The organism is Erythrobacter sp. 'gip.4 top 5', from assembly GCF_056495765.1.
This window is the reverse complement of record NZ_CP200270.1, coordinates 1,213,746-1,271,416: the sequence shown is the minus strand read 5'-3', so window position 1 is coordinate 1,271,416 and position 57,671 is coordinate 1,213,746. Positions and strand designations below refer to the sequence as shown.

Below are 57,671 nucleotides of genomic sequence, written 5' to 3'. Positions count from 1 at the left end.
GCCATACGTCTTTTGGCAGATAAACCTTGCGCATTTCCGCCCCCGCTTCGAGCACCGGTGCCACCATCATGTCCGCACCATAGAGGAACTGATCTTGTATGGTGAAGGGTTCGCGGTCTTCGGGATGGTGCAGGAACAGCGTCCGCTGCGCCGGAAGGCCGGTGACCTGCGCGGCGTGAACGCGGCGCCAGCGGACGAACCCTTCGATAAGTTCCGCATTGCTGTCGATCTGGAGGTTGTCATCCGGCCGATTGGCTTCATGCGTGCGCATCACCGGGCTGAAGGCGCCCAGCTCGTACCAGCGGAGCATCAGTTCGGACGTGCGCGCATTGCCGAACAGGCTGGTATAGCCGCCGATATCGGAATGGCTGAAGGCGTTGCCGACCAGGCCCGATGACAGCGCGGCGGTCCTGACGGTGCCGATGCCATCATGGCGGCTGAAATCGACCGACTGGTCGCCTGGCCACAGCGGCGGAGAGTGCGCCTTGCACGCCTGTATGGCCTGCGCGCATGAACCGAAGCACATCGCCCGTGCGCCCACGATACGCAACAGCCCGCGCGTCTACTTCGGCCCAGCGCACCGGCCATCGCCGTTATCGTGATCTGCGATGCGTCCGGTGCAAGTGTCAGCGCCACTTTTGTGCTGGCATCTGCGCTAGCGCCGCCAATGCCGCTGCATGGGTCAAGGATTTCAACCCCACCCCGCTGATGGACGCGCCCAACCCGCAGAACGGCACGCACCCGTAGCTGCCGCCGGATTTCGGCTACACCATAGGCGCGAACGACACCAAGGATCTAAGCGATGCGGCGACCCTTCTCACGACCGCCAAGCCTTGTGCCGGTCCGTATTTTGCTGATGAGGCGCCGATGATGGCCAGTCTCTTTCGATCCTGTCGTCTCGTTTGCGCTAATCGCTGTTTACGGTGCTGTGCATCGCAGGCGTGTTTAACGCCATGGACCGGCCCAACACCGCGATCCCCAGGCCCGACATGACGGCCGACGTCGGGTGGAGCGACAGCGACTTTAACGATCTGGCCGCAGTGACGCAATTCTCGGCCGTCTTGGCGTTCCAGTTCACCGGCTGGCTGGTGGACCGCTTGGGAGTAAACCGCTCGATGCAGGCAGGCTCAGGAACGATTGCGATTCCCTTCGCGATCCCGGCGCAAGCACTGAGCGTGGGTTGCCTTGGCATGGTTCCAATGGCTGCTGCCGGATATTCGCGGTCCGAAAGACGTAGGTTTGCTGCAGGGTTGAGCGCCCCTTTGTGATTGCAGTGGCGAATTGCAGGGCTTCAGGCCATGACCTCACAAGACACAAGCGCGGCAACAGGACGTTTGCAGCGCGCATAATGGGCAAGGCTGCACCGGCATGAAGCGAGGGACCACCCCCGATTTCGAATCTTTCGCTGGTGATCTGTTTGGCGAGATCATGCTGGCCGACACCGCTGCGGAGGCCAAGCCGCGCACCCGCAAGCCGCTATCGCGTTACGTGCCCGGCCTTGCAATCTGCGCCATCGCGGGTGCCGCTGCTGCGTGGCTGAGCCAGAATTACGGGGTGCCGATCGTTCTGGCCGGGCTTTTGCTGGGCCTTGCACTCAACTTTGCGGCCACCGATCCGCGCACGCATGATGGGCTCGACTGGGTGTCGCGCCATGGCCTGCGCGCCGGGATCGTACTGCTTGGCTTTCAGGTTACCGCCATGCAGGTCATGGCGATGGGGGCCGTGCCGTTCATCGGCCTCGCGCTTGTCATGGCGGCGGCACTGATCGCCGCCCACGTCGCAGCGCGGCTGACGGGGCAAAGCACGGCGATCGGTCTGCTGGGTGGCGGAGCCACAGCGATCTGCGGCGCTTCGGCTGCGCTGGCGCTGTATGGTGTGATCGGGCGTGAGCGGATCGATCAGGCGCTGTTTACGCTGACACTGGTGATACTTGCTACGGCCAGCGCCATCGCGCTCGTCACCTATCCGATGCTGGCGAAGATGCTTGCCTTCTCCGATGCGCAGGCCGGATTTGTGACGGGCGCGTCGATCCATGATGTCGCGCAGGCGATTGGCGCCGGATTTGCCGTGTCGGACGCCGCGGGCGCGCAGGCGACCGTGGTGAAGCTCACCCGCGTCGCGCTGCTGGCCCCGCTGGTGACACTTGCCGCGCTGTGGATCGCCAAGGCCGAGCCGCTGCCCGAAGGGAGCGGAAGGGCGCGCGTCCCTCTGCTGCCGGGCTTCATTCTGGCGTTTCTGGCGTTGGTGGCCGCGAATTCGGTGGTCAGCCTTCCCACCGAAGTCGCCGGCCATGCGCTGACGGTGTCAAAGGCCTTGCTGCTGCTGGCCGTGACCGCCACAGCCATGCGCACGCGCACCGATCTGTTGCTGGGGCTCGGCTGGCGGTCGTTGATGCCGGTGCTGGCGGCAACCATTGCTTCGCTGGCAATGGCGCTTAGCTTTGCATGGTGGATGATCTGATGCCCGAACCTGCGACAGCCCTGTTTGACCTTGCGGTCATCGGCGGCGGCGTGAACGGCGCAGGCATTGCGCGTGATGCCGCCGGGCGCGGCGCCAAGGTGCTGCTGCTGGAACGCGGCGATCTGGCAGAGGGCACTTCATCCAACTCCACCAAGCTGATCCACGGTGGCCTGCGCTATCTGGAGCATTACGAATTTTCGCTTGTGCGCGAGGCGCTGACCGAGCGGGAGGTTCTGTGGGGGATCGCACCGCACATCATCTGGCCGCTGCGTTTCATCCTCCCCCATCGCCCCGGCCTGCGTCCGCGCTGGCTGCTACGGCTGGGCCTGTTCCTGTATGACCACATCGGCGGGCGCAAATATCTGCCGTCGGCCAAAAGCGTGGACCTGACGCGCCATCCGGCGGGTGCGCCGCTGAAGCCTGATTACACCCGCGCCTTTGCCTATTCGGATGGCTGGGTCGATGATGCGCGGTTGGTGGTTCTCAACGCCCGCGATGCTGCCGACCACGGCGCCGAAGTGCGCACCCGTTGCGAGGTCACGGCGCTCGCCCGCGAAGACAATCACTGGCGCATCACAGCCGGGGGCGAGACCTTTTGCGCCCGCGCCGTGGTCAACGCCGCTGGCCCGCGCGTGCTCGATCTGCTGCTTCGTGCGGGCGAGCCTTCCGCACAGCGTATGCGGCTGGTGCGCGGATCGCACATCGTGGTGCGCAAATTGTTCGACCACGATTATGCCTATTTCTTTCAGCTGCCCGACGGGCGCATTTTCTTCGCGATCCCTTATGAGGGCGACTTCACGCTGGTCGGTACCACAGATGTCGATCATGACGGCAGCCTTGAAGATGTGCGCGCCAGCACAGCAGAAATCGCCTATCTGTGCGCCGGCGCGTCCGGATATTTCCGCAAAGCCGTCACCCCAGCCGACGTAGTATGGACCTATTCCGGGGTGCGCCCGCTGATCGACGATGGGTCGGGCAAGCCCGAAGCGGCCACGCGTGGCTACAGCTTCGAACTGGACGTCGGCTCAGGCGGCACCGCGCCGATGTTGTCGGTGTTTGGTGGAAAGATCACCAGTTACCGCGAGCTCGCCGCCGAGGCGATCAGCCAGCTTGCCCCCTTGCTCCCGGTGCTGGAAGGCGCAGACTGGACCGGCACGGCGCCCCTTCCCGGCGGCGATTTCGGCCGCTTTGATGCGCCCACCCTCGCCCGCGATCTGGCGGCGCGCTATCCTTTTCTGGATGCGGCCGAGGCCACCCGCCTGATCCGCCTTTATGGCACCACGGCGGCGACCTTCCTTGGCACAGCCGCGTCATCTGCCGACCTTGGCGAAGCCTTCGGCCACGGGCTGACAGCGGCCGAGGTCAACCATCTTATTGACCACGAATGGGCGCGCACCGCCGCGGATGTCTTGTGGCGGCGCACCAAGCTTGGCCTGCACTTTACGGAGGCGCAAACAGCGCGCCTTGGCGACTATATGGCCGCCTATCTCATTGAAAGGATTATCCCCGCATGACCCGAATCGTAGCCCTTGGCGGCACGGTCAATCCCGGCTCCTCTACCGAGAAGGCGCTGCGCCTTGCCGCTGCCACGGCCGCAGAGGGCGGAGCTGAAGTCACGGTGTTCGGCGGCGAATATCTCACCGCCCTGCCCCATTACCTCGGCCCGCTGCACGATCCTTCGCAAGGGGCGGAGATGGTCGCCGCGGTGCGCGCGGCAGATGGCTTGTTGATCGCGGCCCCCGGCTATCACGGTACGATCTCTGGCGTGGTCAAGAACGCGCTCGATTACCTCGAAGACCTGTCGCGCGATGAGCGTCCCTATCTCGATGGCCGCGCTGTCGGGTTGATCGCGACAGCGTTCGGCGATCAGGCGTCGATGAGCACGCTGCTGACGATGCGCGCGATCACCCATGCCTTGCGCGGTTGGCCGACCCCGATGGGCGCGACAATCCGCACCTATCGCGGGTTGTTTTCGCCCGATGGCGAATGCCTGGATGAACGCACGCGAGGACAGTTGGAACTGGTCGGCAGGCAGGTGGTGCTGGGGGCCAAGAGCTTTGCGGCGGGACGGGACCTCTGAGCGGTGCCGATCTGGACGCCGCGCTCAAGGCGGTTGCCGCGGGGCGGATCATCGTGATTACCGGCGACCAACTGCGCGGCGGAAACATCGACCTGATGATTGCCGATGGTTCGACGTCGGCGGACATCCACTCCCCCGGCCATATCTTTTCCGCTGATCGCGCAAAGCGGGGAGGTGCTTGACCGCGCGGCCGCCTGCGAGGCAGCGATTGATCTGGCAATCGTGGCAGGCGCGGATCGACGATCTCGGCGCCCTGATCGCCCGGCGTGAAGCGGGCAAGGCCTGAGCCCATCGAGAGGCGCATCTGTTCCACGTGAAACATCGGCCTAAACCGGGCAAGGCAGGGACTGGAGCGGGCAAGAGGGGGGCTACCGCCAAGCTTATTGTGGCCCCAAGCCTCTGTCGCATGCCCAAGACGCTTCGTGGCATCCGGGTCCGACTGCTAACATATGTGGGTTTTGCGCGGTTGACGAAGCCATATTGTATAGATTGCCTCATAAGCAGGAGACTCACATGGCTGATAAAATAAAAATCAAGAAATCCCGCGATCTCATTGCGTCCAACGAGGTTGAAGGCACCGCTGTCTATAACATGACGGGTGAGCGGCTTGGCACTGTGGACAATTTTATGGTCGATAAGCGTTCCGGCCAGGCGCAATACGCTGTGATGCAGTTTGGCGGTTTTTTCGGTATGGGCTGCAATTACTATAAGATCCCATGGGAAATGCTTAACTACAACAATGATCACGGCGGCTACGTAGTCGATCTCGATAAGAAGCGGCTGAAAGATGCGCCGCGCTATGCCGACAATGACGCGTGGGATGACAGCGACGAGGATGGCCGGCAGGTTTATTCATTACGGCCTCGCCTAGTGATGCGATAAGGATGGCCCCGCCTCACCAGCGGGCTGAAACTCGTGCGACGACAATGGCCTCGCTCTATCGGCGGGACCGTTACGTTTCGGGGTCGATCGCTTTGGCGACATCCTCTTTCTGGCGTTGCGGCAGCGCGATCATGGCGAGGATGAAGAGCGCAAAACACAGGCAGATCGCATTGGGGATCACCAGCGTCCATTCGCCCTTCAGAAAACCGAAGGTGGTCCACGCCGCAAAGGCGAGCGTGGTGAGCGCAAACATCGCCAGCGAAAGCCCTTTCGTGGAGCGTTCATGAATGATCTTCCAGGCTTGCGGCGTGAAACTGGCAACCGACGCGCAGGCGCCGACCGTCCCGATGATAGTCACCCAGTCGATCATTCCTGTGCATCCTTCGCATCCAGCGTCACACGGTTGCGGTTGAGCGAGCCGGGCAGCCGTTCTGCCAGAGCGCGCACCACCGCCTCGCGCACATCGCAGCGCAGATCGAACAATTCCGATCCGTTGCGCCCGCTCATCAAAACCCGCAATTCCAGCGATTGTTCACGCATGTCGGTGACCTGCAGCGCCGCGACCCGCCCGTCCCACAGGCGGTGACCCTGCACCGCGTTCACCGCAATTTCGCGCAAGGCCTCGATATCGGCGGCATGATCAACATGGATGAACACCGTGCCCAGCAGATCGCTGGTCTGGCGGGTCCAGTTCTCGATCGGCTCTTCGACGAGCTTGGACACCGGGATCACCAGACGGCGCTGGTCCCAGATACGCAGCACCACATAGGTCAGACCGATCTGCTCAATCCGCCCCCATTCGCCGCGATAGACGATCACGTCGTCAATCCGGACAGGCTCGGTGAAAGCCAGCTGGAAGCCGCCCACAATGTTTTTGAGCAGGGGCTGCGCTGCAACGCCCACGGCAAGGCCCGCAAGACCCGCCGAAGCGACCAGCGCCACGCCGATTTCGCGCACCGCCGGGATGCTGAGCAGCATCAGCCCCGCACTGATGACGATGACGATGACCACCGCGATGCGTGCCAGAATATCGGCCCGCGTGCGACGACGGCGCGCATCGAGATTGTCCTCGACATCAATATCCGCCGTTGTGTCGACATACCGCTTGGCAAACCGGATCATCGCAATGGCTAACATTCCCCACAGCAGAGGCATCACCACGCGCGTCGCGCTGACGATCCAGCCGGCGAGCTCTGGACTGGGCAAGGCAATCTGATCGAGGCCGTTCAGCGCCAGCGCAACCATGATCCAGCGCAGCGGCTTGGCCAGATGGTCGAGCAGCAATTCGTCGCTCTGTGCGTGCGTGCGCTGGGCTATGCGGCTGGCGACTAGCATGAACAGCCGATGGGCAACCAACGCCGCCACCACCAGCGCCAGCGCCGCGCCGAGCGTCCAGACCATGGCGATCAAGCTGGCTTCATCTGGCAGGATGGCGCCGATCCGCTCGCTCAACGCCATGTCCGCCGCACAGCCGGTCAAGTCCGGTTGAAATGCAGGTAGTTGGGATTGAACATCGACACGCGTTTCAACCGATCAAGGTCAATGATCCGCAATTGCCGGTCGCCAAGTTCAATCAATTCTTCGCGCCGCATTTCCTGCAACGTGCGGTTGATGTGCACCAGGCTGACGCCATTGGCATCGGCCAGGTGGGTCTGCGTCAGCGGAAAATCAAAGCTTAAACCGGTCGTCAGGCCGACCGCTTGCAAACGATAGAAAAGTTCGACGAACAGATGCGCCAGCCGCTCCACCGGGGAGCGTTGCCCGATCGATAGCAGCCATTCGCGCTGGATCGCCGAGGCTACCATTTCATGATACAATGCGGCACGAAGCAGATTGGGACGCTGGTCCAGAACGTCCTGCATGTGTTGCGGAGCGAGCTCATAATACCGGACATGGGTGAGCGCGCCGATTGAATGGTCAAGCTGGCTCAGGATGTACACATTCTGATCGCAAAAATCGCCCGGCAGGAAAAACCCGACAATCTGCCGCCGGCCATCGGGCAGATCCTTGTAACGGCAGGCCCAGCCTGAAACCAGCAGACGCACCACCGAAGGATTTTCACCCTCGCGTGCAATATCGCCGCGCGCTTCGCACGACAGCATGGGCCCGGACTCCAGCATCATCAACGCTTCACGATCCCCTTGCCCCAGCGGCATGAAGCTGTTGAGCAAACGGAACAGCGGCTCGGTTCCTGCAGCGGTCAATGATGCCATAAATCTCGGCTCCCTCATGAGGACGGCATGATCAAAGCCGCCTCAAGCGGAAACGCATACTACGCAATGCCGAACGGGTTAAATCTCACAGAACGCAAATGTGCGGCTGATCGCCTTGCAAACCCGTTCAGACGAGCAAGGCGGCGTCATCGCCGCGACTCGTTTCAGTAATTGCCGGGGGGATCGCTGGCCGGAAAGCTTTGATCGCTGGCCTCGTCCACCTCGGACCATTGGCGGCTGGGCGCATCGCGCATCGCTTCGGGGCCGGCATCGCGCACATCATCATGGGACCGGCGCGGCTGGCCATCAGCGAAGGCCGCATTTCCGGACGAACTGCGGCCAGCCTTGCGCGTAAGCGCATAGGCAGCGCCGCCGATGGCGAGCAGGCTGAGAATGAACCGCATAAAAATTCCTTCGAAGAAAAATAATATGCCAGCGTTGTCGGCGCTGCAGGTTATTGCGTCCCTATCGTGCGTTAGTGCTGATAGGGTACCTTCATTTAAACCACCTGCTATTAACGCGGCCAACTGCCCGATCGCTCTAACGATTGAGTTTACGAGGCATATTGATGTCGGATCTATCGAACAAGGCGCACGACAGCCTGTTTTTTACCGCTTTCTCGGCTTTGCCTGATGCCGCCTGCATTCTTGAACCGCTCGGCAGTGCTGACGATCCCGAATGCGATTGGCGCTATCTTTCGACCAATCCTGCGTTTTGCCAATTGCTCCAGGTCGATGACCTTGCCGGGGTGTCTTTGCGCGCGCGTTTTCCCGAAGCAGCGCAGCAGTGGTCCGAGCACTTTCACCGGGCGCTTTCCAGTAAGACGCCCCAAATCGTGACTCAGGAAGGACCGGACCAATCGCCGGTGTTCGAGGTTTCTTTGACGTCTCTGGCGCACGGAGAACGCGGCGCGGTGCTGGCGCGGGTGCGCGATGTCACCAGCGAGCGCGTCGCCCGCAAACGCCGGCGCGAGGCCGATGCGCGGTACAAACACCTCTTCAATGCCATCGACGAAGGTTTCTGCATCATTGATGTGATCTTCGACGATCACGGCACGCCTGTTGATTACCGCTTTGTCGAAGCGAACGCCGCTTTTGTCGGGCACACCGGCCTGATCGATCCGATCGGCAAGTCGATGCGCGCCTTGCAGCCCGATATCGAAGACCATTGGCCCGCCATTTATGGCCGCATCGCCATGGGCGGCGTTGCCGAGCGATTCGAAAGCGAATCCAGCGCCATGGGGCGTTGGTTCGATGTCTTTGCCTTCCCGATCGGTGAGCAGGCGCCCTACCAATTGGGGATCCTGTTCGAGGACGTCGGACAACGCAAGGCAATGGAAATTGCGCTGCGCCATAGCGAAAATCGGCTGCAATCGCTGATCGAGGCAACGTCGGATCTGATTTTCCAGATGAATCCGGATGCCACGCAGATGCAGCAGGTCGGCGGCAGGGATCTGTTGGGAAACACCGAAGCCGCAACCAACTGGATCGAGGCATTCATTCCAGATAGCGATCGCGCTGCGGTGCAGGCTGCGGTTGCCGAAGCCATTGGCAATCGCAAGCCTCTCGAGATCGAGCATCGCGTGGTTACAACGGAAGGCGCGCTCAAATGGCTATCGTCGCGCGCTGTTCCGGTGCTGGGCGATGACGGCAAGATCACCGAATGGTTTGGCATGGCGACCGACATTACGACCCGGCGGCAGGTTGAACAGCAGCTGGCCCATGGCGCGCAAATGCTGCGCGTGGCGAGCGAGATCGGCAAGGTCGGGCTGTGGGACTGGGATGTCGAAAGCGGCGAACTCACCTGGTCGGACGAACATTACCGCATGGAAGGTTATGAGCCGGGCGAGATCGTGCCCACTTACGACAAATGGGCCGCGCGCCTGCATCCCGAGGACCGCGCCACCACCGAGGCCAAGATTGCTGACGCGATGAACAGCGGCGGCGAGTATCTCAACGAATATCGCGTGTGCCATCCCAACGGCGATATCCGGTGGCTTTCGGCGCGGGGTCGTTTTCTGTTTGGCGAGCAGGGGCAGGCCGTGCGGATGCTTGGCGCGATCGTCGATACCACCCAGCGCCGCCGCGAGGAAGAATGGCAACGGCTGCTTGTGGCCGAACTTCAGCACCGGGTGCGCAATCTGATCGGGATGGTCCGCTCTGTCGCGCGCTTGTCCGCGCCCAGCCACCGCAATGTCAGCGACTACGTCGACCACCTGATCGGCCGCTTGCAAGCCATGGGCCGAACGCAAAGCACCCTCACCCGCTCACCGGGTCGCAATGTGGACCTGATCGAACTGGTCCGCGAAGAGTTGTTGGTCCACGCCGCCCAGCCCGATCAGTATCATCTCGACGGGCCGACAATTGCTTTGTCGCCACACGCGGCAGAAATCGTCACGTTGGCGATCCATGAACTGGCCACCAACTCAATCAAATATGGCGCGTTGGGTGATACCGGTTATATTCGGATCGTGTGGAAAACCTTGGACAGGGACGGCAAACCATGGATCAGCCTGCGCTGGCAGGAAACCGCGCCGCCGCACAAGACCAAGTTCAATCGCAAGGGATTTGGCCGGCGTCTCATCGAAGAGCGCGTCCCTTACGAATTGCAAGGCGAAGGGCGTTTCGACATTCACGACACCGGCGTGCTGGCGCAATTGGACTTCCCGCTTTCCAATGCTGGCAGCATTCTGGAAACGCGTTCCTGAGCCGGCCACTGCCATGACCGACAGAGCGCTTTCTGGCTGCCGCATCATCATCGTGGAAGATGACTATTATCAGGCCCATGATTGCAAGCAGATGCTTGAGCAGGCCGGTGCCAAGGTGGTTGCGGTGTCAGCCGTTGTGCCGGATCTGGATAGAATTTTGGCTGAGGGGCGGTTGGACGCCGCGCTGATCGACATCAATCTTGGCCAAAGCGACACGTTGGATTTCGCGCGCGAACTCAATACCAGAGCGATCCCGTTTGCGTTTCTGACAGGCTATGATCCGGGAATCCTGCCGGATGATCTGTCTGGCAGCATGTGCATCAGCAAACCGGCAAATATCAATCGCGTGATCGAGGTGATTTCCCGTATCACCGCGCCCTAGAACTCCACTCACACGTGTTGTGCGGACCGTCACGCAGCGACGGCGCGGGGACGTTGCCTTGCCTGCTGCGATTGTGCGCGCGGAGCCAGATACGCAGGATCAAACCCAGCCACCTGTTGCAGCGCACGCAGATCGTGGATCGTTAATTGCTTGCACCGCAGCGTTATCAGATCGTCCTGACGCAATTGCTGAAGCTTGCGATTGATGTGCACCGGGGTGAGACCCAGAACGTCCGCCAGATCATCCTGCGTTAGCGGGAAATGAATCTCATGGCCCTGACCCAGATCGACCAAAGAAAGGCGGTAGTGGGATTCGCAGATCAAATGCGCCATGCGTTCCAATGCGTCACGTCGGCCGACATTGACCACCCATGACGCCAGAATGGCATTTTCCATACAGCCATACGTTCGCATCGCTTCACCAACCGCCGGAAAGCGGTCGATCACCCGGCGCATATCTGCGTGAGGAATGTTCACGATCTTGCAGGGGCTCAACGTGATCACTTCTTCAATCGCGACCCCATCCGGTGATGATCCGAAATAAAAGGCATCGCCCGGAAGTAGCAAACGGGTAATCTGGCGTGCGCCATCGCGCAGGATCTGGTAACGCGCAGCCCAGCCACTCAACACAACAGGAAACGAAACCATTTCGTCCCCGTCGCGGGAAAGATACTTCTTGGCCGCAATATCCTTGGGCTGGCGGCACAGTTCTTCAACTGCGGCCAGCTCCTCATCAGTAAGATCGGAAGCTTGGCTTAAGCGTTGTAGAAAAGCATTGACCATTTTGCCTCCTCCTTTGGATAGTTTCATCCGCGATAATATCGGCCAACTGCTTCTGCTTCTCTCACTCAAAAGATATGCTTGTGATCGAAATGACCTCGCTCTGCCGCGAAAAACCCGCACGCTGACGCCAAACAACAATCTTGGGCACTTAAACAGGCAAGGCTTAAACACCTGCCGGTCGTCTTATAAAATCGACAGGTTTAATCTTACCCCCGCAAAAATGTTCCGGCATTACGGCGAAATACCAAGCCGTTTGTTCGAGGACATTCACAAGACTTTCGACAGCATCCGAAGGGATTGTGATCGTTCAAGCGCTTGATTCCCCCGTCGATCGGCGGCGGCGTCATTGCGAAACATCGTAATTGCGCTGCGTCTCGCGCTAAATAGCGACACTCCAATATAGGTTAAAGCGTGCCTTGGTTGAGGCGGGCAGAGCAGGGGGTACCAGAAGTTCCCGATTCTTCTGGTCCTTGAATGATCTGGCCCGCGCGTGATTTTCAGCCGGCTCGGTCATTGCCCCAATATACTCCCCGCCCAGCAATGGGCGGGGTTTTTTGTCGTATGGCATGGCTGCATCGCGCAGCCGGCAGAACGAGCAGAGCGGCGCAAGACGCTTGCCTCTCTGAGCGCCCGGCGGCAAACGCCTTGCATGTCCTATCACGACTTCCTGCTGTTCGCAGGACTCGGCATATGTGCGGCCTATTGGCTGCCCCGTTTCGTTTCCGGCCGCGAACCCGCCGCTTCGGCGTTGCTGATCGCGGCTGGCGTAGTGTGCGCCCTCGTCATACCCGACGCGCCCACGCTGTTTGACCCGATTGCCGAGCCGGGTTGGTGGGAAACCCTGAGCGAAATGACGGTCATCGTGGCGCTGTTTGCCACCGGCATCCGGCTGGACATTGTGCGCCCCTTCACCCGCTGGCGCGTGACGTGGCGGTTGCTGGCAATCGCAATGCCGCTGACCATCGCCGCGATGGTTTTTGCAGGATTTGCCATCGGCCTGCCCCTCGCCAGCGCGCTGTTGCTGGGCGCCGTGCTCGCGCCAACGGACCCGGTGATGGCAGGCGACGTACAAGTCGGCCCGCCAACCGAAGGCGGCGAACATCCGGTGCGGTTCGCCTTGACGACCGAAGCCGGGCTGAATGACGGACTGGCGTTTCCCTTCGTGTATCTCGCAATCGTGGTGCTTGGCGGGTTTACTGCTGCGGACCTGGGACAATGGCTTGCCTATGATGTGGGATATCGGATTGTGGTGGGGACGCTCACCGGCGCGGCAGTCGGTTGGCTGTTGGGGCAAATGGTGTTTCGCTGGCCGGCGCAAAATGTTCTGGCCGAGACCGGGTCCGGCGTACTCGCTTTGGCGGGCGTTTTTGTGTGTTATGGCGCAGCAGAACTCATTCACGGATACGGTTTCATCGCGTGCTTTGTTGGCGGATTGGTGTTCCGTCAGATTGAGGCCAAGCACAAGTTTCACAGCAATCTTCACCTGTTCAACCTTGCCATTGAACACGCCTTGACGTCGGTGCTGCTGTTGATGACAGGCGCCGCGCTGGGCACCTACGCGGCTTCGATTGCGTGGAGCCATGTGGCGATTGCGGCCAGTTTGGTCTTTGTCATCCGGCCACTGGGCGGCTGGATTGCCTTGGCCGGAACGGGTCTCTCCCCGCGAGATCGGCTTGTCACCGCTGCCTTCGGCGTGCGGGGCATTGGAAGCCTCTATTATCTCGCCTTTGCGGCGGGCATCGCGACCTTGCCGGGCCTTGATGACCTGTGGCTCACCGTCTTGGTAACGATCGCGCTATCGGCTGTGGTTCATGGCCTGAGTGCGGGCGCAGCCCTTGCCGGGATTCGCGCCGATGACGACGCTAAAGCCGAAGGCGACCCCGAAAGTAGCTGTGAGGCCGCGACACAAAAGGCGTGATGATGCTGCCCCACCTATCCTTTTTCAAAACCTTGCCGAGTATAGTGTGATTGTCGTACAAAGCGCCGAAACGGGGGCGAATACAACCGTGACCGAAAGACGCCATGCCCCCATTATCCTCTCGCAAGCCCTGCGATCACGCCGCTGACGGCTTCACCGCTGACATGATTGCGTCTCTGCCCGCCCTGCGGCGCTTTGCACGCTCGCTTTGCCGCCAAAGCGACATGGCCGAGGATCTGGTGCAGGAAACGATGATGCGGGCCTGGTCTTCGCGCCACACTTTTCAGCCCGGCAGCCATTTTCGTCCATGGGTGTTCACCATCCTGCGCAACCAGTTCTACAGCACGGCACGCAAACGCAGTCGGATGATTTCGTGGGATCCCGAGGCGGCCGAACGGATTTTGATCCAGCAGCCCGAACAGGAATCGGATCTGCACGTTCAGGATATCCAATCCGCCGTGCGCAAGCTTCCAACGAGCCAACGCGACATATTGATGATGATCGCAGGCTCCGGCATGAGCTACGAGGAAGCGGCCATCGCGGCCAATTGCAAGGTCGGCACCGTCAAGAGCCGGATCTTTCGCGGACGGGCAGCCATACAGGCCATGATCGACGGCGGTGAAGCGTTGGTGCCGGCAAGTAGATGAGCAAGCGCCATGGCGCGCTTGTCCTGCTCTTCGCAGCACAACGGATGTGCGAATCGTGCAGGTGCGCAAACCGACAAGCCGCCAAGCAATAGTCACAACGGTGTGGCGGATGGTCTTGGCAGCGCGTGATATTGGCGTCACGGGACGATGCAGGCCATTGCATGCGGCGCACACGTCCGAAGGGCAAGGTGCCGGATTACAGGCGTTTGTGCATTTTGCGCACAGATCGTTCAGGATATAACTCTTGACGAAACACGCGTCGCTGATGATGGTCGAGTTCTGGCAGTGTTAGCTGTCAATCAGCGCCTCGACACGTTCGATACACGGAACGTGATCTGGTTTGAGAAATTGGGTGCGCTGAAGGTGCCGTAACACGGTAAAGCGGCGACCAAGGCGGACCAAACCGGCGCAAAGATGCCGGACCACTCGTCAAGGAAAGATATCAAGCGGCGGAGGGATACGCCGAGTCTGCGCGGGCCAAATTGCCTGTGCCGCTCGCCCGGACCCCAAGCGGCAAGGCGTAGTGGGGATCGATGGATGGCCAGAACTAACAACCTTCAATTTTCGCAGGACAACTGGATCGGTTGTTTGACCTATCAAAGCACCGCAACTGTCATGCCGAGTGCCGACGAACTGCGTTCGCTCACCCGGCAGGCCCGTGCGCGCAACCGCAGCGTTGGCGTGACCGGCATGCTCCTGTTCGAAGAAGGCCGGTTCCTCCAGACCCTGGAAGGCCCGCCCGAAGGGCTTGATGCGATCTGGGCATCGGTTGCCCGCGATCAGCGCCACAGCGACATCGAGGTGCTCAGCAAGCACATGGCCCCCGCCCGCCTGTTCACCGGCTGGGACATGTTCTTGAGCAGCAAGACAGGCCACGTATCCAGTCCGGCGGGGATCGTATCCGATCTTCCCCCCGCCGTGGCCGAACATGTCCGCGGTGCGGTCAAACTGTCGCTTGATGGCGATGATATCGGTCTCAATGGGCTGATGGCCGAACTGGCCGAACAAGGATGGACCAGCGATGCGATGGTCCGCATGTTGATCGAACCCTCTGCGCGCGCGCTGGGCGATGCCTGGCTTGCCGACGATTGCAGCGAACTCGATCTCACCATTGCGCTCAGCATGTTGCAGATGGCCGGCCATGCGGTGCGTTATGAGTCCGCACCGCAATCGATCCGCAGCAGCCGGTACAGCATCCTTCTGGCCACCGCGCCGGGTGAGCCGCATATGCTTGGCACCGCGCTCATGGCGGACCAATTCGTCGATGCCGGTTGGGACGTGGAAATGGCCTTCCCCGATAGCGAGGAAGCCCTGCTGAACCAGCTTTGCGCGCAACGGCCCGACGCGGTTGACATCGGCCTGTCCGATGCATTGTTCCGGCAGCAATCGCTGATCGGCCTGCGCAGCGCGGTGGAACATAGCCGCCTTGTGCCAGCCAACCACCCCACCGTTGTCTCGGTGGGCGGACGCCTGTTTGCCGAGGCAGCGGCAACCGCCGCATCGGTCGGCGCAGATCATGCCCGTATGACGGTGGCCGGTGCAAGCGTACGGATGGCTGAACTCGTGCGTCAAAGCCGTAAGTTCTGAAGGTGTTGGCTGTTATGGCTGAAATGATAGTTTCGCACCGATTAACATTGTTGCAGTAGCTTCAACAGATTTCCCAGCTTCCCGTCTTGCTGCAAAGCATGATTCGGGGAGCCAAGGACATGTCGCAACCGAAGCCGAATTCGACGACCGCATCTTTCGCCAACGCTATTCTTCCAGACCACGAACGCCGCGCCGAAGATCGCGTGCACACCGTATTTCGCGTCGCCCGCGTCATCGGTGCCGATGACGAAGGCCTCGCCCGGATCAAGAATATGTCCGACAATGGTGCGGGCATCCGGATGTTGATCCCTGCCGACCTTTCGGACACTGTTACGATCGAACTTGTCGACGGCGTGGAGCTGCGCGGGCATGTCGTCTGGAGAAACGATGACGAATTCGGTCTTCGGTTTGAACAACCCATCAGTTCAATCGATCTGCTGGCTGCGCTCGCGGTCGGATCGCAAAGCGGCCTAACCCGCCCGGTAAGGCTGCGCGTTACCGCAACGGCTTTGGCCCGCAGCGAACGTGGTCTTCGCAGCGTGCGCGTGGTCGATATTTCGCAGCGCGGGCTCAAGCTGCTGCACGATGGCAGCCTGACCGCAGGCCTGGACCTGAAGGTGACCCTGCCCTGCGGGCTCGATCGGCAGGGCATCGTGCGCTGGACGCGCGGCGACCATGCCGGGATCATGCTGCTGGAACCATTGAGCGTCGAGTCGCTCGGTTCGGCACGCAACCTTTTGATACCCTGCGTGCCCTTGATGACATCGGGGGGGCCGGACGAACCGGCCGCGCAGGGATGACCGTCGCGCTCCACCACTTTTCACCGTCCGAAATCAGTAGCGGATCTGCCGGTTCCCATCGGGCACGCCTGCAATCGCGGCGCGATGCGCTTGCACGCTATGACATTCTCGACAGCGCATCGGAAATCCAGTTCGACGATATCGTCACGCTTGCGGCGCGCATCGTCGGAACGCAGGCGGCCGCCATCAGTCTGATTGATGACGACCGTCAGTGGTTTAAAGCGCGCTGCGGTATCGAACCGAGCGAAACGCCGCTGTCGGCGTCCTTCTGCGCCCATGCAATCGAGGCGGATGACCTGTTCGTCATCAAAGATGCGACCGTTGATAGTCGCTTTGCTGATAACCCCCTGGTCACAGGCCCACCCCATGTCCGCTTTTATGCGGGAATGAAGATACTGGCAGGCGACGGCACGCCCATCGCGGCGCTCTGCGTAATCGATCCCACGCCGCGCCCTGCCGGACTGACGCCGATTGAGGAGACCACCCTGCGCACGCTGGCCGGACAGGTCGAAGCGTTGCTGGAATTGCGCCGCCTGGTGCTTGAACGCGAAGCGCAGGTGATCGCGCAATCCCACTTGTCGGATCGGCTGCGCTACGTGGCAGAACATGACGATCTGACCGGCCTGCCGCGCCGCGACCTGTTTCAGCGACGGCTTGTCGCCGCGATGCACGAAGCGGCACAAAACGGCACGCGCGCGGCCATGCTGTTCGTTGATGTCGATCACTTCAAGCAGGTAAATGATTCGCTTGGCCATGATGCGGGCGATGCGCTGCTGTGCGGCTTTGCCCAGAAGCTGCGCACTCTGCTGCGCCAAAAGGATACTGCAGCGCGGCTCGGCGGCGATGAATTTGGCGTCATCCTGACCGGGATTGATCGTGACGAGCGGATCGACGACGTGATGAAATCCCTCAGCCAGCGTCTTCACGAACCGATCCCGCACCGCGGCAGGCTGATCGGCTGCAAGGCCAGTGTGGGCATGGCCATCTACCCCGATCATGCCGTCGATGCCGAAGGGCTGATGAAATGCGCCGACCTTGCGCTCGCCGAAGCCAAACTGACCCGCGGCCGCGTGGAAACCTTCAGCCCGAGATTGATGGAAGAGTTCGACCGTGATGCGCAGATGCTCACCGTCGCCAGAGAGGGGTTGGAAGCGGGCCGGCTGATTGCCCACTACCAACCCAAGATTGATCTCAACACCGGCGCGCTGGTCGGCTTTGAAGCACTGGTTCGGTGCCAGATTGACGAAGATCTCACGATCATGCCGAACAGCTTTGCCCATGCCTTTGATGACCGCGAACTGGCGGTTGCTATCAGTGCCCAAATGATTTCTTCGGTGCTTGACGACATAAGGACGTGGGTCGACCAAGGCCTTGCCTTCGGCCACGTCGCCATCAACACCGGAGCGGCCGATTTTCGGACGGATTCCTTTGCCGAAATGCTGCTTGCTGAGGTCAAAGCACGGGGCCTGTCGCCCAGGATGATCGAACTTGAGGTCACCGAAGGCGTGTTTCTGGGCCGCGGCGCGCAGCATGTGGATCGCGCCCTGTCGACATTGAGCAAGGCAGGCGTGCGAATTGCGCTCGACGATTTTGGCACGGGCTATGCCTCACTCACCCACCTCAAACAGTTCCGCGTGGATGTCCTGAAGATCGACCGATCTTTCGTTAGCGGGATCGGCAAGAACTTTGACGACACCACCATTGTGCGTGCGCTGATTGGACTTGGCAAAAGCCTTGGGATTGCAACAGTTGCCGAAGGGATCGAAACCGCACAGCAGGCAGAATTTGCAAGAGGCCATGGCTGTGATATGGGCCAAGGCTACTTCTTCGGCAAAGCTAGGCCGTCTGCCTTCGTTCCCGCCATGATCGAACGCTTTACCCGCGCCGCATCATTGCCGGTTTCATCGAGATCCGATCGTCATTGAACCTTCTGTCCTTACTTTATGTCAGCCGCAGCACCTTACCGGCTGATTGCGCCCACGATGCGATCGCGGATATTGTCGCAGTATCGCACAGCCGTAACCCTGGCCTCGGCATAACCGGCGCTCTGTTGTTCACCGGGCATCACTTCGCACAGGTGCTCGAAGGCCCGGTCGCGGGCATCGAAAAGCTCGTGGCGAAGATTGCCGATGATCCACGGCACGATGCAATGATCGTTTTCGCACGCGAGCCAATATATGCGCGGCGCTTTGGCGCTTGGGACATGGCCTATTCCGGCCCATCACAATTCGTTGCGAATTACGTCACGCGGCTGCTGAACGATGAGCGGCCCGTAAAAATAGCCCAGTCGGCTGAATGGCTCAATGCGCTGTTATGGGAGTTCACCGAAGGCTCTGCTGCGCGCTAATTCCGCAGCGGGCCGCCAACCTTGGGCGCGCTTTGCTTGCGATCCGGCACAGGGATGGAAAAGCGGAACTCGGCGCCTTGCGGGCCGCTGTCTTCCAGCCAGATGCTGCCGCGATACAGCTCCACGATCGTGCGGCAGATCGAAAGACCGATCCCCATGCCTTCATCCTTTGACGTCGCCGTCCACGAAAAGATGGTTTCAATCTCGTCTTCAGGAACGCCAGGGCCGGTATCGGCAATGCAGACGGTTAGACTGTTAGCATCCTGCATGGCAGAAATCGTGATCAGCGCGCCCTGATTTTCCAGCATCGCTTCGCAGGCATTCTGAAGCAGGTTGATCATCACCTGCTGAATCTTCACCCGATCGGCAATCATGATGGCATCGTCCGCCACGTGATTTTCAAACACGATGCGATCGGGATAGGAACACCGCATCAGCCGCACACATTCATCCACCGCATCGCGCAGTTTGAAATGCTCCCGAGTGGGTTTGCGATGCCGGGTCAGCTGACGCAGATGACCGATGATGGCAGAGGCCCGTTCAGACGATTCCCGGATCCCGTCGAGCGCCTCGTAGACCTGGTCGACATCGGGCGGCTCGCCATGAGAGGGCCTTACGCCTGCGAGATAGTTGCTGATCGATGTGAGCGGCTGATTGAGTTCATGCGCGAGCGTGGCCGCCATCGTCCCCATCGCATTGACGCGCGAGACATGGATCATCTTCAATTCAAGCTCTGCCAGCGTCTCATTCATCAGATGCAAAGTGGTAACGTCATGCCCTTCGCAGAACAGGCCGATGATCGCACCGTCTGCACCGCGCACGGGCTGATACAGGACATTCATCCAGCGCTGCTGCAAACCTCCGGTCGCTGGGTCCAGAATGCGGATCGGCAGGCTGGTCCCACGAAACGGCACGCCCGTTCGATAAACCTCGTCCAGCAACGTGACGAAACCCTCGGCCGCGATTTCCGGCAAGGCTTCCGTCACGGATTGTCCGACGAGATGATCGCGATTCACAAAATTGCGATAAGACCTGTTGGTGTATGCAAAAGTATGGTCGGGTCCGCTTGATATCGCGATAAAGCCGGGCGCGTCGTCGTAAATGTCGGTATCAAGACCATCCTTGTCGCGTGCGCTAAGGGTGACCGGCGCCGCACTGGCAAGATTGACGCTGGAGCCAACCACGCCGCCCTCGGCATCGCAGATCGGCGCGAGATAGATAACCGCAGATTGCCACGCGTCATGTTCAAGTCTGAGTTGCATCTGCCATTGCCCGCTGCTTCCCAGCGTCAGTGCGGTCTGGAGTTGAGACAAGGCAGAAAAGCCCTGACTTTCGCTGAGAAGATCTAGGACTGGCCGCTCCAGAATCTTTTCGCGCGGGCTTCCTGTCGCTTTTGAGAAGGCTTCATTGGCAAAGACAACGCGGTGCCCCGGTGTCAGATTATCAATCAGAACCGTGGGCAAAGGAGACCGCTGAGCGATCCGGGCCGCGGCATTAACCGCAGGATGAAGGCCGTACGCCTTTTCATTCCAACTCTGTCGAGCGCGGTTTGGCATTGGCGAATGTTCCGATTCCGGTTTTCAGACGATCTCCGACGTGCGTCTGGCTGGCTGATAAAAAAGCCGACCCAAGAGTATTCACTGATAAGCCGAACCATAAATCTAACCTGCATCAGGTTCCCGGACTTTTCTTACCATCACAGCAGGCGCGAATCCTTGTCGTAGCCACCAAGCGTCGCCAGTTTGACGACCTCCGCAATGCTTTTGACATCCAGCTTGGCGAGGGCGTTGGCGCGGTGCATCTCGATTGTTCGCACACTCAGACCCAACTGATGCGCCACCTCCTTGTTGGACACACCGTCCATCAGGATCGCGACCGTTTCGCGTTCGCGGGCTGTCAGTTGGCTGATCCGATACCGCACCTGATCCTGCTCCGAGAGCAAATCCTCAGCCCGATCAAGAATATCGAACGCCTGCGCCACGGCCTGGTCCAGCGCCTCAGCCGCGAACGGCTTTTCAAGAAATTCTATCGCGCCAAGTTTCATCGCCTGCACGGCAACCGTGATGTCGCCATGCGCGGTTAGCACAATAACGGGCCACGCCACCGCGCGATCACTCAGAATCTGAAGAAGCTGCAAACCATCAATCTCAGTCATCCGGATATCGAGCAGAATGGGAGCCGGAGACAAGATATCGATCTGATCGAGAAAATCGGCCGCCGATGCAAACGGCCAAACGTTTATGTTTGAAGCCTTGAACATGAAGTGCAGAGATTTGCGCACATCGGTATCATCATCGACGACGTAGATCCGACGCTGCTGCGTTCCTGTTGCTGGCTTGTATTCGTGTGACACAAAGGCGTTACTCATAATCTGCATGACAAACCCATCAGGGTAAAAACTGTTTAATTCTTCAGGATGACTCTATCCCTATACGCATGAGTGTCGGGTGAACCCTCATCGGGGAACGGACGCTGCGAAGTCTGGCAGGCATTGCGGGGCCATTTTTTGTCCGAACACTTCCGCGACCGTGATAACAACCACGCGCGCTTTGCGGGGGTCAATCAGGTTAGAATCGCGCCGCTCCTCCATCGCGAGCCGCGGCGCAACCTGCGGAAACTACGGTCACGACGATCGTAGTTTGGAAAGGCTTTATGGCTGCTGACCTGCCAAATGCAGTGTGGCGAGGCATTGTTACGTATGGCGATCAGCTGCCGGTATCTTCGCGCGCAAATCCTCCGCCAAGCGAAACAAACAGTGTTGCGCGGTTTTGCAACCAGGCTCGCTGCGTGGCGAGCAATTGCTGTTCGGCACTGAAAAGATTGCGCTCGGCATCGAGCACCTCAAGGTAATCGGCCACCCCCTCGCGGTAACGCGCCCGTGCAATGCGGGCGATTTCGACCTGCGCGACTCGGGCCCGCTCGAGTGTTTCGATCTGTTGGGCGAGATATTCCCGCCCGGCCAGCGCATCGGACACTTCGCGAAACGCCTGTTGGACCGTTAGATCGTAGGTTGCGACCTGCTCCACCTCCAGCGCCCGTGCCAGATCGAGATTGGCCTCGCGTGCACCGAAATCGAAGATCGGCAACGAGATCGATGGGCCAAAGCTCCAGCCGAAGCCGTCAGCATCAAACAGGTTGCCGAGGCTGGCCGAGGTCAATCCGGCATTGCCCGTGAGCGAGATCGACGGGAAGAAGGCAGCGCGTGCGGCGCCGATATTGGCGCGCGCTGCACGCAACTGCTCTTCTGCGGCAAGAATATCCGGACGCGCCAGCAGCAGCTCGGACGGAAGCCCCGCTGCGAGCCGGCGTTCGTCCGACTGCGCGGCGAGCGACAGGCCCTGTGGCAGACCTTCAGGCGCCGTCCCGCCCACCAGCACGGCCAGCTGATTGCGCAATTGCGCCAGCGCCAACCGCTCGCTGGCGATTTGCTGTTCGGCCTGCGTCAGCAAGGTTTCCGCCTGCCGATACGGCAGCGCCGAAGTGACGCCGGCATCCAGCCGCAACTTGGCGATCTTCAGGCCTTCCCGGCGGCTGGCGGCGGTCGCTTCGGCCAGCACGATCTGTTCTTCGGTCTCGACGATTTCGAAATAGGTCGTGGCTGTGTCCGCAATCAAGGACAGGTAAAAGGCCCGCTGTGTGGCCACCGATGCGAGGTAACTCGCCCGCGCCGCATCGCTCAGGTTCTTCACGCGGCCCCAGAAATCGAGCTCGAACGCGCTGACGCCGACGCCGATATCATAGCGGTTGAAGGTGAAGGAGGTGGGCAGATCGCCGCCCGCCGCCCCGAACACCGGGTTCCCCGCCGTGGCCTGCCGGGTGCGTGTGCCGCTGGCCGTGGCGACCAGATTGGGCAGGCGGCGGCTGTTCTCGATCCGGAAGCTGGCGCGGGCCTGCTCGACCCGGGCAGTCGCCGCGATCAAATCGCGGTTGTTGGCCAGAGCGGTGGCGATCAGGCTTTGCAAACGCGGATCACGATACCAGTCACGGTAGGAAAGCTGCGATGCCACCACCGTGCCATCGGGCCGGTAAGCGGGGTCGAAGACCGGCGCGGTCGCCAGCGCCGGGCGCGTATCAGCCGGCGCCAGATTGACGCAGCCAGCAAGCGTAGTGGAAGCAAGCGCAAGGGCGATCAGACGGTTCATTGGGCGGTCTCCCCATCGCGTACAGGGCCATAAGGCACGGCGGGTTCGGCGGGCGTGTCGGTGTCCTTGCGACCGATGCCGCGGATCGTCAGATACAGCAGCGGGATCAGGAAGATGCCCAGCACGGTTGCCGCGATCATCCCGCCCAGCACGCCGGTGCCCACCGCGATGCGGCTGGCTGCCCCTGCGCCACTGGCCAGCACCAGCGGCACCATGCCCATCGCAAAGGCAAGCGAGGTCATGATGATCGGGCGCAGCCGCAGCCGGGCAGCAGACTTGACCGCTTCCAGAGAAGACATGCCGCGTTCCTCCTCCTCTATCGCAAACTCCACGATCAAGATGGCATTCTTCGCCGCCAGACCGATGATAGTGATCAGACCGACGTTGAAATACACATCGGCTGAAAGGCCGCGCAGCATCGAAAACAGCACCGCGCCCAGCACGCCCATCGGCACGATCAGCAGCACCGCCAGCGGGATCGTCCAGCTTTCGTACAGTGCGGCCAGCACGAGGAACACGACCACGACGGAGAGGCCCAGCAGCAGGCCAATTTGCCCGCCAGCCTGCTTTTCCTCGTAGGACACGCCGGTCCATTCATAGCCGATGCCTTGCGGCAGTTCACTGGCGAACCGCTCCATTTCGGCCAGCGCCGCGCCCGAGGATTGGCCCGGCGCGGCCATGCCGGACAAAGTCATCGCAGGATAGCCATTGTAGCGGGCAAGGCTGGCGGGCGCAGCGGACCATTCGGCTGAGGCAAAGGCACCGAACGGCACCAGCTCGCCCACCGAATTGGGGATGCGCAAGGCCAACACATCGTCGGGCGTCATGCGGAACGGCGCATCGGCCTGCACCAGCACCTGCAACACCCGGCCTTCGCGGTTGAAGTCATTGGCATAGGCCGAGCCAAAGGTGATCGAGAGCGCCGCGTTCACTTCGGTCATCGAAAGGCCCAGCGCGCGGGCTTGCACCCGGTCAATCTTGACCTTGACCTCGGGGCTGGGCCCCTGATCTTCGGGTCTGAGGTTGGCGACAACGGGACTTTGCGAGGCCGCGCCGAGCATCTGGTCACGCGCGGCGATCAAGGCTTCGCGCCCCACGCCGCCGCGATCCTGCAGCTTGAGCGTAAAGCCGCTTGCTTGCCCGAGCGATTGGATGGCCGGGGGCTGGATGACGAAGGCGGTGGCGCCGTCATTCTGCATGAATAGGCCCATCGCGCGTTGCAGCAGCGATTCCGCGCTGCTTTCCGCCGCAGAGCGTTCTCCCCACGGCTTGAGCGAGGCGAACATCAGCGCGTTGTTCTGCCCCTGCCCGAAGAAGCTGAAGCCGCGCACCACCACCAGGCTTTGCACCTCGTCCTGCCCCATCCAGAAGTCGGTGACGGGCTTCAGCGCCTCGTCCATCCGTTCCTCGGTGGCGCCGGGAGGGGCCTGCACCGCCGTGATCAGAAAGCCCTGATCTTCGGTGGGCAGGAACGCGGTCGGCAAGCGCATGAACAGCACAACCGTGACCGCAATCAGGGCAAGGAAGATCGCCATACCGCGCTTGGGCCGCGACAGAATGCGCGTGTTGGAGCGATCATATTTGCCCTCCATGCGTGCAAACCAGATGTTGAACCTGCCCAGAAAGCGCTTGGCAAACCCGCGCGCCTGAGCCAACCGGCCGCGCCAGCCGGGTTGCCGCTGCTGTGCCACCGGGTCGACCAATGTTTCATCCGGGTGCCCGGCCCCACGCTTATGGCCGTGCCCCTCGCCCGACATCGGCTTCAGGAAGGTCGCGCACAGCGCCGGGGTGAGCGAAAGCGCCAGAAACGCCGAGAAGAAGATCGCGATTGCCAGCGTTACCGAGAACTGGCGGTAGATCCCGCCCGTGGAGCCCGGGAAGAACGCCATCGGCACAAACACCGCGATCAGCACCATTGTCATGCCGATGATCGCATTGGTGATCTGGCCCATCGCCTTGCGGGTCGCCTCCAGCGGGGGCAACCCTTCCTCGCGCATGATGCGTTCGACATTCTCGATCACGACGATGGCGTCGTCCACCAGAATGCCGATCGCCAGAACCATGCCGAACAGCGACAGCACGTTGATCGAAAAGCCGAACAGCCACAGCCCCAGACACGCGCCCGCCAGCGCGATCGGGACGACCAGCGTGGGGATCAGGGTCGCGCGCCAGTTCTGCAGGAACAGGTACATGACGAGGAACACGAGGATCATAGCTTCGACGAGCGTCTTGATAACCTCGTCAACCGACGCCTGCACAAACGGCGTGGTGTCATAGGGGATCGACCAGGTGACATCACCCGGCAGACCCGATGCCAGTTCTGCCATTCGCACCTTCACGCCCGCGGCTGCTGCAAGCGCGTTGGCGCCGGTGCCCAGCTGCACGGCCATCCCGGCCATCGGCACCCCGTTGAGCGTGGTGGAGGTGGCGTAGCTTTGCGCGCCAATTTCGATCCGGGCCACTTCGCCCAGCCGCACTACCGCCGCGCCGGTGTTGGCGCGCAAGATGATGTTCTCGAACTCCTCAACCGTGCGGAAACGGCCTTCGCTGGTGATCGTGGCGGTGATCTGCTGGCCGGCTGCCAGCGGCTTGGCCCCGATGGAGCCGCCCGCGATCTGCGTGTTCTGTTCACGGATCGCATTCAGCACCGCGCCCGGCGACAGGTTGTAGGATGCCAGCGCATCGGGATCGAGCCAGATCCGCATGGCATAGGGCGAGCCGAACAGCGTGACATCGCCCACGCCGGGCACACGCCGCAGCTCGTCGATCACCTGACTGGACGCGATATTGCCGAGATCCGTGCTGGTCAGATCACCACCCGGCGAGGTCAGCGCAACGATCAGCAGGAACCCGGCATTGGCCTGCCGCACGGTGATGCCCTGCTGGCGCACTTCCTCGGGCAACCGTGCCTCGACGGTGCTGAGGCGGTTTTGCACCTCGGTCTGCGCAATATCAATATCAGTGCCGGCCTCGAAGGTCAGCGTGATGCTGGCCGTGCCGTTCGAGGCGCTGGACGAGGCCATGTAGAGAAAGCCCTCAACCCCGTTGAGCTGCTGTTCGATGACCTGCGTGACGTTCTGTTCCAGCGTCTGCGCATCGGCGCCGGGATAGACGACGCTGATCGTCAGCGATGGCGGGGCGACTTCGGGATATTGTTCGATCGGCAACGCCCGCAAAGCGATGATGCCGGCGAGCAGGATACCAAGCGCCACCACCCAGGCAAAGATGGGGCGATCAATGAAAAAGCGCGCCATGAATCAGCGTGCCCCGTTGGCTTGAGCGGGCCGGGTCGCTTCAGGCTGGCGCGCCGCAGCAGCACGGTTGGCTGCCTTCACTGGCACGCCGGGTCGCAGTTTCTGGAGATTGCTGACGATCACCACGTCGCCTGCCTTTAACCCGCTTTCGACGATCCAGTTGCTACCAACCAGCGCGCCCAGCTTCACGGCGCGCGGCGCGACCAGCCCCTTGGCGTCGATCACGAACACCGAACCGCCCTGTTCGGACAGCGTTACCGCGCGTTGCGGAACCACAATGCCCTGCTTCACTTCGCCCACGAACAGCTTGGCCCGCACGAATTCGCCGGGAAGCAGCACCCCGGTGGGGTTGGGAAACTCGGCGCGCAGGCCGACGGTCCCGGTTTCCTCATCGACCGAGAAGGCGAGGAAGTTGATATAACCGGGAATGGGATATTCGCTGCCATCGGTGAAGGTCAGGCGCACCTCGACCCGGTCATCCGCATCGAGCGCGATCTTGCCTTCGGTGATGTCTCGGCGGATCGCCAGAACCTGGCTCGCGGCCTGGGCGAAGTTGACATAGACGGGCGCGGTCTGTTCGATCCGCGTCATCAGCGTGCCTTCGGTCTGGCTGACCAGCGCACCTTCGGTAATCTCGGCGCGCCCGGCCCTGCCGGCAATCGGCGCACGCACCGTGGTGTAATTGAGCTGTAGCGATGCGGCTTCCAGCTGGGCCCGGATTTGCGCGACATTGGCTTCGGCCTCGCGCGCGGTTGCCAGGGCTGCATCATATTCCTGACCGCTGATGGCGTTTTCGGCGACCAGCGGCTTGTAGCGTTCCACCACGGCGCGCGCGTTGCTTTGCGTCGCACGCGCACGGTCAAGCGCGGCCTGCGTCTGGGCATAGCTGGCGCGCAACTCGCGCGGATCAATCCGGAACAGCGGCTGGCCTTCGGCGACATTCGTGCCTTCGGTATAAAGCCGTTTCACCACGATCCCGGTCACCCGCGCGCGCACTTCGGCCTGACGCACCGGCTCCACCCGCCCCGGCAGTTCGATCACATTGGGGATTGCCTGGCTGGCAATGGTGACAGTCTGCACCGGGATCGGCTGCGGCTCAGGCGGAGCCTGCTCGCCTGAACACGCAACCATCAGGAAGCAGGCGGCAAGGCCGGTGCAAATGCGATTCATGGGGAGAGGTCTTTCATTTGGTATTTTATTGCAGGTGCGAAGGTGTAATAACGATTACACCAATGTCAATCATTCCTGCGCTCGGGGAGACGCATTTCATTATGGATTCATCGGCTGACACGTGCCGACTCGACCAGCGCAGAGCAGCCATCATTGCTGCGGCGCGGCATCTTTTTGTCGAACAAGGCTACGAACGCACGACTCTGGCGGAAATCGTCGCCCGCGCCGGGGGATCGCTGGCGACGGTCTATAAACTGTTCGGCAACAAGGACGGACTGCTTGAAGCGGTGATTCGCGAGAACGTGGCATCGGGCGAAACGCTTGTCCGCGACGCTGCGGCGGCGCGCCTCACTCCGGAAGCAACCTTGCGCCGGATCGCGGAAGGGTTGCACGAACGCTTTCTGGAGCCGGAAGTGATCGCATTGGTCCGCATCGTGATCGCGCGCAGCATAAGCGAGCCGCAATTCGCCCGCCAGTTTTTTGAACGGACCGCCAACCAGACACGCGATGCGATTGCGGCGCTGTTTACCCAGTGGCAGTCAGACGGCGTGGCCATGAACGGGACGCCGCAATTTCTGGCCGAAATGTTCATGGGGCTGTTCGTCAGCGACCTGCAAACGCAGGCGATCAGCCACGGTGCGGCCATCAGCGTTCAGTCAGAGCGCCTGCATGACCGCACGGATTTCTTCCTTGTGGCGGCCAGAATGGACGAGCCTCAGCCCGCGTCCTGCCCCCTTTGCGACTCTCGCAAGGGCAGGCCCGCCATCAGCGCCGCGGGCCTGTAGGCTTACCCCGCGTCGCCGTCGGCGTGGCCGCGGCCTTCTGCTGTCGCTTCTGCTGAACCACCCGCACTATTGCCGCCGTTGGCTTCCCACCAATAGGGCAGACGCGTGGCCGTGCCAGTGCCGACCTCGTTCAGGGTTTTGGCGTCATACAGCCGCCCGCCAAGCATCACCTGCTCGATATTATCCGAATTGGCGATGTCGGCGCTGGGGTCGGCTGACAGGATCACGAGATCGGCAAGCTTGCCGACTTCGATGCTGCCGATATCCTTGCCCATGCCGAGCGATTGGGCCGAGGTGATCGTGCCGGCCTTCAATGCCTCGACCGGGGTCATCCCGCCGCGCACAAAGCTCCCCAACTCCCAATGGGCACCGATGCCGGCTTGCTGGCCGTGTGCGCCAATGCTGACCTTAACGCCACGCTGAGCCAGCTTTCTGGCTTCCCGCGCATTGTCATCATCGACAAAGGCCCATTCGGGCGCTGTCGTGCGTCGGCCCGTGTCCGCCAGAAGCTGTTTGGGCGGGGTGTGAACCATCAAGGGGTTTTCCCACACATTGGTCGCCTGCCGCCAGTAGGGATCACCCGCCAAACCGCCATAGGTGACCACCAACGTCGGCGTGTAATTGCTGTTTGACTGGCCGAAGAACTGCAGCACGTCCTCGTAGAACACACCGACCGGCACGTTATGCTCGATGGTCGAATTGCCATCGGCCACCAGGTTCATGTCCATCCCGAACAGCGATCCGCCTTCGGCCACGACCAGCATGTTCTCGGCCGCCGCAGCGCGGGCGACCATCTGGCGCTGTTCGCGGCGCGGCTGGTTGTAGTTCTTGACCGAAATGCCGCCCTGCGCCTTGATCCGCCGCACATGCGCTAGCGCATCATCGTAGGTATCGATCCGCGCATACACGCCCGGCGCCTTGGCTCCGTAGATGATTTCACCGGTTGAGAAGATCCGCGGTCCCAGCGTCAGCCCGGCGCGCTGACGTTCAGCGGTGGCGAACACCGTGCTCGCCTGGCTTGACGGATTGTGAACCGTGGTCACGCCCAGCGCGAGATCCTGAAGCAGTGCCCAGTTCTGCTGCGGGATCAGATCGCCGACACCGTAGGGCCCATGGGCGTGGGCATCGACCAGACCGGGCATGATGGTCTTGCCGCTGGCGTCGATAAAGCGCGTGCCTTCGGGGAAAGCCATTTTCACAACGGTCGCATCATGCACACCGATTATCCGGTCCCCATTTATCACGATCAGGCCGTTTTCGATCACGCCTGCATCATCGGCATCAAGCCCCGCCTTCATCGTCAGCACGCGCGCGCCCGTAATGACCGTGGTGCCGGTGGGCTTGGCCGCTTGCACGGTCACGCCCAGCGCAATGCCCGTTGTCGGCGGGGCATAGTCGCTCGCCTTGCTATCATCGCCTTTGGGCGCGGCGGCGAAGAATTCAGCCACCTGCGCACTTTGCAGGCTCGGACCGATCGACCAGAACAGCGTCTCACCGCCATTGGCCCAGCCGATGTAATCCGCGCCCCCGGCACTGACTTTGGTGACGGGTAGCGCTCCGCCCTTCTCGCTCACATCCACCGGCTTGCCACCGGGGATCAGCGGCATGGCAAACACTTCGTAATTCTGACGGAAGGCGATAGTGCACCCGTCGGGTGAAATCCGCAGATCATTGGCGAGATCGCCCTTGGCGTGGACCCGCTTGGCCTCGCCATTGAGGTCGGTCGAAACCAGCGCCAGCCCGCCCCCTTCGCGCGCTGCCATGAACAAGCGGTCGGTGCCTGCGCCCCATTGCGGAGCGGCCCCGTCGCGGCTGACAAGACGCGGCGCGCCGCCATTCACTGGCATCACATAGATGCCGGCATTGCCGGAATAGTCGCCAGAGGTGAGATAACCTCCTTCGCGCTTTTCGAAGGCGATCATGCTGCCATCGGGCGAGAAGGCAAGATTGCCGAAATGGCCCGGCCCGGTCAGCACACGGCGGTTTTGGCCGCTGGCGTCGGCGATCACAATTTCGCCCAGCGCCGTATCGGTCCAGCGGACATAAGCCAGTTGGCTGCCGTCACGGCTGAAGGCCGGGAAGGCTTCGACTACGTCGGCCGTGTCACCCGTTAAAGGCGCAGGCGCATCCCTGCCGCGCGCGGATTTGGTGTGCAGGCGGCCAAGACTTTCAAACACGACCCGGCTTCCGTCCGGCGACAGCGTGGCAAAGCGCGGCATAGTGGTGGTGAAGGTATCGGGCGCGACCTCGATGGTGGGATGCGGCGCATCGGCAATCCCGCGCGTGTCGTTCACGCTGAAGGGGATCACCGCATGGCCCGAACCATCGCGGTTCACGCGATTGAGCTTGCCGCCCGCCCAGAACACGATCCCCGCACTGTCAGGCAGCCAATCAATATTGGGATAGACGCCCGTGACTGCCCAGGTTTCCTGCACGTCCAGGTCAAGCTTGCCGTAGATCATGCGTTCACGCCCGGTGGCAATATCCTTCACCCACAGCTGGCTCTGATCCTTGTCGCGCCGCACGAAAGCGAGTTCCTGGCCGTCGGGCGAAGGCGCAGGACGAACCGCGCCGCCATAACCGCTGACCGCCGTGCTGACCTCGCCGGTGGCAAGATCGTGGCGCTCGATCGCAAATATCCCTGCGTTGGAATCCTGCGCATATTCGAAGATGTTTCCGGGCGTGGTGTTGCGGGTGTAGTAAACTGCCGAACCATCGGGCGCGAACACCGGCTCGCCCAGTTCCTTTTGCAAGGATTCATTGGCACGCTCGACCACCTGTACGCCCCCGCCCCCTGATACATGGTAGAGCCAGATCTCGCCCGTGCCGAGCGAGCGCCCGGTGGTAAAGTGCTTCTTGGCCGCAATGAAGCGCCCGTCAGGCGACCAGCTCGGCTGGTTCAACAGGCGGAAATCTTCCTTGGTCAGTTGCCGTTTGACGCTGCCGTCGGCGTTCATCACCCAGATGTTGTCGCCGCCCGCGCGATCCGATGTGAACGCAATGCGCGTGCCATCGGGGGAAAAGCGCGGGTGCACGTCCCAGGGGAGGCCATCGGTGATCCGCTTGGGCGTGCCGCCGGCAATCGGCATGGTGTAGATGTCGCCCAGCAGCGTGAAGGCGAGCGTGCCCCCGTCTGGCGACACATCAACATCCATCCATGTGCCTTCGTCGGTGCGGATCGGCACTTGCTTGATCGTCGCGCCCTTGGGCGCTTCGACGCTCCATGCGGCCGCATCGGTTTTGGCGTCCTTGCCCTTGGACTGCGCTGCAAGCGGCGCTGAAATGGTTAGGGCAAAGCAGGCGGCCCCGGCGAGCAGGGCGGCGGTGATGGTGCGCATGAAGTGTCTCCCTCTATTGGCATAGGAGAGTAGCGGCGCGACACCATATTGCTAGAGGGCGACACGTCGTTGGTCGATTTGGACCGGCCACTTCGGGCCGCTGACCGCTAGGGGGCCGCATCCTGGATGATTCGCGAAAGGCAAAAGCTAGCCTGCGAGTATTCTTTCGCTACAACCCCGGCATGAGTTCCCTCCCTACAATGCGCCTTTATCTTCTTTTTGCGTTTGCGGTATCGGTGGCTGGCTGTTCATCTGCGGATGATCCGGCTCCGAGCCGCGAAGTGGCTGTTGTAGCGGAATCAGCCCAGTTTCTTCCGGACGAGAATATTCTTGAAGCTGTAGGCACCGCACGGGCGCTACGATCGGCCGCAATCTTCTCGGAAGTTTCGGGCCGCGTTTCAGCCGTGCGCTTTGCATCGGGCGGATTTGCCCGCGCTGGTCAGGTTCTGGTGGAACTGGACGCCCGCCGCGAACAACTGGCGCTTAAATTGGCACAGGTTCGGGTTGAAGAAGCGCGTCAATTGCTCGACCGCTATCGCCGGATTGAAGATACCGGCGCGCTGTCCGACAGCCAGATTGAATCGGGCGAAACCGCGTTGGCTGCGGCGCAGATCGAGCGCGATCAGGCCGCTGTTGCTCTGGCCGAACGCACGATCAAGGCGCCCTTTGCCGGCCATGTCAGCTTTTCGGAGATCGACCCTGGCGACCGCGTGACGCCCGATACGCTGATTGCGCAGATCGACCAGCGCAGCAGCCTGCTGGTGGATTTCAATGCGCCCGAAGCGGTGTTTCGCCGCCTGACTCCGGGCCAAAGCGTTGAACTGGTGCCAGCTTCTGACCCTGACACAACGATCAGCAGCCGCATCGAGGCGGTGAACACCACGATCGAGCAGGACCAGCGCAGTTATATCGCACGCGTGGCCATCGCCAATGGCGCGGACCGCTTTCGTCCGGGCATGAGCTTCAGCGTGCGATTTACCGATAGCGGGCAAGTGCGTCCGGCTGTGCCGGAGGCCGCCGTCATGTGGACTGGCGAAGGGGCATCGGTCTACGCCGTGCGCGATGGCAAGGCCGTGCGCGTGCCGGTGACCATTACATCCCGCCGCGACGGCACGGTCCTGCTTGATGGGGCCATCGCTGCCAACACGCCGATCATCATCGCAGGCGTTCAGAAGGTTCGCCCGGGTCAATCTGTGCGGCTTGTGAAACAAGTGCAACGTGCGCCTGCCGATGTCAGGGTCAAGAACTGATGGCACGCACCGATCTTCCGCTGCTTGCGGTCAAGCGGCCGCTGCTGATCTTTGTTCTCAACCTGCTGATCGTGATCGCGGGCGCAGCGGCGCTGCTGGGAAGCGAAGTGCGCGAGTTGCCGAATGTCGATCGCCCGATTGTCACCGTCAGCGCAACCTTGCCCGGCGGCGCGCCGGAAACGATGGACTCCGAAGTTACGTCCTTGCTAGAAAATGCCGCTGCGCGCGTCAACGGTGTGCGCCAGATCCGGTCATCGAGCGAAGAAAACAACAGCCGCATCCGGGTTGAATTCAACCCCGGCACCGACCTCGATACCGCAGCGTCGGACTTGCGCGAGGCGGTGAGCCGGGTGACCCGCGATCTTCCCGAACGCACCGAACAAGTGCAGGTCGTCAAGGCGGATCAGGACGCGCAAGCCATCATGACGCTGGCGGTGGCAAGCGACGCCTATGATGTGTCGGAGCTGACCCGCATTGTCGAAAACGACATCATTCCTGAATTGCTGGCCGCAGAAGGGGTTGCCAGTATCGAAACCTTCGGCACGCGTGAGACGCAATTGCGGGTGGCAGTCGATCCGGCGCGTCTTGCCCGTTATCGCCTGACGATGAGCGATGTTGCCGCCGCCTTGCAACAAGCGCCCTTCGATACGCCGGTGGGCTCGTTCCGTTCAGACGCGCAGGAACTGATCGTCCGGGCAGAGGCCACTGCGGACAATCCGAAACGCATCGCCGCCGTGGTGGTACAAGGCGAAGTGACCATCGGCGATGTCGCCGAAACCTATTTCGCGCCTGCTGATGCGACCAGTTACGTTCGGCTCAACGGCGAACCGGTGATCGGGCTGGGCGTGGTCCGGCAGGCCAATTCCAACACCATCGCCATTTCCGGTGCAACGCGCGAAGCCGTGGCCCGGATAAGCGACCGGTTCGATGATATCAGCGTGCAGATCATATCCGACGATGCGACTTTCATCAGCGTGTCGGTGCAAGAAGTTTTGGTGACACTGGTTATCACGGTGCTGCTGGTTATGGGCGTGATCTTCCTCTTCTTCGGCCATCTAAAACCGACCCTGATCCCGAGTGCCGCCATCCCCGTGGCGCTGGTAGGGGTGATCGCCGGAATCTGGGCGTTTGGGTTTTCGATCAATCTGCTCACCTTGCTGGCGCTGGTGCTGGCGACCGGGCTGGTGGTCGATGACGCAATCGTGGTGCTGGAAAACGCGCAGCGGTTGCAGAAAGAAAAGAAACTGGGCCGCAAGGCAGCGGCCGTGCTGGGCACCCGGCAGGTGTATTTCGCTGTCATCGCCACCACCGCGGTGCTGGTGTCCGTGTTCGTTCCGATCAGCTTTCTTCCATCCGAAACCGGGCGGCTGTTCCGCGAGTTCGGCTTTGTGCTGGCCATGGCGGTGATCCTGTCGACCTTTGTCGCGGTGTCGTTGGTGCCTGCGCTGGCCGCCAAGATTGATCTGGCTGGCGACGGCGCTGAACCCAATCCGCGCCTGCAAGCCTATGCCACGCGCGTGGCAGGCCGATACGAACGGGCGGTCAGCCGGTGTATTGCCCGCCCGTGGCTGGTGGTTGGTGCCTCGCTTCTCGCCGTGGTGGGCGCAGGCCTTGCCTACACCCAGATCGAAGAAGAACTGGTACCGGACGAGGATCGGGCGTCTTTCTATGTCTGGGCCAGCGGGCCAGACGGGGTTGGCCTTGCCTTCATGGACCGCGAGCTTGATGAAATCGAAGCCGTGCTCGCCCCGCTTGAGGAAAGCGGAGAGATCCAGTCCACGCTTTCCATCGTGGGCCGTTATGATCCCAACCGTATTCAGGTCACGGCCAACCTTGCAGACTGGGACAATCGCAGCCGCAGCCAAGCGGACATTGTTGCGCAGCTGGAAAAACCGCTCGACGCGCTGCCAGGTTCGCGCGCGTCTGCGCGCGGCCGCTCCACCTTGGGCGGCGGCGGTGGTGGCGGAAGCGGCGGCCTTCAGGTGGCGCTGACGGGCAACAATTACGACGGCATTTACCGTTCTGCGCGAGCGCTGGCAGATGCCATCAGCGCGGAATCCACCATTCTGTCCGACCCCGAGATTTCCTATCAACCCACCCAGCCGCAGATCTCGATTGCAATCGACCGCGCGCGTGTGGCCGAACTGGGTGTTAACCTCGACGAGATTGCGGTGACTTTACAGACGATGGTGAACGGGACCGAAATCGTCGATCTGAATGTCGACGATCAGGCCATCCCGATTTTCCTGACGGCCAAGACCGTTGCGATCACCCGGCCCGATGATCTTGGCAATCTTTATGTGCGCAGCAGCACGGGCGGGCTGGTGCCCATTTCCTCGCTCACGCAATTTACCGAAGTCGGCGTTGCCGCTGAACTCGACCGCGCCGAACAACGCCGCGCCATCGAAGTGGAAGCGGCCATCGCTCCCGGCGTTGCGCTGGCCGATGCCGTGGCTGAAATCGAACGACTGGCCCAGACTACCCTTGCGGACGATATCGATTTGATCTTGCGCGGCGAAGCGGAGCAATTGGAAGAAAGCTCGCAGGAACTGCTTTTGACTTATGGTTTTGCACTGCTGATCGTGTTCCTGGTGCTGGTGGCGCAGTTTGAAAGCCTTGCCAGTCCACTGGTCATTCTCGCCTCGATCCCCTTCGCGCTGGCTGCGGCGCTGTTTGCGCTATTCTTGTCCGGCACGTCCCTGAACATTTATTCGCAGATCGGGCTGGTCATGCTGATCGGACTGATGGCCAAGAACGGCATCCTCATGGTCGAATTTGCTGATCAGCGGCGCGGCGAAGGCGCAGACGTTGCTGCGGCGGTCCGCGATGCCGCGACGATCCGGTTGCGTCCGATTGCGATGACGCTGATTTCCACAGTGCTGGGCGCGGTGCCGCTGGTCGTGGCGAGCGGAGCCGGGGCCGAAGCGCGCCAGGCGATCGGCTGGGTCATCTTCGGCGGACTGGGCATTGCTGCCATCTTCACGTTGTTTCTGGTCCCGGCGCTGTATGTGCTGATCGCGCCGCTTTCCAAACCGCGCCATGTTGATCTGGCGCGGCTGGAGCGCGAATTGCGCGAGGACGAAGACGGGCCAGCTCCCGCGGTTGTCGGACCTGGCGCTGTCGTAGGCGGACCGGCCGAATGACCTTGCGCAAACCTGTCCTTGCCGCATCATTGCTTGCGCTGCTCGCCGCCTGCGCCTCGCCGCGCATACCCGAAGTGGAGCCCGCCTCGGGCGTAGCGCTTGCGCCCGATTACTTCTCCGGTGGCCGGCCCGAACCCGGCCTCGATGACGTGTGGTGGCGCGGGTTTGAAGACCCGGCGCTGGATGATCTGGTGGAACAGGCCCTCGCGCGCAACCAGTCGCTTGAAGCCGCGCGCCATCGGTTGGCGGCAGCGCGGGCCATCGTGGTCGCGGAAAATTCGGATTTCCTGCCGACCATCGATGCCGAGGCGTCGGGTGACATTTTCCTCGATAATGCGGGTCGCACCACCGACGGCGCCGGCGGATCGATCGGCGGGGTTTGGACCATCGACATCAACGGGCGCCTGGCGGCAGAACGGGCCGCAGCGATCGCCGCAGCCGATGGCGCTGCCCATTTGCTTGCCGATCAGCGCCGCTTGCTCGCCGCTGCCGTTGCCAGCCAATATATCGAACGCAAGCGCACGGCCGCACGCCTGCGCTTGCTGGAAGAGTCGACCGACTTGCAGCGCCAGACTTTGCGGATCGTCACCCTTCGGTTTGAAGCGGGGCTGTCGTCCAATCTCGATGTGCGGCGGGCGCGCGCCGATCTGGCGCGAACCGAGGCCCAGCGTGGCCTGCTGGTGCTGGCCCGCGCCCGCGCCGCCAATGCGCTCGCAGTGCTGACAGGAGAGTCCCCCTCTCCGATACCGGCGGTCGAGGAGAACGCCCAGGTGCCAAACTATGCCCGCGGCCCTGCCGTCGGTATCCCTGCCGATCTGCTGCGCAGGCGGCCCGATCTGCTGCTGGCCGAAGCCCAAGTGGCTGAAGCGGCAGCCGTGGTGGGGATCGAGCGTGCTGACCTGCTGCCCGCCTTGGCGTTGCCCGGTCTTCTGACGCTGGGCAATGGGAGCGTGGACGGGCTGTTCTCGTCTGTGGTGGGCGGTCTTTCGGCTGTGCTTGGCGTGCCGATCTTCGACGGTGGTCGCCGCCGCGCTGAAATCAGCGCGGCGCAAAGCCAGCTGGAGGCGCAACTGGCCCAATACCGTCAGTCACTGCTGGAGATTCTGGCCGAAGTCGAAACCGCGCTTACCGGTATCAGCGCGGCTGAGGATCGCACGACAGAATTCCAGAATGCCGTCACCGAAAGTGAAGCTGCCTTCGATCAGTCCAATGCGCTTTACCGCGAAGGCCTCGCCTCATTGTTCGACGTGCTTGATGTGCAGCGCCAGCTCATTTCCGGGCGTGAGGCGCTGATCGATGGCGATGCAGACCTTGCCCAGGCCTACATCACGCTATTCACAGCGGTGGGCGATGATCGCAGCAGCGACAGGCCCTTCGCTGCACCCTGACTGTAACGAAGGTATGTTGACGGCTCATCCCCTGTCGTTTCAACGGGCGGACGCGGAAACGAAATTGACTATCGCGGGCATGACTGCGACGCATTTGGACATGACGATATTGCGCATTGCTCTCGAATGGTTTCTGAACCCCGATCACCTGCCGTTGCTCGCCGCACGCGAACAGTGGCGCGGCGATGGCCGGGAGATCGAATTGGTGGTTCCCGATGACCATTATGATGGCTTTGCCGCTTTGGCAGATGCCGCCGTTGATCTGGTGGTCAACGAGCCATTGCACCTTGTCGAACAGCGAGAATTGCAGCTCATATCGCATGGCTGCTTTTTTGCGACCGATGGCGGCGTGTTGATGCACCGTGAGGCGTTGCTGCGTCTCACAACGGGGGCTCCCGTGCGGATTGCCTCGCCCGTTTCCAACCCGACAACCGACGGCCTGTGTCTCGACATTCTGCGCGGCTGGATGACCGGTCAAGGCGCCGTGCTGAACGACGATCAGGTAAAGATCGAGGCCGCCGGCTTCAGTCATGTCGATAATCTCGCCGATGGCTTTGACGGGGCATGGTTGGCCTTTGCCAATGTCGAAGGTGTTTCGGCGCAGGTGCGCGGGCTGGACACCCAGATGATCACCACCGCCAAGGCGGGGATTCCGAACTTCTCGGCGCTGGAGTTGATTGGCGCAGCGGATGCGACGGCGGATGTGCGCCAAGCCATCGCGGACCTGGTGGCAACGCTGGACCGGGTGACGCCCGGTCTGTGCGCCGATCCGGCTGCGGCGCGGGCGCTGTGGTACCGGGCAAGCGGCGCGGCGCCGGAAGCGGAATCCGATGCGATTGTCGATGCCTCGCTCGCCCGCTTTCTCGCGCCGGTCCAGCGGAGCGCCGACATGTGGCGGCCCATGTGGCGCTACCTGCATGATCGCGGCGGGGATGTGGTGGACGAGGCGACATTCGAAGCGATGTTCGCATGAACATCCCGCCTTCTTCCGATTTCCCGCCTGAGGCCTTTGCCAAGCAGGATGCCGGCGATGATCTGGATTTCTATGCGCCGCCCCGTCTGGTCACCCATATCGACGAGGGTGCGACCGCCGCGCTGACCCGGCTTTATCGCGAATTGCTGCCCGAAGGCGGGCGCCTGCTTGATCTGATGTCAAGCTGGGTCAGCCATCTGCCCGCCGATCACAATTACGCCGACGTAGTGGGCCACGGGATGAACGCGGTTGAACTGGAAGCCAATCCCCGCTTGACGCGATGGTTCGTCCAGAACCTCAATCAGGATCCGCTGTTGCCGGTCGGCGATCGTACCTTTGACGCGGCAGTGTGCTGCGTGGGCGTGCAATATCTTCAGCAACCGCTGGTGGTGTTTGCCGATGTTCGGCGCGCGCTGAAACCCCGCGCGCCGTTCATCGTCAGCTTTTCCAATCGTTGCTTTCCCACCAAGGCTGTGGCGATTTGGCAGTCGCTGGATCTGCGCGGCCATGCGGCGTTGGTCAGGCTTTATCTGGAACGCGCCGGGTTCACGAGCATCAGCGCCCAATTGCTGACCGACGGAACCGAAGGCGATCCCCTGGTAGCTATCATCGGCCGCGCACCGCTGAGCTGACGCGCCACGAATTAACCTTTTGGAAAATCAGCCAATGGCAAAGCACAATCTGGACCAAGCGGCCCTCAGCGAAGTGGTGGAAATGGCGCTGAGCGATTCCGTCAGCTTCGCCAACATCGAAGCCTTGCATGGCCTGACCGCGGACGACGTACGCGCCGTGATGCGGCAAACATTGAAGCCGGGCAGTTACCGGGCGTGGCGCAAGCGCGTTCGCACGTTCTCGGAGCGCCGCGAAACCTACAAATAGAAACGCAGCCGTGAAGACTGGCGGTCATGGAGATGGCGATCGCGATTAAAGTGGTTGTGGAGGTTTCCGCCCAACGCATTACAGGCCACGTCCATCCTAAAACTGTGCACTGCAACGCAACCACGCCTGGCATTTGCACTTTGCAGTCACCCCAGAAAGTCGAACGTCAGAATACTGGAACGCAATGAATTATCGTCATTCCTACCATGCTGGAAATAGCGCCGATGTCCTGAAGCATACGCTGCTAATCGCTCTCGTGCAGGCCTTGCAGCTCAAACCCAGCGCACTGACGCTGATCGACACCCATGCTGGCTGCGGGCTGTACGATATCGAGGGCGAAGAGGCTGAACGAACCGGCGAGGCGGCTCAAGGCGTGTTACGGGCCGTTGCCGACCCTGATGCCAACCTGGACCCTTTGCTCGGCAGTTACCGTGCCGCCGTACAGGCAGTGAATACCGGGGCCGAGTGGCGACTCTACCCTGGATCGCCGAAGATCCTGGCGCAGCTTCTGCGCTCGCAGGATGTTCTGATCCTCAATGAAAAGCATCCCGAAGACGTCGTTACACTGCGCAGCGCGATGCGGGGTGAAACCGTTGCTGTGCATGAGCGCGATGCTTACGAGCTTTGGCTGGCGATGCTTCCGCCCAAAACGCCGCGCGGCGTGGTGGTGGTCGATCCGCCCTACGAGCAGACGGACGAACGCGCCCGTATCACGTCTACCCTTGCCGCCGCTCACCGCAAATGGTCACATGGCGTGACGGTGATTTGGTATCCGCTAAAAGACCGTGCTGCGCACAGGCGCTGGACCGAGCAGTTAGGCAGGCTCGGCATCCCGAAACTCCTGTGCGTGGAGCATTGGTTGTATGATTGTGATCAGGCTGGCCTTTATAACGGCGCGGGGCTTTTCATCGTCAACCCGCCCTACGCCTTTACGCAAGGCCTGCCTCCTCTGCTGGAAGCGCTGCGTGCTGCGTTGGCGCCCGAGGGGCATCGGGGCGCGGTCACAACCGAATGGTTGGGCTGTTGACCTACCGAGCGTGCAGCGCCCTATGGCTAATTGCCATCAGCATCGACCATGAAGACCATCGGTTTCCCTCGGGACTCAGGCTCCCACCCGGCGTCCAAGGCTGACTGAACCCCCCTCATCACAATCGCATCGCTGACCTGAAGCCGACCGCGTTGCATCCCTTTGAGCAAGCGCATCGGCGGCGGAAATTCCAGCAAAGCGCCGCGCTGGGTATCTTTGCGCAACAAAGCCACGGTCGTGCCTTTCCAGCCTTCAGACTCGCTCCATTGTGGCTCGCTGCGCAGCTCCCACTCATAGTGAAATCCGCCAACTGTGACGGTACCAGAAAGCCTGTGGGTGTGGGTCATGCGGCCAAGACTAACAGGATAACGACCACAAAACATCAGCCATGCAGACAGCGGTCGCTATCAGTCACGGTCTGTATAGACCTCCGGACGACAAAGGCGCCAGGTTCGGACGGATGAAGCCCTCCATTAAGCCATCACATGACAAGCGGCGCGGCATATCCTGTCAATTCGAGATAACCCCGGCCACCTTCGGTGCGAACGAACCCCTCCCAATACACGGGGAGACCACTGGATCGCGCATCAAGCTCCTGGTCGGCAAAAATCGGTGTCAGCGTCAGACGCTTCTCACCGTCAGGTAGCCTTACGGTCAGGACTTGCGTCACCGGATAGGTCGCTCCCGTGCGCTTCGATAGCCACGTGCGCGTTGGCGTGAAGTTCACATCACCCGGTTTCAGCGTAACGATGGAACCATTTGCGCGGCGATATGTGCCGCCTGCCCAAACGCTGCTGCCCTTTCTGCCCCGAACCCGAAACGCCATCAGCGCATCCCCATTGTCAAAGTTCAGCCCGGTCCAGTCCCAACCGACAGCCGTTGCCCCGAGGAAGCGCGATGACCATTCCCGGTCGAGCCAGCTGCGCCCCGTAACGCTCCCGGTTTTGGTGCCGCGCGTGATCGTTCCTGCCGTAACCAGTTGCGGCAATGAATAGTAATAGCTTGCGGATTCAGGTTGCGGACCTTTGCGGCTATAGCCGCCTTCGCCTTGCAAAAGCGGTCGCTGCGTGGGCGTCAGGACCAGCTTGAGGGCAAACCCGCGCGCGGCGATCTGCGCAGAAAAGCGACCGTCTGCCAGCCTTACCAATCGCCAATCTTTGATGCGCACATCGGCATCACCGATTTTGGCCCCGGCAATACCAAAGCCGCTCCGCGCTGCGCGCTGGTCGTGCAGCAGCTTGCCGACGGAAGGATCTGAAACAGCGGCGTGCGCGAACAGGATCTGTCGCGGCGCAAACTTGCTGGGGTTGCGCGGATCAACATCCGGCCGGTTCCGAAAAAACGTGATCTGGAACCCCAGTTCCTCGCCCTTCGCCGTCTTGACCGTTCCCGTCACATACCACCACTCGGTTCGAAAATCGGGGTGGGCACCGTGATCGGCAGGAAACGAAAACACGCGGCCGGGTTTGACGTCAGGATAAGCGATAGCGGGCGTCTGCGCGACACTGGACGTTGTCAGCGCAAATGCGGCCAAGGCGATTGAAAGCGTGCGGATCACCAATCGGCCCTCACCGCCCGCACCGCATCTATCGACACCGCCCGTCGTCCGGCCAGCATGGCCGTGATTGCCGAGGCGATGACCAATGCGGCGATAACCGACAGCATCAACGTAACGGGCAACCGCGTTGTCATCGTCCAGTTGAACGACTGTGGATTGATCACATGGATCAACACCTGGCTGATCGCCCCGCCCAACGTCACGCCGACCAGTCCGCCGACCGCGCCCAGCAAGGCGCCTTCCCACCCGAGCATCGCGACAATCTGATCGCGCCCCACGCCGATATGGCGCAGCATACCGAACTCGCGCGTGCGTGCGCGGGCCTGCGCTGAAGCTGTGGTCGCAACGCCGGCAAGTCCGACGATGATCGCAATCGCCTCAAGCACATAGGTAATCGAAAAGCTGCGATCAAAAACCGCAAGCGCCATGGTGCGCAGGCTGGCCGGCTCAGCCATCGTAAGGCGTGATTTCAGCACTTCGGGCGCTGCGGCTCTTATCTGCTGTTTGACACGCGCCACATCGGCACCGGGTTCTAGCCACACAGACGCATCATCGCGCACTGCATCGCCTGTCAGCCGCAGATAATCTTTCGCATCGATAATGATCGCGCCTTGCTGCCGAGCGTAATCGCGCCAGATGCCCGCAACAGCAAAGCGCGCGTTTCGTCCAATGGGAAGCCGGATGGTATCGCCGGGCTTGCTCCCCAGAATGCGCGCTGCCGGCTCGGAGAGCCAGACGGCCGTTACGCCGGGCGCCGGTGTAGCCGATTTGCCGAGCAGTTTGAGCGTTGCATCGCCCGATCCAACAGGACGGGCAATCAGGCTCATGGGGGGCTGAGCAGGATCAAGCACGATGGGCAATTGCCGTGTGAACTGGATCGACTTTATGCCAGAAATACCCGTCATCCGGGCCTGGGCTGCCGGATCGAAACCGCCCCAGCCCGGTTCCGACCGGACATAAAGATCGCCCGACAAGATGTCGCCCAGCCATTCATCCACCGCGCCGCGAAAACTGGTCACCATCACCGCCATCGCGATCATCAAAGCTGTGCTCGCCACGATACCGCAAAGCGCGGTTGCGGCAGCATTCGGAGCGCCATGCAAATGCTGGATAGCAAGATCAAATGGCACGGTGCGCCGCGATGCACGTGCCAAGGGCGCAAGCAGCGAGCGCGCAAGCCAAGGCATGGCTGTTATGCCCGCGGCAAGCAAAAGTGCGACAGAGAGATACCCGAACAGCGGCAGGCCTCCGACGGCGGGCAGAAATACGGCCAGCACGCCAGCAGCCAGCAACGTGAGCGGCAACCAGCCCGCGATGCGATCACGCGGATCGACGCTGTCTCCTGCGTTTTTCAACGCGACCGCAGGCGCAGCGCGTGCCCCCTGGAAGGCGGGAACCAGACTGCCCCCAATGGCCGTGGCAACGCCTAGAGCAAAGAAACCGGCGCCTGCCAGCGGCGCAAAGATGAGTTCTGGCGGCGCACCATCAAAAACGCCGTTGCCCAAGCTGCCGGAAATCAGATTGAGCGCGCCGGCAGCAAGGCCAAAACCCAAAAGCAGGCCAATACTGGCCCCAATCAGCCCGAAAAGCGCACCCTCGATCGTTACCAGAGCAATTATCCCGCTGCGTTGCAGACCGATAGTCCGCAGCAAGGCAAAGCTCTGCAGACGTCGCGTCACTGACAGCGATTGCGTGGAGTAGACAAGGAACATGCCTGTAAACAGTGCCACCAGCGCCAGCATCGTCAGGTTGACACGGTAGGCGCGTGAAAGCCCATCGCCTTGTTGGGCATCGTCCTTCTCGTCACTGATCACCGCATCGGCCGGGATCAATGGCGTCAGGCGCGAACGGACAGCGCCGACTTGCGTATCAGCGGTCAGTTTCAGATCGATCCGGTCAATCGTGCCAAGGCGCCCGAACAGCCATTGGGCAGCGGCGATGTCCATCATGCCAACGCGGCGACCATCGGCGATTCCGGGCAGCAGTCCGCGAACGCGCATCGGCCGTGCCCGTCCGTTGGCGTTTATCGTCACACGATCACCGACGCGCAACTGTGCGGCGGCGAGCGCGGCACGCGAGAGGAACAGTGCGTCGCTTACAAAAAGGCTACCGCCGCCCTGCGCGCCGCCATCGCCCGGTCCAGTGGCAGGCGCACCGATCAGGCTGGGCGTTACTTCTGCCGCGCGGATGATATCCAGCCCAAGCAACGTGAAAGTCTCACCGCGCTCGGCTACCGCTCTGAGCGCCACAACCGGGCTTGCATCGGAAACCCCTTCGACCGCGACAACTTTTGCGTAAAGCGACTCGTCAAAGCCGAGACGGCTGGCGGCCTCGATCCGCAGGTCAGCCGCACCGTTGACGGTGTTCACCGCTTGGCCGAACGCCGTGAGTGCCGATCCGTTGATCAGATGCACCGCAAACCCCAGCGCTACGCCGATGGCAATGGCCATCACAGCCAGAGCGATCCGTCCAGGATGTTGGCGTGCTTCGCCTGCGATGAGCCACGCGAGTGCCCTTACCGCGTTCCTAGCCATGGGCCGGAGCCAGCCCATTTGTTGTCATGACCACTGTCCGGTCCGCAATCGCAGCCGCCGTTGCGGAATGCGTAACCAACAATCCAGCCGATCCCGACTTTCGCGTTGAGTCAGCAAAGAGTTGCAAGATCCGCGTGGCGGTTTCGGAATCGAGATTGCCCGTTGGCTCATCGGCGAGGATCAGTGCCGGCCGGTGAATCAACGCGCGCGCAATCGCAACGCGTTGCAATTCGCCGCCAGAAAGATCGCGTGCATAATCATCGCCCCGGCCAGCCAAACCGACGCTTTCCAGAATTGCATTCGTGCGCTCTGCAATCTCGCGGCTTTCACAACCAGCCAGCGCCAGCGGCAACGCCACGTTTTTGCGTAACGTCAGGTAGGGAAGAATGTGAAAAGCCTGAAAGACAAAGCCGATCCGGCGGCGACGCAGATCGGTGAGCGCGCGTTCGTTCATGGAGGCCAGATCTTCTCCGCCGATGAGCACCTGACCTTCGTCAAACCCATCAAGCCCAGCCGCGATGTTGAGCAATGTCGACTTGCCCGACCCGGATTCGCCCACAATCGCCACAAGCTCGCCCGCAGCGATGCTCAAAGAAAGATTATGAAACAAGACACGCCCACCGGGAACGCTTTTGGTGAGCGAGCGCAATTCGAGCTGTGCGGTCAACGCGTTGTTTCCTGCTTTATCAGGCAATAGCGCAATATAGCGCACCTGTGCCCGCACGCTTGCCTTGGCACCATCTCACGCCGGAGGCCAGAATGGTTTGATGTTTAGTCCGGGTCATCGTCCAGAAAAGCAACGTCAATCACCCGCCCGGTCGACAGCGCAGCTAGAATCACAAAGCAACATACGTCGCTTCTCGTTCAAGAGCCTCCGCTCGAATATCGACTTTTTTCTTAGTCTTGAATGGTAGGGGCTTTTCAAAAATTTGCGGCAAAAACGTCAGAATATTCCAAGAAATTTCTTGCGCTTTTCCTTCTCGGGCTTGCCGTTCCCCAGATCATCACGCGCTTCGCCATCTTTGGTGCGCTGCGCTTTGGCGGTTGCGCCGGCGAGGACCGGGCCGCAGGCCGCAGACTTGGCATCGCCGACATCCACAAATGCCAGAACAGCTGCTGGCGGGGCGATAAGCGCGGCCAGACCCAAGCCAGCACCAGCCCGGCTGAGCAATTCCGGAGTGATGACATCAAGTTTTGGCTGCGAGAAATAGCCGCCCAGCCCGACCGGGGACTGCCCGGAGATCAGGCTGAACTTCTTGCCGTCTGCGCGGAACGCCAGATCCATTTGCTCCGTGGCAAAACTGAAGCCGCCGCGCCCCAGAATGACGTTCTTGCTCGTGTCGATAAGGATGGGATCAGCGCCCGCTGCACCATTGCGCACCGAGAAGGCCACCAGCCCGCAATTGATGCGCACCGGCTCCTTCAATCGCCCTTCGAACATCTTTTGCGCAAATGTGCCGAAGTCGAGCTCAGCGAGCTGAATGTTGCGAGTCCAGAAGGTGCCTTGCGGAATAACGAACGCCATTCGTCCACGTGAAGTGGCGAGCGAATCGTGGAGGGTGTCGCCATCGCCCACCAGTTCGATCCGGCCCGCAACCGTGCCAGTGGTTCCCGCTTCTGCCACGCCAAATCCGGCGAGCAACTGGCTCATCGGAGTTGCGGCCAGGCGAATATCATAATCGGTTCTTGCCGGGGTGCGCCGCCAGTCGATCACGATGTCGGTTGCAACCTTGCCGCGCGCCATTGTGAAGCCGAACGGCGACAATGCGAGCAGACCATCGTTAAGATCGACCGTTACCGCCACATCCGATATCGGAACGCTGTCTGACCGCAACCTGGCTGCGCGATAGCGCACGTCGGCATCAAAGGCGCGCAAGCCCTCCGCACGCAGGCTGATGTCCGGCAGCAAACGCGCAGGCGCGGCCCCGGAAGCCGCCGCCGCAGCAACGACGCCCTTTGCGGCCACCACATCCGGATTATAGCCAATGAACGGCGCCACATCGATGATATCAAGCATGCGGGTTGTCAGATCGGCGTCGACATGGATCCGGGGCCTGCCGGTTTCCACTGTGAACTTTCCGGCGATGTCACTATCGCCGAACTGGCCGGTCAATTGGGAAAAGGTGTAACGCGTGCCGCGTTTTACCAGCTGCGCACGCGCCGTGTAGGCTCGTGAGTTGGGCACAACGATCCCGATGATGCCGAGCAGTTCGGCGGCGTTGCGTCCCTTGGCGCGCACCGCCAGCGGAATGTTCTCAATATCGGCGAGGCTCGGCAGCGTGCCGTTGATGTCGATGCGATCAGCCCCTGCGTTTACCTGAATGACCAGCTTGTTAACCCCGTTTGCCAGGGTGGCATCAGGGCTTTGCAACGCGCCTTTTAAGGTGAAATCGGTCGACCGGATTGTGCCATCGCCCGTAAATTGCACGCTTTCGCCAATCTGGGCATCGCGCGACGTGATTGTGGCGAAGTCGAGATCGGCGATAAACTGCAACTGCGGATCGCTGTAATGCAAAGTCGTGGATTGCAGCTTCGCACGATCGATGACTGGCAGGTCGAGCGGCTCGGCATCGCCCCCTGTGTCGAATGTCCACGTGTTGGCGGTATGGTCAGCATTCCATTCAAGCCCTGCTGCCCCCCCTGTCAGGTCGAGCCAGCGCAGACGCGGCTTGCCGAACAAGACAGACAAGGGCGCGATCCGGGTATCAATGCGCTTTGCCGCGAACACATGCGGTTTTTTGGCCCACGCAGGGTTCGCAATCGTCAGATCTTCGGCAACGAACTTGATGTCGAAAGGTGCAAAGTAGAGCTGATAATCGCCCCCGACCGCAACCTCACGATCAGTCATCGCGGCAACAGTGCGTTCGAATGGGCCTTTGAGAAACGCGCCCTTGGTCACAAACAGGATCAACCAGATCGCAAAGATCGATCCAAGCACACCGATGGCGATCTTGCGGACATAGCCAAGACGCCGCTGCACCGCGTCTGGCGCTTCGGGGGCATTCATGGTGTGAGGGGCAATAGAAACATCCTGATCGGGCATGGCGTTCCCTTGTGACGTAGGCATCCCCGTGCTGTCCATCGCCTTAACCCAGCCTGATCCACGCAGCCGACGACCGCCTGCCCGATTTCAGCGAGATGCGCCGAAAAGCCGGCGGGGTTGCTCAGACCATGCCAGCGTCGGCATGACCGTCGTGACAGCCTGCAACGGTTCAGCCTCGCCCCTCGCCGTTCGGAAGCGTGAAGCACACCGAAGCGCCGCCATCAGGTCGATTTGCCGCGCTGATTTTGCCGCCGTGCGCTTCGACGATTGTTCGAGAGATCGATAGGCCAAGTCCCAAGCCTGCTGACTTGGCCGAAGTAAAGGCCTCAAAGACGTCGGCCATGATGGTCTCGGGTATACCGGGGCCCTCATCATTCACGATAACTTCCACATGGGCATTTATGGGCTGTGCGTAGATGGCGATACGGCAGGGACCACCCGCGGCCGCCTCGCAAGCATTGTGGATCAGATTGATCAACACTTGCTGGATCTGGATGCGATCAGCAAAAACACGCAGAGCAGGATCGATTTCACATGACACTGTCAGGTCGGCCACGCCTGCGGTCGCCAGGATCAGAGCCTCCTCTACCAACGACGACAATACGATGGGTGCCTTTTTACCATCGCTTGCCGCCGTCATGGCGCGGACGGAGCGAATGATATTCGCCGCGCGATCAGTGGCCTCCAAAGCGCCGTCGATGCACGCGTTAAAGTCCTGACTGATGCCCTCATGACCCGCCATGCGCCGTGCGGTGGATAGATAGTTGGACAGGGCCGTAAGCGGTTGGTTCAACTCGTGCGCAAGCGTCGAGGTCATAACGCCAATGGCGCTCGCCCGCGACAGATGGATCAGTTCGGACTGGAGAGCCTGCACCTGTTCCAACGCAGCCTTCTCGCTCGTTATATCCTGCTTGGTCCCGAAGATACGAACCGATGTGCCTGCCTCTTGCTCAACTTGCGCGGTCACACGGACCCAGCGAACGTCCCCGTCCTTGCGTCTGATCTGAATGTCCAAAGCGAAGCCCGTGCCCGCGTTTATCGCGTCTGTACGTATGCGCTCCAATTCGTAACGGGAGTGAGGCTCGTAAAGCTCGAGAGTAGCCTCGCGGTCAACAGGTGCACCCCGATCCATTCCAAAGATGTCGTAGACCATGTTCGTCCATGTCAAATGTCCACTGAGAATGTCGTATTCCCACACTCCGATCTTGGCCAAGGTCGAAACCCGTTCAAACATCTTCTTGTAGTGGGCAGCCGGCGCATCTTCGTTCATCGAGGATTCCCCTGACCCGTAAGACCTGTTTCTATCATCAAGAAAACTACGCCTGAAAAGTGAACGCGGTTTGTGACGGGCTTGTGCCATGATCGGCAGCACGCGACGCACAGTTTTGCTTTGCGGCCTTGGCGCCCGCCCACAACCTGACGTCTTAATGTACAGGAGATTTTACTTTCCTGGCTCCACAGCGGTATTCTTCACGTGGAGATCGAACCAGCCGATCATCTCGTAAAGCGTGTGCAGCACGGATTCCCGGCCACGATAACCGTGGTCTTCATGCGGCAGCATCACCAGCTTCGCCGTCCCCCCTGTGCCCTTGACCGCGGCAAACATCCGCTCGGACTGGTCGGGAAAGGTGCCTGAATTGCTGTCGTTTTCGCCATGGACCAAAAGGATCGGTTCATTGATCTGGTTCGCCGCCATGAACGGGCTGAGGCGGTAATAAGTTTCCGGTGTGTCCCAGAACACGCGCCGCTCCGATTGGAATCCGAATGGCGTAAGTGTGCGATTATAGGCCCCAGAACGCGCAATGCCGGCGCGGAACAGATCGCTGTGGGCCAGCAAGTGCGCAGTCATGAACGCGCCATAGCTGTGGCCGCCCACACCCACTCTTACCCCATCACCGAACCCGCGTTCGACGGAGAAATCAATGGCGGCCTTGGCGCTGGCGACGACTTGCTCGATGAAGGTGTCGTTGACCGTTTCCGGATCGGACCCGACCACGGGCATGGCTGCGCGATCAAGCACGGCATAGCCCTGCGTCAGGAAGAATAGGTGCGAATATCCCCCGACCCGGGTGAAGCGATAGGGCGTGTCGCGGTTTTGCCCCGCGGTCGCTGCATCGTTGTATTCCGTGGGATAGGCCCAGACGACTACAGGCAGCTTGTCGCCAGGCGTGTAGTCTGCGGGCAGATAGAGCGTCGCTGTCAAATCAACCCCGTCGGCGCGCTTGTACGTCACCACTTCGCGCTTGATCCCGGTCAATTCGGGATGAGGATCGGGAAAGTCGGTCAGGAACCGGGGGCTTCCGCCGGCATGCAGCCGCACATTTCCAGGGTTGGTCGGGCTTTCATAGGAGGTGACGAAGGCGCTGCCGTCCTCGGACAAGACATCCACCACGGTTTCAAACGCCTCGCCGGAGTTGCGCCACAACTCCTCTGTTTCCAGGGTGGCAAGATCAAAGCGGCGCAAGAACGGACGATAGCCTTCCGGTGTCGCGCCAAGGCCTGACAGCAGCAGCTTGCCATCGACCATGCGCGCCACCTGACTGCCGCGATCGGTGTAAGTGAACAGCGGGCTGCCGGGGTCGTTATAGGCATCCTGCGCATTGCGGATGCCGATCTGGCGCGGCGGCTGGTTCCCGTTCACATCGATCAGCGTTTGGCGGATTTCCCGCGTGTCGCGATCATAGTCATAGGCAATCAGATCGTCTGAACCTTCGATCCCGAAAGCGCCCGAAGCCCGGTCTTCCATCTGCATCAGTAACCGTGCGGCACCGGTGAAAGGCGCGGCCAGCGCCAACATGTTGTCGCGATTGTCGGTCTTCACACGCGGATCGCCGCCGTCCTGCGCCTCGACCCACACCAGCATCGCATCTTCGGTCGGATGCCACTGGATGTTGCGCCGTCCCGTGATCACGCCCTGCACCGGCAGGGCATCGGCAAGCGGTCGCTGGGCGATCATCTCAACCAGTTGTCCGTCGCGGGTATAGACCGCGCTCGACAGCGGAAAGCGTGACCACGGTACCTGATAGGAAAACGGCTTTTCCAGCCATTCCATCAGGAGGTAACGGCCATCGGGAGAGGGGGCAACCGAAGTGTAGATACGCGGGGTCCCAACCGCGCGGCTGGAGCTGCCATCGGCGGCCACGATCACCGGCTGCGTCGTGGTAAGCCACGCAAACAGCGCCTCGTCATAGGGGTTTTCCAGCAAGTCCTGATAGGTTCGCGTCTGCGCTTCCTCACCGCCCGACGCACGCTGGATCGCGGGTCCGCTGGGGGTGAGCGATTTGGTCGGCACTGCGCCGCGACCGGCGGGAATGGTGAGCGCGAGCAACGACCCATCGGGCATCCAGCCTGGCGACTGGAAGATCGGATTGACCCCGCCTGTCATCACCCTGCGCGCCTGCGCGCTGCTGGTGTCGAGCACGTAAAGATCAATGCCATCGGCGCGGGTATTGGTGAACACGACCTTGGAACCGTCCGGTGCCCAGGCGATGCGCGAAAGGTCGGCATCAGCGGGCAAAGCAACGGGTCGTACCGCGCCGCTGGCGATATCCTGCAATGACAGACCCACCTGTGCGCGCGTGCGATACCGATCATTGGTCGATTGATCGAGCCGCAATCCCGCCAGCTTTTCCATCGGCTTGGCCAGATCGGCCACCGGCGGCAGGGCTTCGCGTTCGATCAGGAGGATCTGATCGCCGCCAGGAGAGACCGACGCGCTCGGACTGGGGGCGCGGGTCACAATGTCGGTCACGTTGGCTGGCGGTGTCTGGTAACCGTCCTGCGCGATCACGGGCGACGCGAAGCCAATGGCCAAGCCGCTGGCGATACCGGTCGCAGCGATCAATCGGAACTTCTTGTACAAGGCACTTCTCCCTCGGCGCTGTTCTTGGCGAAGAGGCCCGGCCTGAGCAAGCGTCGCGGGACCGGAAGGGATCAAAACAGGCAGAAGGATGCCCCCCGTCGGTATCACATGACAGGTTGGCGCCAGACAACAGGAGCCCGGTTCGATGCGAGACGACCGCGCAGGCTGGCGGCGCAAAACACGCCGGAAAAAGCCAAGGTCGGCTGATTAGTGGGGCGAAAGTGGCGCATCACCGCCCATATGCCGCGGTTTTGTGCGGGCCCCTTCACTGCCTTCAACGACAGAGAATGCGGTGGGGGTCGTTGGCGGAGCGGGTGGGATTCGAACCCACGATACGCTTGTGACGTATACACACTTTCCAGGCGTGCGCCTTCGACCACTCGGCCACCGCTCCGTCTGCCGGTTAGGGCAAGCACGCGCCACTAGCCGCGAATGGATTGCTTCGCAAGGCGCGTGGTGGCACCAATGTGGGCTATGAGAATTGTGTTGCTCGCCGCCACGGCTGCCCTCGCTCTTGCCTTGCCTGCGCTGGCTCAGGATGAACCCAAGGGCGCGCCTGCGCCGTCCGAGATTGTCGCGGCTGCGCCGGCCGCTGATTGGGTGGGGATTGCGGCGGAGGACCTGCTGGTGATGACGCTTGCACCGGACGCTGACGGCACGCCGCGGCGGGTGGTGATCCAGCTGATGCCCGAGCCGTTCTCGCAAGGCTGGGTGCACAATATCCGCCTGTTCGCGCGCGCCGGCTGGTATGATGGGATTTCGGTGAACCGGGTGCAGGATAATTACGTCACCCAGTGGGGCGATCCCAATTACGACAACCCGGAAGCGACGGGGACGCCCAAGCCCTTGCCGGAAGGGCTGAAGGTGATGGCGGAGGCGGAGTATGTCAGCCCAAGCTGGTGCGGGCATCACGTTTGTCCACCTCTGCCGCCTGTCGGTGCGGTCGGAACCAAACAAGACGACACATACGGAGCCGCCAGTATTGTTCGAGGCTGGCCACTCTCGAGCACCCCGGGAACATCAGAGGTATGGCCCACCCACTGTTACGGCATGGTCGGCGTGGGGCGGAACTATTCACCTGACACCGGCTCTGGCGCGGAGCTATATACCGTGATCGGCCATGCACCGCGCCACCTCGATCGCAATATTGCGCTGGTGGGCCGCGTGATCGAGGGGATGCAGCACCTCTCTTCTTTGCCGCGCGGCTCCGGCGCGCTGGGGTTCTACACTGCAGCGGAAGCGGATAAGCGCACGCCAATTCTGTCGGTGCGGGTGGCGAATGATCTTCCGGCCGATGAGCAACCCATAATGGAATATCTCTCGACCGAAAGCGCCACCTTCGCCACCTACGCCGAAGCCATTGCCAACCGCCGCGATCCGTTCTTCATCACCCCCGCTGGCGGCGCAGACATCTGCAACATCCGCGTGCCCGTGCGCCGCGTGGCGGGCGGCGGTTGAACCGCGCTCTCTTCCCTTACGGAACACGCCGCTTTTCTGGGCGTTTTCCCCCTGGCACCCCACAAGCGCAAGAAAGGACAACCCATGAAAATCGGTGATCGCAAGGAGTTTCAGAGCAAGGCACCGCCGCTCACCTGCACGCCGGACACCATGGTGTTCGATGCCGTCACGCAGATGGCCGACCGCAATTTCGGTTCGGTGTTCATCACCGATGCCGAAAACCGCGTTCTGGGCGTAATGACGGAGCGCGATATCTTCCGCCGCGTGATCGGCGAAAGCCGTGACCCACGCACTACCCCGGTAAGCGCCGTGATGACGACCGAGGTGCGCATGGCCCACCGCGACGATAACGTGCTGGAATGGCTGCAGGTGATGTCGAATGAACGTTTCCGCCGCCTGCCGATCGTGGATCAGGACAAGCGGCTGGTCGCCGTGATGAGCCAGGGTGACTTCGTCGCCTACACCTGGCCGCAATTGCTGGGCCAACTCAGCCAGCTGGCGCAGGCAACGCTGGCACCGGCCTTCAATCCGATCGCCATTGTGGGCGGGATTGTGGTGTATTCGCTGCTCCTGGTCGTGGTGTTGCTGACGTTTATCTGACGATCCGCGAAAACGCGCAAACCTTACCGAGGCCTTCAGGCGGATGGGCGCACTCCACGTGATCCAGTCCGATCACCGCTTACGATGATTCTCCCTATTGCCGCTCCGCCTGCGCCACCGCATCGCTGGCGCGCAGAGCCGAAAGGATCCGGTTGAGGTGCCCCACATCCTGCACCTCGACTTCGACGTCATAGGTAACAAAGGGATGGTCAATCTGCGCCTGGATCAAGGTTTGCACATTCGCCTTGTTCTGCGCGAAGATGCCCGCCATTTCAGCAAGCGTGCCCAGCCGGTCGTAAATCGTCACTGACAGCTTGCCCACCGCGCCAACCGACTGGTTGCCCCAGGCCAGATCAATCCAATCACTATCGACCCCACTGGCCAGTTCCATGCAGTCAATGGCGTGGACCAGCACCGTGTCGCCCTTGCGGCGGATGCCGACGATGCGGTCGCCCGGCACCGGGTGGCAACACAGGGCAAGATCGAACGCGACCCCAGGGGTAAGGCCGCGGATCGAGATTGCACGCTCGCGCCGTTCCCAGTGAATGGTGTCCTCGATCCCTGCCGTGCAGCCGGGAACCAGTGCTTCCATCACGTCGCGGTCGTCGATCTTGGCCGCGCCGATCGCGTACATCAGGTCGTCCGGCTCATCGAGGCCGAGCCGTTCCACCGCAGCGCGGATCGCTTTCTTGCCGATCCTTGCCGGTACGCGTGCGGCGATCTCGTCGAATAGCTTGGCGCCGATTTCAGCCACTTCGGCGCGTTCTTTCAACCGCACCGCGCGGCGAATGGCAGCGCGCGCCTTGCCTGTCACGACAAAGCCGAGCCACGATAGCTGCGGCGAGGCGTGCGGGTTCTTGATGATCTCGACCACATCGCCATTGCCCAGCGGTGTGCGCAACGGCACATGCCGCCCGCTGATCTTCACGCCTGCGGTCTGCAAGCCCAGATTGGTATGGACTGCAAAGGCAAAGTCCACGGCCGTCGCGCCCTTGGGCAATTGGAACAGCGCGCCCTTAGGCGTGAAGGCGAAAATGCGATCCTGATAGATCGCCATGCGCGTATGTTCGAGCAGTTCTTCGGCATCGTGGCTTTGTTCGACGATCTCGATCAGGTCACGCAGCCAGCCCACTTGGCCATCGGCGGTATCGGCCTGCTTGTACGCCCAGTGGGCCGCCAGGCCGAATTCGTTGCGGCGATGCATTTCGCGCGTGCGGATCTGCACTTCCACCCGCATCGATTTTTCGTACACCATGGATGTGTGTAAGGAGCGATAGCCATTGGTCTTCGGGGTCGAAATGTAATCCTTGAACCGCCCCGGCAGGGCCTGCCATGTGGTGTGGAGAATGCCCAAGGCACGGTAACAGTCCTCCTCGGTCTCGGCCACCACCCGGAACGCCATGATGTCGGTGACTTGTTCAAAATTGACATGGCGTTCGGCCATCTTGTGCCAGATGGAAAAGGGATGCTTTTCGCGGCCCGACACCTCGACGCGAAGGCCGGCTTCGGCGAGCCGTTGCTTTACCGTCAACGCAATCGCATCCACCTGCCCGCCGGCCTGATTGCGCAGCATATCAAGCCGGTTGGTGATGGTGGTGTAGCCTTCAGGCTCCAGTTCGCGGAACGCCAGCGCCTGCATTTCTCGCATATATTCGTACATGCCGACCCGCTCTGCCAACGGGGCATAGATATCCATGGTCTCACGCGCGATCCGCTGGCGCTTTTCCGGCGATTTGATGAAATGCAGCGTGCGCATATTGTGCAGCCGGTCCGCCAGCTTGACCAGCAGCACGCGGATGTCTTCGGACATGGCGAGCAGGAACTTCCGGAGGTTTTCTGCCGCCCGTTCATTCTCGGGCATGGCCTCGATCTTGGAAAGCTTGGTCACGCCGTCGACCAGCCGCGCCACCTCGGGCCCGAAATGCGCCTCGATATCGTCAATCGTGGCAAGGGTATCCTCAACCGTATCGTGCAAAAGCGCGGTGATGATGGTGGCCTGATCGAGCTTCAGATCGGTCATCAATCCGGCGACTTCAACCGGATGCGAGAAATAGGGATCGCCGCTCGCGCGTTTCTGAGTGCCGTGCTTCTGGACGGTGTAGACATACGCGCGATTGAGAATCGCCTCGTCGGCGTTGGGATCGTATTCGAGGACTTTCTCGACGAGTTCGTACTGGCGTAGCATTATTCTGGAATATGGGCGTGGGCCCGATGTGGGGCAAGGAATATCGCGCCTTGCCCCACATCGCCGATAGCTGCCTTAGGACCAGGTCGCCCGTGGCGGCAGGCTCATCAGGATCGCGTCGATATTACCGCCGGTCTTCAGCCCGAAGATCGTGCCGCGATCATACACCAAGTTGAATTCGGCATAGCGGCCGCGGTATTCAAACATCTGCGCGTCATCGACAGCATCGAACGGGGTGTTCATCCGCCTGCGCACGATTGCGGGGAACGCTTCGAGAAACTGTTTCCCGATATCCTTGATGAATTCGAAATTGGCGGCGAACCCGGCATCATCGGCGCATTCCAGATGATCCGCAAAGATCCCGCCGACCCCGCGACCGACCTGACGGTGAGGGATATAGAAATACTCCTCGGCCCACTTGGCATAGCGTTCGTAATAATCAGCGCCGTGTGGATCGCAGGCCGCTTGCATCGCGGCGTGGAACAGGGCTGTGTCTTCCTCGTAAGGGATCGGCGGGTTCAGGTCCGCCCCGCCGCCAAACCATGCCTTGGTCGTTGTCAGGAACCGCGTGTTCATGTGGACGGCGGGCACGTGCGGATTGGTCATGTGCGCAACCAGACTGATACCGGTAGCAACAAAACCGGGCGCATCGGCGCTCGCGCCGTTGATGGAACCGGCAAATTCCTTGGCAAAGCTGCCGCGCACGGTCGACACATTGACGCCGACCTTTTCAAACACCTTGCCCTTCATCACGCCCATCACCCCGCCACCGGGATCGGGATTGCCCTCCTCTTCGCGGTTCCAGGGCGTGAGCTGGAAACGGGCATCGGATCCGGCCTCACGCTCGATGCTCTCGAACTCGGCGCAAATCTGGTCACGCAGACTCTCAAACCACACCTTCGCTTGCGCTGTCTTGTCAGACCAATCCATAAATTTCGTTCACCCTCAGCTGGTCGAAGGGTTGTCCTTCGCGTCAACCAGCGGATTAGAAGAAAAGGCGACGCTTCGACAAGCTTGGCATGAACGGTTTTTGTTGCAGGCGGGGAGAAAGCCAGCGATGGACGCGGCATGGTTCCCGCTATGTTCGCCCCTTTCGCCTTTGCCGGGCATGAATTGCTGCTTGGCCAAGGCCGTGCGCTGTACTGGCCGGCGGAGCGGGCCTTATTGGTTGCAGATCTACACTTGGAGAAGGCCAGCTGGTTTGCACAACGCGGGTCAATGCTGCCCCCCTATGACAGCCGCGACACGCTCGAACGCCTAGCCGACGCTGTGCGATTGACCGGCGCGCGGCGGGTGATCACGCTGGGGGACAATTTCCACGATGATGCCGGCGCGCTGCGGCTGGATGCCCATTGCACCGGGATGCTCGAAGCGCTTACCCGGTCGCTCGACTGGGTGTGGATCACCGGCAACCACGATGAGGCTTTGCCCAGAGATTTTGGGGGCACGATTGTGGCGGAATTGGAGGTTGGCGGAATCACGCTGCGCCACCAAGCATGCCCCGGAGAAACCCGGCCCGAGCTTTCAGGCCACTACCACCCCAAGCTGCGCGTGAATGTCCGCAACCGCCATATCGCCCGCCCCTGCGCTGTCATGGGACGCAGCGTCGCCGGAAGTGATCGCAGCGGAGCCGATCGCATGATTCTCCCCGCTTTTGGTACGCTGACTGGCGGCATGGACGCTGGTGCACCGGAAATCTGCGCTGCCCTGCAACCCGCCTTGCGGATCGAAGCACTGATGCCGGCCCGCGGCCAAATTGCGCGGTTTCCACTATGGCAGGCAGCGGTGTAAGACTCCACCTAGCGCCCGGACACGTTTCGCACTATGGAGCGCCCGATACGTAAGCAACGACAGGAGAACACCCCATATCACGTCCACCCCGGCGCTCGATGGCCCCGCCCGTAAAAAGCGGCCCTCGGTTTGATACCATGATCAATGTCCCCAAGGTCCGCGTCATCGATGACGAAGGCGAAAACCTTGGCGTGATGTTCACCCGCGAAGCGATTGAGCAGGCCAATGAAAAGGGCCTGAACCTCGTCGAAGTGTCCCCCAATGCGGACCCGCCGGTTTGCAAGTACCTCGATGTCGGCAAATTCCGCTACGAAGCGCAGAAGAAGGCCAACCTGGCGCGCAAGACGCAAAAGACCCAGGACATCAAGGAAGTGAAGATGCGCCCGAACATCGACACGCATGATTATGACGTGAAGATGCGCAACGTCACCAAGTTCATCGACAATGGCGACAAAGTGAAGATCACCTTGCGTTTCCGTGGCCGCG

General features: G+C 61.3%; 46 protein-coding genes, 1 tRNA gene and 1 pseudogene (2 of these 48 cut by a window edge). 26 read left to right on the top strand and 22 right to left on the bottom strand.

What is annotated here, in order from left to right; genetic code table 11:
- Positions 1 to 590 (bottom strand): annotated as a pseudogene (locus ACRANW_RS06035) (TIM-barrel domain-containing protein) (its annotated part extends 61 nt beyond the left edge of the window); the annotation flags it as partial.
- A 351-nt stretch (positions 591 to 941) separates the two neighbouring features.
- Here ACRANW_RS06035 and ACRANW_RS06030 point away from each other — a divergent pair.
- The 6 genes from ACRANW_RS06030 to ACRANW_RS06005 all read left to right on the top strand — a co-directional run bounded on the left by ACRANW_RS06030 (position 942) and on the right by ACRANW_RS06005 (position 5,422).
- The gene (locus ACRANW_RS06030; protein ID WP_479433627.1) at positions 942 to 1,268 is read left to right on the top strand and encodes a hypothetical protein; all 327 of its coding nucleotides are present in this window, start codon (positions 942 to 944) and stop codon (positions 1,266 to 1,268) included.
- 100 nt (positions 1,269 to 1,368) lie between these two features.
- Complete coding sequence (locus ACRANW_RS06025; protein ID WP_479433626.1) at positions 1,369 to 2,460, top strand: YeiH family protein; 1,092 nt, start codon at positions 1,369 to 1,371, stop codon at positions 2,458 to 2,460.
- Complete coding sequence (locus tag ACRANW_RS06020; RefSeq protein ID WP_479433625.1) at positions 2,460 to 3,974, top strand: glycerol-3-phosphate dehydrogenase; 1,515 nt, start codon at positions 2,460 to 2,462, stop codon at positions 3,972 to 3,974. Before ACRANW_RS06025 ends, ACRANW_RS06020 begins: the two co-directional genes overlap by 1 nt.
- Entirely contained in the window at positions 3,971 to 4,540 is a 570-nt protein-coding gene (locus ACRANW_RS06015; protein WP_479433624.1) for an NADPH-dependent FMN reductase, read from the top strand. The genes ACRANW_RS06020 and ACRANW_RS06015 overlap by 4 nt, the downstream gene beginning before the upstream one ends.
- A gap of 53 nt (positions 4,541 to 4,593) precedes the next feature.
- A complete protein-coding gene (locus ACRANW_RS06010) occupies positions 4,594 to 4,722 on the top strand; it encodes a hypothetical protein (protein ID WP_479433623.1) in 129 nt (42 codons plus the stop codon).
- Between the two features lie 331 nt (positions 4,723 to 5,053).
- A complete protein-coding gene (locus tag ACRANW_RS06005) occupies positions 5,054 to 5,422 on the top strand; it encodes a PRC-barrel domain-containing protein (protein ID WP_479433622.1) in 369 nt (122 codons plus the stop codon).
- A gap of 70 nt (positions 5,423 to 5,492) precedes the next feature.
- On the opposite strand, the gene ACRANW_RS06000 is transcribed toward ACRANW_RS06005, so the two are convergent.
- The 4 genes from ACRANW_RS06000 to ACRANW_RS05985 all read right to left on the bottom strand — a co-directional run bounded on the left by ACRANW_RS06000 (position 5,493) and on the right by ACRANW_RS05985 (position 8,039).
- Positions 5,493 to 5,792, bottom strand: a complete 300-nt coding sequence (locus tag ACRANW_RS06000; RefSeq protein ID WP_479433621.1) for a SemiSWEET family sugar transporter — start codon at positions 5,790 to 5,792, stop codon at positions 5,493 to 5,495.
- On the bottom strand, positions 5,789 to 6,880 hold the full coding sequence (locus ACRANW_RS05995; RefSeq protein WP_479433620.1) for a mechanosensitive ion channel family protein: 1,092 nt from the start codon (positions 6,878 to 6,880) through the stop codon (positions 5,789 to 5,791). Before ACRANW_RS05995 ends, ACRANW_RS06000 begins: the two co-directional genes overlap by 4 nt.
- Before the next feature lie 17 nt (positions 6,881 to 6,897).
- Entirely contained in the window at positions 6,898 to 7,635 is a 738-nt protein-coding gene (locus ACRANW_RS05990; RefSeq protein WP_479433619.1) for a Crp/Fnr family transcriptional regulator, read from the bottom strand.
- A 164-nt stretch (positions 7,636 to 7,799) separates the two neighbouring features.
- Entirely contained in the window at positions 7,800 to 8,039 is a 240-nt protein-coding gene (locus ACRANW_RS05985) for a hypothetical protein (protein ID WP_479433618.1), read from the bottom strand.
- Between the two features lie 164 nt (positions 8,040 to 8,203).
- Between ACRANW_RS05985 and ACRANW_RS05980 the strand changes: the two genes are divergently transcribed.
- Complete coding sequence (locus ACRANW_RS05980; protein WP_479433617.1) at positions 8,204 to 10,342, top strand: PAS domain-containing sensor histidine kinase; 2,139 nt, start codon at positions 8,204 to 8,206, stop codon at positions 10,340 to 10,342.
- Between the two features lie 13 nt (positions 10,343 to 10,355).
- Entirely contained in the window at positions 10,356 to 10,724 is a 369-nt protein-coding gene (locus ACRANW_RS05975) for a response regulator (protein WP_479433616.1), read from the top strand.
- Positions 10,725 to 10,753: 29 nt separating this feature from the next.
- Here the strand turns inward: ACRANW_RS05975 and ACRANW_RS05970 are convergent, their stop codons facing one another.
- Positions 10,754 to 11,644, bottom strand: a complete 891-nt coding sequence (locus tag ACRANW_RS05970) for a Crp/Fnr family transcriptional regulator (protein ID WP_479433615.1) — start codon at positions 11,642 to 11,644, stop codon at positions 10,754 to 10,756.
- 511 nt (positions 11,645 to 12,155) lie between these two features.
- On the opposite strand from ACRANW_RS05970, the gene ACRANW_RS05965 reads away from it, so the two are divergent.
- The 6 genes from ACRANW_RS05965 to ACRANW_RS05940 all read left to right on the top strand — a co-directional run bounded on the left by ACRANW_RS05965 (position 12,156) and on the right by ACRANW_RS05940 (position 18,805).
- Entirely contained in the window at positions 12,156 to 13,424 is a 1,269-nt protein-coding gene (locus ACRANW_RS05965) for a cation:proton antiporter (protein WP_479433614.1), read from the top strand.
- A gap of 104 nt (positions 13,425 to 13,528) precedes the next feature.
- On the top strand, positions 13,529 to 14,071 hold the full coding sequence (locus tag ACRANW_RS05960; RefSeq protein ID WP_479433613.1) for a sigma-70 family RNA polymerase sigma factor: 543 nt from the start codon (positions 13,529 to 13,531) through the stop codon (positions 14,069 to 14,071).
- Between the two features lie 537 nt (positions 14,072 to 14,608).
- Positions 14,609 to 15,658: a BLUF domain-containing protein gene (locus ACRANW_RS05955; protein ID WP_479433612.1), complete on the top strand. Its 1,050-nt coding sequence runs from the start codon at positions 14,609 to 14,611 to the stop codon at positions 15,656 to 15,658.
- A gap of 119 nt (positions 15,659 to 15,777) precedes the next feature.
- On the top strand, positions 15,778 to 16,458 hold the full coding sequence (locus ACRANW_RS05950) for a PilZ domain-containing protein (protein ID WP_479433611.1): 681 nt from the start codon (positions 15,778 to 15,780) through the stop codon (positions 16,456 to 16,458).
- Positions 16,455 to 18,383 carry a putative bifunctional diguanylate cyclase/phosphodiesterase gene (locus ACRANW_RS05945; protein ID WP_479433610.1) on the top strand — a complete coding sequence of 643 codons (1,929 nt, stop codon included), beginning with the start codon at positions 16,455 to 16,457 and terminating at the stop codon, positions 18,381 to 18,383. The genes ACRANW_RS05950 and ACRANW_RS05945 overlap by 4 nt, the downstream gene beginning before the upstream one ends.
- Positions 18,380 to 18,805: a BLUF domain-containing protein gene (locus ACRANW_RS05940; RefSeq protein ID WP_479433609.1), complete on the top strand. Its 426-nt coding sequence runs from the start codon at positions 18,380 to 18,382 to the stop codon at positions 18,803 to 18,805. Before ACRANW_RS05945 ends, ACRANW_RS05940 begins: the two co-directional genes overlap by 4 nt.
- Here ACRANW_RS05940 and ACRANW_RS05935 read toward each other — a convergent pair.
- The 5 genes from ACRANW_RS05935 to ACRANW_RS05915 form a co-directional block, all read right to left on the bottom strand.
- Positions 18,802 to 20,361 (bottom strand): PAS domain-containing sensor histidine kinase, encoded by a 1,560-nt coding sequence (locus ACRANW_RS05935; RefSeq protein WP_479433608.1) that lies wholly within the window; start codon positions 20,359 to 20,361, stop codon positions 18,802 to 18,804. The two genes, ACRANW_RS05940 and ACRANW_RS05935, sit on opposite strands and share 4 nt — an antisense overlap.
- 140 nt (positions 20,362 to 20,501) lie before the next feature.
- Complete coding sequence (locus tag ACRANW_RS05930; RefSeq protein WP_479433607.1) at positions 20,502 to 21,173, bottom strand: response regulator transcription factor; 672 nt, start codon at positions 21,171 to 21,173, stop codon at positions 20,502 to 20,504.
- Positions 21,174 to 21,510: 337 nt separating this feature from the next.
- Positions 21,511 to 22,947, bottom strand: a complete 1,437-nt coding sequence (locus tag ACRANW_RS05925) for an efflux transporter outer membrane subunit (RefSeq protein ID WP_479433606.1) — start codon at positions 22,945 to 22,947, stop codon at positions 21,511 to 21,513.
- Positions 22,944 to 26,201, bottom strand: coding sequence for a multidrug efflux RND transporter permease subunit (locus tag ACRANW_RS05920; RefSeq protein ID WP_479433605.1), 3,258 nt, complete (start codon positions 26,199 to 26,201; stop codon positions 22,944 to 22,946). The genes ACRANW_RS05925 and ACRANW_RS05920 overlap by 4 nt, the downstream gene beginning before the upstream one ends.
- Before the next feature lie 3 nt (positions 26,202 to 26,204).
- On the bottom strand, positions 26,205 to 27,371 hold the full coding sequence (locus tag ACRANW_RS05915) for an efflux RND transporter periplasmic adaptor subunit (protein WP_479433604.1): 1,167 nt from the start codon (positions 27,369 to 27,371) through the stop codon (positions 26,205 to 26,207).
- 62 nt (positions 27,372 to 27,433) lie between these two features.
- Here ACRANW_RS05915 and ACRANW_RS05910 point away from each other — a divergent pair, with 62 nt between their 5' ends.
- A complete protein-coding gene (locus tag ACRANW_RS05910; RefSeq protein ID WP_479433603.1) occupies positions 27,434 to 28,156 on the top strand; it encodes a TetR/AcrR family transcriptional regulator in 723 nt (240 codons plus the stop codon).
- 2 nt (positions 28,157 to 28,158) lie between these two features.
- Here ACRANW_RS05910 and ACRANW_RS05905 read toward each other — a convergent pair whose 3' ends face one another.
- Positions 28,159 to 31,494, bottom strand: a complete 3,336-nt coding sequence (locus ACRANW_RS05905) for an amidohydrolase family protein (RefSeq protein WP_479433602.1) — start codon at positions 31,492 to 31,494, stop codon at positions 28,159 to 28,161.
- Between the two features lie 200 nt (positions 31,495 to 31,694).
- Between ACRANW_RS05905 and ACRANW_RS05900 the strand changes: the two genes are divergently transcribed.
- From ACRANW_RS05900 to ACRANW_RS05870, 7 genes are all read left to right on the top strand, one after another.
- A complete protein-coding gene (locus tag ACRANW_RS05900) occupies positions 31,695 to 32,744 on the top strand; it encodes an efflux RND transporter periplasmic adaptor subunit (RefSeq protein WP_479433601.1) in 1,050 nt (349 codons plus the stop codon).
- Positions 32,744 to 35,887 carry an efflux RND transporter permease subunit gene (locus ACRANW_RS05895; protein WP_479433600.1) on the top strand — a complete coding sequence of 1,048 codons (3,144 nt, stop codon included), beginning with the start codon at positions 32,744 to 32,746 and terminating at the stop codon, positions 35,885 to 35,887. The genes ACRANW_RS05900 and ACRANW_RS05895 overlap by 1 nt, the downstream gene beginning before the upstream one ends.
- Entirely contained in the window at positions 35,884 to 37,275 is a 1,392-nt protein-coding gene (locus tag ACRANW_RS05890; RefSeq protein ID WP_479433599.1) for a TolC family protein, read from the top strand. The genes ACRANW_RS05895 and ACRANW_RS05890 overlap by 4 nt, the downstream gene beginning before the upstream one ends.
- A 100-nt stretch (positions 37,276 to 37,375) precedes the next feature.
- The gene (locus ACRANW_RS05885) at positions 37,376 to 38,248 is read left to right on the top strand and encodes an ABC transporter substrate-binding protein (RefSeq protein WP_479433598.1); all 873 of its coding nucleotides are present in this window, start codon (positions 37,376 to 37,378) and stop codon (positions 38,246 to 38,248) included.
- Positions 38,245 to 38,880, top strand: coding sequence for a methyltransferase domain-containing protein (locus ACRANW_RS05880; protein WP_479433597.1), 636 nt, complete (start codon positions 38,245 to 38,247; stop codon positions 38,878 to 38,880). Before ACRANW_RS05885 ends, ACRANW_RS05880 begins: the two co-directional genes overlap by 4 nt.
- A 34-nt stretch (positions 38,881 to 38,914) precedes the next feature.
- Positions 38,915 to 39,127 (top strand): DUF2805 domain-containing protein, encoded by a 213-nt coding sequence (locus ACRANW_RS05875; RefSeq protein ID WP_479433596.1) that lies wholly within the window; start codon positions 38,915 to 38,917, stop codon positions 39,125 to 39,127.
- Positions 39,128 to 39,311: 184 nt separating this feature from the next.
- Positions 39,312 to 40,154, top strand: a complete 843-nt coding sequence (locus ACRANW_RS05870; RefSeq protein ID WP_479433595.1) for a 23S rRNA (adenine(2030)-N(6))-methyltransferase RlmJ — start codon at positions 39,312 to 39,314, stop codon at positions 40,152 to 40,154.
- Positions 40,155 to 40,180: 26 nt separating this feature from the next.
- On the opposite strand, the gene ACRANW_RS05865 is transcribed toward ACRANW_RS05870, so the two are convergent.
- From ACRANW_RS05865 to ACRANW_RS05830, 8 genes are all read right to left on the bottom strand, one after another.
- Complete coding sequence (locus ACRANW_RS05865; RefSeq protein WP_479433594.1) at positions 40,181 to 40,501, bottom strand: hypothetical protein; 321 nt, start codon at positions 40,499 to 40,501, stop codon at positions 40,181 to 40,183.
- Positions 40,502 to 40,635: 134 nt separating this feature from the next.
- Positions 40,636 to 41,712, bottom strand: coding sequence for a lipocalin-like domain-containing protein (locus tag ACRANW_RS05860; RefSeq protein WP_479433593.1), 1,077 nt, complete (start codon positions 41,710 to 41,712; stop codon positions 40,636 to 40,638).
- Positions 41,709 to 44,246 (bottom strand): FtsX-like permease family protein, encoded by a 2,538-nt coding sequence (locus tag ACRANW_RS05855; RefSeq protein WP_479433592.1) that lies wholly within the window; start codon positions 44,244 to 44,246, stop codon positions 41,709 to 41,711. Before ACRANW_RS05855 ends, ACRANW_RS05860 begins: the two co-directional genes overlap by 4 nt.
- A complete protein-coding gene (locus ACRANW_RS05850) occupies positions 44,239 to 44,913 on the bottom strand; it encodes an ABC transporter ATP-binding protein (RefSeq protein ID WP_479433591.1) in 675 nt (224 codons plus the stop codon). Before ACRANW_RS05850 ends, ACRANW_RS05855 begins: the two co-directional genes overlap by 8 nt.
- 276 nt (positions 44,914 to 45,189) lie before the next feature.
- Positions 45,190 to 47,253: an AsmA family protein gene (locus ACRANW_RS05845; RefSeq protein ID WP_479433590.1), complete on the bottom strand. Its 2,064-nt coding sequence runs from the start codon at positions 47,251 to 47,253 to the stop codon at positions 45,190 to 45,192.
- Between the two features lie 205 nt (positions 47,254 to 47,458).
- Positions 47,459 to 48,559, bottom strand: coding sequence for a sensor histidine kinase (locus tag ACRANW_RS05840; protein ID WP_479433589.1), 1,101 nt, complete (start codon positions 48,557 to 48,559; stop codon positions 47,459 to 47,461).
- Positions 48,560 to 48,730: 171 nt separating this feature from the next.
- Positions 48,731 to 51,151 carry a S9 family peptidase gene (locus ACRANW_RS05835; RefSeq protein ID WP_479433588.1) on the bottom strand — a complete coding sequence of 807 codons (2,421 nt, stop codon included), beginning with the start codon at positions 51,149 to 51,151 and terminating at the stop codon, positions 48,731 to 48,733.
- 303 nt (positions 51,152 to 51,454) lie between these two features.
- Positions 51,455 to 51,545, bottom strand: a tRNA-Ser gene (locus ACRANW_RS05830).
- 80 nt (positions 51,546 to 51,625) lie between these two features.
- On the opposite strand from ACRANW_RS05830, the gene ACRANW_RS05825 reads away from it, so the two are divergent.
- On the top strand, positions 51,626 to 52,609 hold the full coding sequence (locus ACRANW_RS05825; protein ID WP_479433587.1) for a peptidylprolyl isomerase: 984 nt from the start codon (positions 51,626 to 51,628) through the stop codon (positions 52,607 to 52,609).
- An 84-nt stretch (positions 52,610 to 52,693) separates the two neighbouring features.
- Positions 52,694 to 53,209: a CBS domain-containing protein gene (locus ACRANW_RS05820; protein WP_479433586.1), complete on the top strand. Its 516-nt coding sequence runs from the start codon at positions 52,694 to 52,696 to the stop codon at positions 53,207 to 53,209.
- Positions 53,210 to 53,303: 94 nt separating this feature from the next.
- On the opposite strand, the gene ACRANW_RS05815 is transcribed toward ACRANW_RS05820, so the two are convergent.
- Positions 53,304 to 55,394, bottom strand: coding sequence for a RelA/SpoT family protein (locus tag ACRANW_RS05815; RefSeq protein WP_479433585.1), 2,091 nt, complete (start codon positions 55,392 to 55,394; stop codon positions 53,304 to 53,306).
- A gap of 75 nt (positions 55,395 to 55,469) precedes the next feature.
- On the bottom strand, positions 55,470 to 56,324 hold the full coding sequence (hemF, locus tag ACRANW_RS05810) for an oxygen-dependent coproporphyrinogen oxidase (protein ID WP_479433584.1): 855 nt from the start codon (positions 56,322 to 56,324) through the stop codon (positions 55,470 to 55,472).
- Positions 56,325 to 56,474: 150 nt separating this feature from the next.
- Here hemF and pdeM point away from each other — a divergent pair, with 150 nt between their 5' ends.
- Both pdeM and infC read left to right on the top strand, forming a co-directional pair.
- Positions 56,475 to 57,185 carry a ligase-associated DNA damage response endonuclease PdeM gene (pdeM, locus tag ACRANW_RS05805; protein ID WP_479433583.1) on the top strand — a complete coding sequence of 237 codons (711 nt, stop codon included), beginning with the start codon at positions 56,475 to 56,477 and terminating at the stop codon, positions 57,183 to 57,185.
- Between the two features lie 98 nt (positions 57,186 to 57,283).
- A protein-coding gene (gene infC, locus ACRANW_RS05800; RefSeq protein ID WP_479433582.1) for a translation initiation factor IF-3 crosses the window boundary here: on the top strand, positions 57,284 to 57,671 show its 5' portion. The gene runs 131 nt beyond the window's last position; the window shows 388 of its 519 coding nt (coding positions 1-388); the start codon lies at positions 57,284 to 57,286; the stop codon falls past the right edge of the window.

Bases quoted from the DNA above. Each gene is read 5' to 3' on its own strand.
- ACRANW_RS05925 (WP_479433606.1), bottom strand. From the start codon at position 22,947: ATGAACCGTCTGATCGCCCTTGCGCTTGCTTCCACTACGCTTGCTGGC.
- ACRANW_RS05865 (WP_479433594.1), bottom strand. From the start codon at position 40,501: ATGACCCACACCCACAGGCTTTCTGGTACCGTCACAGTTGGCGGATTT.
- hemF (WP_479433584.1), bottom strand. From the start codon at position 56,324: ATGGATTGGTCTGACAAGACAGCGCAAGCGAAGGTGTGGTTTGAGAGT.
- ACRANW_RS05880 (WP_479433597.1), top strand. From the start codon at position 38,245: ATGAACATCCCGCCTTCTTCCGATTTCCCGCCTGAGGCCTTTGCCAAG.
- ACRANW_RS05885 (WP_479433598.1), top strand. From the start codon at position 37,376: ATGACGATATTGCGCATTGCTCTCGAATGGTTTCTGAACCCCGATCAC.
- pdeM (WP_479433583.1), top strand. From the start codon at position 56,475: ATGTTCGCCCCTTTCGCCTTTGCCGGGCATGAATTGCTGCTTGGCCAA.
- ACRANW_RS05975 (WP_479433616.1), top strand. From the start codon at position 10,356: ATGACCGACAGAGCGCTTTCTGGCTGCCGCATCATCATCGTGGAAGAT.
- ACRANW_RS05965 (WP_479433614.1), top strand. From the start codon at position 12,156: ATGTCCTATCACGACTTCCTGCTGTTCGCAGGACTCGGCATATGTGCG.
- ACRANW_RS05930 (WP_479433607.1), bottom strand. From the start codon at position 21,173: ATGAGTAACGCCTTTGTGTCACACGAATACAAGCCAGCAACAGGAACG.
- ACRANW_RS06000 (WP_479433621.1), bottom strand. From the start codon at position 5,792: ATGATCGACTGGGTGACTATCATCGGGACGGTCGGCGCCTGCGCGTCG.
- ACRANW_RS05935 (WP_479433608.1), bottom strand. From the start codon at position 20,361: ATGCCAAACCGCGCTCGACAGAGTTGGAATGAAAAGGCGTACGGCCTT.
- ACRANW_RS05950 (WP_479433611.1), top strand. From the start codon at position 15,778: ATGTCGCAACCGAAGCCGAATTCGACGACCGCATCTTTCGCCAACGCT.
- ACRANW_RS05960 (WP_479433613.1), top strand. From the start codon at position 13,529: ATGCCCCCATTATCCTCTCGCAAGCCCTGCGATCACGCCGCTGACGGC.
- ACRANW_RS06025 (WP_479433626.1), top strand. From the start codon at position 1,369: ATGAAGCGAGGGACCACCCCCGATTTCGAATCTTTCGCTGGTGATCTG.
- ACRANW_RS05870 (WP_479433595.1), top strand. From the start codon at position 39,312: ATGAATTATCGTCATTCCTACCATGCTGGAAATAGCGCCGATGTCCTG.
- ACRANW_RS05920 (WP_479433605.1), bottom strand. From the start codon at position 26,201: ATGGCGCGCTTTTTCATTGATCGCCCCATCTTTGCCTGGGTGGTGGCG.
- ACRANW_RS05840 (WP_479433589.1), bottom strand. From the start codon at position 48,559: ATGAACGAAGATGCGCCGGCTGCCCACTACAAGAAGATGTTTGAACGG.
- ACRANW_RS05875 (WP_479433596.1), top strand. From the start codon at position 38,915: ATGGCAAAGCACAATCTGGACCAAGCGGCCCTCAGCGAAGTGGTGGAA.
- ACRANW_RS05815 (WP_479433585.1), bottom strand. From the start codon at position 55,394: ATGCTACGCCAGTACGAACTCGTCGAGAAAGTCCTCGAATACGATCCC.
- ACRANW_RS06020 (WP_479433625.1), top strand. From the start codon at position 2,460: ATGCCCGAACCTGCGACAGCCCTGTTTGACCTTGCGGTCATCGGCGGC.
- ACRANW_RS05820 (WP_479433586.1), top strand. From the start codon at position 52,694: ATGAAAATCGGTGATCGCAAGGAGTTTCAGAGCAAGGCACCGCCGCTC.
- ACRANW_RS05905 (WP_479433602.1), bottom strand. From the start codon at position 31,494: ATGCGCACCATCACCGCCGCCCTGCTCGCCGGGGCCGCCTGCTTTGCC.
- ACRANW_RS05955 (WP_479433612.1), top strand. From the start codon at position 14,609: ATGGCCAGAACTAACAACCTTCAATTTTCGCAGGACAACTGGATCGGT.
- ACRANW_RS05915 (WP_479433604.1), bottom strand. From the start codon at position 27,371: ATGAATCGCATTTGCACCGGCCTTGCCGCCTGCTTCCTGATGGTTGCG.
- ACRANW_RS05825 (WP_479433587.1), top strand. From the start codon at position 51,626: ATGAGAATTGTGTTGCTCGCCGCCACGGCTGCCCTCGCTCTTGCCTTG.
- ACRANW_RS05890 (WP_479433599.1), top strand. From the start codon at position 35,884: ATGACCTTGCGCAAACCTGTCCTTGCCGCATCATTGCTTGCGCTGCTC.
- ACRANW_RS05995 (WP_479433620.1), bottom strand. From the start codon at position 6,880: ATGGCGTTGAGCGAGCGGATCGGCGCCATCCTGCCAGATGAAGCCAGC.
- ACRANW_RS05900 (WP_479433601.1), top strand. From the start codon at position 31,695: ATGCGCCTTTATCTTCTTTTTGCGTTTGCGGTATCGGTGGCTGGCTGT.
- ACRANW_RS05990 (WP_479433619.1), bottom strand. From the start codon at position 7,635: ATGGCATCATTGACCGCTGCAGGAACCGAGCCGCTGTTCCGTTTGCTC.
- ACRANW_RS06005 (WP_479433622.1), top strand. From the start codon at position 5,054: ATGGCTGATAAAATAAAAATCAAGAAATCCCGCGATCTCATTGCGTCC.
- ACRANW_RS05855 (WP_479433592.1), bottom strand. From the start codon at position 44,246: ATGGCTAGGAACGCGGTAAGGGCACTCGCGTGGCTCATCGCAGGCGAA.
- ACRANW_RS05895 (WP_479433600.1), top strand. From the start codon at position 32,744: ATGGCACGCACCGATCTTCCGCTGCTTGCGGTCAAGCGGCCGCTGCTG.
- ACRANW_RS05945 (WP_479433610.1), top strand. From the start codon at position 16,455: ATGACCGTCGCGCTCCACCACTTTTCACCGTCCGAAATCAGTAGCGGA.
- ACRANW_RS05985 (WP_479433618.1), bottom strand. From the start codon at position 8,039: ATGCGGTTCATTCTCAGCCTGCTCGCCATCGGCGGCGCTGCCTATGCG.
- ACRANW_RS05980 (WP_479433617.1), top strand. From the start codon at position 8,204: ATGTCGGATCTATCGAACAAGGCGCACGACAGCCTGTTTTTTACCGCT.
- ACRANW_RS05845 (WP_479433590.1), bottom strand. From the start codon at position 47,253: ATGAATGCCCCCGAAGCGCCAGACGCGGTGCAGCGGCGTCTTGGCTAT.
- ACRANW_RS06015 (WP_479433624.1), top strand. From the start codon at position 3,971: ATGACCCGAATCGTAGCCCTTGGCGGCACGGTCAATCCCGGCTCCTCT.
- ACRANW_RS05910 (WP_479433603.1), top strand. From the start codon at position 27,434: ATGTCAATCATTCCTGCGCTCGGGGAGACGCATTTCATTATGGATTCA.